This window comes from Streptomyces azureus, assembly GCF_001270025.1.
Classification (GTDB): Bacteria; Actinomycetota; Actinomycetes; order Streptomycetales; family Streptomycetaceae; genus Streptomyces; species Streptomyces azureus.
On record NZ_DF968268.1, the window covers coordinates 1 to 55440 of the forward strand.

The 55440-nt window shown below is 72.4% G+C and carries 54 protein-coding genes and 2 pseudogenes (1 of these 56 only partly in view); 25 read left to right on the top strand and 31 right to left on the bottom strand.

Translation table 11 applies throughout. The features are described from left to right. Nucleotides 1-69: 69 nt before the first annotated feature. From AOQ53_RS16570 to AOQ53_RS16580, 3 genes are all read right to left on the bottom strand, one after another. Complete coding sequence (locus AOQ53_RS16570; protein ID WP_078945343.1) at nucleotides 70-1359, bottom strand: ribonuclease D; 1290 nt, start codon at nucleotides 1357-1359, stop codon at nucleotides 70-72. Nucleotides 1360-1545: 186 nt separating this feature from the next. Beyond that, on the bottom strand, nucleotides 1546-2205 hold the full coding sequence (locus AOQ53_RS16575) for a helix-turn-helix transcriptional regulator (RefSeq protein ID WP_059418103.1): 660 nt from the start codon (nucleotides 2203-2205) through the stop codon (nucleotides 1546-1548). A 323-nt stretch (nucleotides 2206-2528) separates the two neighbouring features. Next, the gene (locus AOQ53_RS16580; RefSeq protein WP_078945344.1) at nucleotides 2529-3203 is read right to left on the bottom strand and encodes a DUF3000 domain-containing protein; all 675 of its coding nucleotides are present in this window, start codon (nucleotides 3201-3203) and stop codon (nucleotides 2529-2531) included. A 101-nt stretch (nucleotides 3204-3304) separates the two neighbouring features. Here AOQ53_RS16580 and hemE point away from each other — a divergent pair, with 101 nt between their 5' ends. Next, complete coding sequence (gene hemE, locus AOQ53_RS16585; RefSeq protein WP_059418105.1) at nucleotides 3305-4372, top strand: uroporphyrinogen decarboxylase; 1068 nt, start codon at nucleotides 3305-3307, stop codon at nucleotides 4370-4372. A 23-nt stretch (nucleotides 4373-4395) separates the two neighbouring features. Here hemE and AOQ53_RS16590 read toward each other — a convergent pair whose 3' ends face one another. Continuing rightward, complete coding sequence (locus AOQ53_RS16590; RefSeq protein ID WP_059418107.1) at nucleotides 4396-5214, bottom strand: rhomboid family intramembrane serine protease; 819 nt, start codon at nucleotides 5212-5214, stop codon at nucleotides 4396-4398. Between the two features lie 134 nt (nucleotides 5215-5348). Here AOQ53_RS16590 and AOQ53_RS16595 point away from each other — a divergent pair, with 134 nt between their 5' ends. Next, nucleotides 5349-5678, top strand: a complete 330-nt coding sequence (locus AOQ53_RS16595) for a hypothetical protein (RefSeq protein WP_078945345.1) — start codon at nucleotides 5349-5351, stop codon at nucleotides 5676-5678. A 117-nt stretch (nucleotides 5679-5795) separates the two neighbouring features. On the opposite strand, the gene AOQ53_RS16600 is transcribed toward AOQ53_RS16595, so the two are convergent. Next, the gene (locus AOQ53_RS16600) at nucleotides 5796-7187 is read right to left on the bottom strand and encodes an FAD-dependent oxidoreductase (RefSeq protein WP_059418109.1); all 1392 of its coding nucleotides are present in this window, start codon (nucleotides 7185-7187) and stop codon (nucleotides 5796-5798) included. Nucleotides 7188-7214: 27 nt separating this feature from the next. Continuing rightward, a complete protein-coding gene (locus AOQ53_RS16605; protein ID WP_059418113.1) occupies nucleotides 7215-8207 on the bottom strand; it encodes a DUF4349 domain-containing protein in 993 nt (330 codons plus the stop codon). 158 nt (nucleotides 8208-8365) lie between these two features. Between AOQ53_RS16605 and hemG the strand changes: the two genes are divergently transcribed. Together hemG and hemQ are read left to right on the top strand one after the other, a co-directional pair. Next, nucleotides 8366-9829: a protoporphyrinogen oxidase gene (gene hemG / locus AOQ53_RS16610; RefSeq protein WP_059418114.1), complete on the top strand. Its 1464-nt coding sequence runs from the start codon at nucleotides 8366-8368 to the stop codon at nucleotides 9827-9829. A 5-nt stretch (nucleotides 9830-9834) separates the two neighbouring features. Beyond that, a complete protein-coding gene (gene hemQ, locus AOQ53_RS16615; RefSeq protein WP_059418116.1) occupies nucleotides 9835-10578 on the top strand; it encodes a hydrogen peroxide-dependent heme synthase in 744 nt (247 codons plus the stop codon). Here the strand turns inward: hemQ and AOQ53_RS16620 are convergent, their stop codons facing one another. The 3 genes from AOQ53_RS16620 to AOQ53_RS16630 form a co-directional block, all read right to left on the bottom strand. Then, nucleotides 10579-12201: an alpha/beta hydrolase gene (locus tag AOQ53_RS16620; RefSeq protein WP_059418118.1), complete on the bottom strand. Its 1623-nt coding sequence runs from the start codon at nucleotides 12199-12201 to the stop codon at nucleotides 10579-10581. Nucleotides 12202-12391: 190 nt separating this feature from the next. Next, the gene (locus AOQ53_RS16625; RefSeq protein ID WP_059418120.1) at nucleotides 12392-13150 is read right to left on the bottom strand and encodes a TIGR04222 domain-containing membrane protein; all 759 of its coding nucleotides are present in this window, start codon (nucleotides 13148-13150) and stop codon (nucleotides 12392-12394) included. Between the two features lie 86 nt (nucleotides 13151-13236). Continuing rightward, nucleotides 13237-13989: a DUF4142 domain-containing protein gene (locus AOQ53_RS16630; RefSeq protein WP_059418121.1), complete on the bottom strand. Its 753-nt coding sequence runs from the start codon at nucleotides 13987-13989 to the stop codon at nucleotides 13237-13239. Between the two features lie 510 nt (nucleotides 13990-14499). Here AOQ53_RS16630 and AOQ53_RS46305 point away from each other — a divergent pair. Then, nucleotides 14500-14649 (top strand): hypothetical protein, encoded by a 150-nt coding sequence (locus AOQ53_RS46305; RefSeq protein ID WP_236711710.1) that lies wholly within the window; start codon nucleotides 14500-14502, stop codon nucleotides 14647-14649. A 9-nt stretch (nucleotides 14650-14658) separates the two neighbouring features. Here the strand turns inward: AOQ53_RS46305 and AOQ53_RS16635 are convergent, their stop codons facing one another. Further along, on the bottom strand, nucleotides 14659-16161 hold the full coding sequence (locus tag AOQ53_RS16635) for a DUF692 domain-containing protein (RefSeq protein WP_059418123.1): 1503 nt from the start codon (nucleotides 16159-16161) through the stop codon (nucleotides 14659-14661). Nucleotides 16162-16326: 165 nt separating this feature from the next. On the opposite strand from AOQ53_RS16635, the gene AOQ53_RS16640 reads away from it, so the two are divergent. Then, complete coding sequence (locus tag AOQ53_RS16640) at nucleotides 16327-16866, top strand: potassium channel family protein (protein WP_059418126.1); 540 nt, start codon at nucleotides 16327-16329, stop codon at nucleotides 16864-16866. 30 nt (nucleotides 16867-16896) lie between these two features. On the opposite strand, the gene AOQ53_RS16645 is transcribed toward AOQ53_RS16640, so the two are convergent. Next, nucleotides 16897-17349 carry a DUF7144 family membrane protein gene (locus AOQ53_RS16645; RefSeq protein WP_059418127.1) on the bottom strand — a complete coding sequence of 151 codons (453 nt, stop codon included), beginning with the start codon at nucleotides 17347-17349 and terminating at the stop codon, nucleotides 16897-16899. Nucleotides 17350-17418: 69 nt separating this feature from the next. Then, nucleotides 17419-18180, bottom strand: a complete 762-nt coding sequence (locus AOQ53_RS16650) for an aminoacyl-tRNA hydrolase (protein ID WP_059418130.1) — start codon at nucleotides 18178-18180, stop codon at nucleotides 17419-17421. Nucleotides 18181-18222: 42 nt separating this feature from the next. On the opposite strand from AOQ53_RS16650, the gene AOQ53_RS16655 reads away from it, so the two are divergent. Together AOQ53_RS16655 and AOQ53_RS16660 are read left to right on the top strand one after the other, a co-directional pair. Continuing rightward, nucleotides 18223-19089 carry an ABC transporter ATP-binding protein gene (locus tag AOQ53_RS16655; RefSeq protein ID WP_059418131.1) on the top strand — a complete coding sequence of 289 codons (867 nt, stop codon included), beginning with the start codon at nucleotides 18223-18225 and terminating at the stop codon, nucleotides 19087-19089. After that, nucleotides 19086-19757, top strand: coding sequence for a hypothetical protein (locus AOQ53_RS16660; RefSeq protein ID WP_059418132.1), 672 nt, complete (start codon nucleotides 19086-19088; stop codon nucleotides 19755-19757). The genes AOQ53_RS16655 and AOQ53_RS16660 overlap by 4 nt, the downstream gene beginning before the upstream one ends. Here the strand turns inward: AOQ53_RS16660 and AOQ53_RS41135 are convergent. The 3 genes and pseudogenes from AOQ53_RS41135 to AOQ53_RS16670 form a co-directional block, all read right to left on the bottom strand. Further along, a complete protein-coding gene (locus tag AOQ53_RS41135) occupies nucleotides 19749-20003 on the bottom strand; it encodes a hypothetical protein (RefSeq protein ID WP_078945346.1) in 255 nt (84 codons plus the stop codon). The two genes, AOQ53_RS16660 and AOQ53_RS41135, sit on opposite strands and share 9 nt — an antisense overlap. 18 nt (nucleotides 20004-20021) lie before the next feature. Beyond that, nucleotides 20022-20875, bottom strand: a pseudogene (locus AOQ53_RS16665) (polysaccharide deacetylase family protein). Between the two features lie 62 nt (nucleotides 20876-20937). Next, nucleotides 20938-22458 carry an FAD-dependent oxidoreductase gene (locus AOQ53_RS16670; RefSeq protein ID WP_059418133.1) on the bottom strand — a complete coding sequence of 507 codons (1521 nt, stop codon included), beginning with the start codon at nucleotides 22456-22458 and terminating at the stop codon, nucleotides 20938-20940. 86 nt (nucleotides 22459-22544) lie between these two features. Here AOQ53_RS16670 and AOQ53_RS16675 point away from each other — a divergent pair, with 86 nt between their 5' ends. Continuing rightward, nucleotides 22545-22943 (top strand): ArsR/SmtB family transcription factor, encoded by a 399-nt coding sequence (locus AOQ53_RS16675; RefSeq protein ID WP_059418135.1) that lies wholly within the window; start codon nucleotides 22545-22547, stop codon nucleotides 22941-22943. Then, nucleotides 22940-23425 carry an SRPBCC family protein gene (locus AOQ53_RS16680; protein ID WP_059418136.1) on the top strand — a complete coding sequence of 162 codons (486 nt, stop codon included), beginning with the start codon at nucleotides 22940-22942 and terminating at the stop codon, nucleotides 23423-23425. The genes AOQ53_RS16675 and AOQ53_RS16680 overlap by 4 nt, the downstream gene beginning before the upstream one ends. A 28-nt stretch (nucleotides 23426-23453) precedes the next feature. Here the strand turns inward: AOQ53_RS16680 and AOQ53_RS16685 are convergent, their stop codons facing one another. The 6 genes from AOQ53_RS16685 to zapE form a co-directional block, all read right to left on the bottom strand. Then, nucleotides 23454-24320, bottom strand: a complete 867-nt coding sequence (locus AOQ53_RS16685) for a PPK2 family polyphosphate kinase (RefSeq protein ID WP_059418196.1) — start codon at nucleotides 24318-24320, stop codon at nucleotides 23454-23456. A gap of 151 nt (nucleotides 24321-24471) precedes the next feature. Beyond that, nucleotides 24472-25854, bottom strand: a complete 1383-nt coding sequence (locus AOQ53_RS16690) for a PhoX family protein (RefSeq protein ID WP_059418138.1) — start codon at nucleotides 25852-25854, stop codon at nucleotides 24472-24474. 89 nt (nucleotides 25855-25943) lie between these two features. Further along, a complete protein-coding gene (locus tag AOQ53_RS16695) occupies nucleotides 25944-26795 on the bottom strand; it encodes a slipin family protein (RefSeq protein WP_059418139.1) in 852 nt (283 codons plus the stop codon). A gap of 166 nt (nucleotides 26796-26961) precedes the next feature. Beyond that, entirely contained in the window at nucleotides 26962-28452 is a 1491-nt protein-coding gene (locus AOQ53_RS16700; protein WP_059418140.1) for a SulP family inorganic anion transporter, read from the bottom strand. Between the two features lie 8 nt (nucleotides 28453-28460). Next, nucleotides 28461-29042 (bottom strand): carbonic anhydrase, encoded by a 582-nt coding sequence (locus AOQ53_RS16705; protein ID WP_059418141.1) that lies wholly within the window; start codon nucleotides 29040-29042, stop codon nucleotides 28461-28463. Between the two features lie 707 nt (nucleotides 29043-29749). After that, complete coding sequence (gene zapE, locus AOQ53_RS16710) at nucleotides 29750-30853, bottom strand: cell division protein ZapE (RefSeq protein WP_059418143.1); 1104 nt, start codon at nucleotides 30851-30853, stop codon at nucleotides 29750-29752. 37 nt (nucleotides 30854-30890) lie between these two features. Between zapE and AOQ53_RS16715 the strand changes: the two genes are divergently transcribed. The 5 genes and pseudogenes from AOQ53_RS16715 to AOQ53_RS46315 all read left to right on the top strand — a co-directional run. After that, a complete protein-coding gene (locus AOQ53_RS16715) occupies nucleotides 30891-31706 on the top strand; it encodes a pyrimidine reductase family protein (RefSeq protein WP_059418145.1) in 816 nt (271 codons plus the stop codon). A gap of 252 nt (nucleotides 31707-31958) precedes the next feature. Beyond that, nucleotides 31959-32432 carry an indole-3-glycerol phosphate synthase gene (locus AOQ53_RS16720; RefSeq protein ID WP_174523302.1) on the top strand — a complete coding sequence of 158 codons (474 nt, stop codon included), beginning with the start codon at nucleotides 31959-31961 and terminating at the stop codon, nucleotides 32430-32432. A gap of 81 nt (nucleotides 32433-32513) precedes the next feature. After that, complete coding sequence (gene murC / locus AOQ53_RS16725; protein ID WP_059418147.1) at nucleotides 32514-33905, top strand: UDP-N-acetylmuramate--L-alanine ligase; 1392 nt, start codon at nucleotides 32514-32516, stop codon at nucleotides 33903-33905. A gap of 14 nt (nucleotides 33906-33919) precedes the next feature. Further along, nucleotides 33920-34327: a peptide-methionine (R)-S-oxide reductase MsrB gene (gene msrB / locus AOQ53_RS16730; RefSeq protein ID WP_059418148.1), complete on the top strand. Its 408-nt coding sequence runs from the start codon at nucleotides 33920-33922 to the stop codon at nucleotides 34325-34327. 13 nt (nucleotides 34328-34340) lie between these two features. Beyond that, nucleotides 34341-34516, top strand: a pseudogene (locus tag AOQ53_RS46315) (SIS domain-containing protein); the annotation flags it as partial. Between the two features lie 154 nt (nucleotides 34517-34670). On the opposite strand, the gene AOQ53_RS16735 reads toward AOQ53_RS46315, so the two are convergent. The 4 genes from AOQ53_RS16735 to AOQ53_RS16750 all read right to left on the bottom strand — a co-directional run bounded on the left by AOQ53_RS16735 (nucleotide 34671) and on the right by AOQ53_RS16750 (nucleotide 38348). Then, a complete protein-coding gene (locus AOQ53_RS16735) occupies nucleotides 34671-35675 on the bottom strand; it encodes a lysylphosphatidylglycerol synthase transmembrane domain-containing protein (RefSeq protein WP_059418150.1) in 1005 nt (334 codons plus the stop codon). Nucleotides 35676-35838: 163 nt separating this feature from the next. Next, entirely contained in the window at nucleotides 35839-36573 is a 735-nt protein-coding gene (locus AOQ53_RS16740) for an FAD:protein FMN transferase (RefSeq protein WP_059418151.1), read from the bottom strand. 4 nt (nucleotides 36574-36577) lie between these two features. Beyond that, complete coding sequence (locus tag AOQ53_RS16745; RefSeq protein WP_059418153.1) at nucleotides 36578-36994, bottom strand: FMN-binding protein; 417 nt, start codon at nucleotides 36992-36994, stop codon at nucleotides 36578-36580. Nucleotides 36995-37007: 13 nt separating this feature from the next. Beyond that, on the bottom strand, nucleotides 37008-38348 hold the full coding sequence (locus AOQ53_RS16750; RefSeq protein WP_174523303.1) for a ferredoxin reductase family protein: 1341 nt from the start codon (nucleotides 38346-38348) through the stop codon (nucleotides 37008-37010). Between the two features lie 151 nt (nucleotides 38349-38499). Here AOQ53_RS16750 and AOQ53_RS16755 point away from each other — a divergent pair, with 151 nt between their 5' ends. The 7 genes from AOQ53_RS16755 to AOQ53_RS16785 all read left to right on the top strand — a co-directional run bounded on the left by AOQ53_RS16755 (nucleotide 38500) and on the right by AOQ53_RS16785 (nucleotide 45361). Beyond that, entirely contained in the window at nucleotides 38500-39198 is a 699-nt protein-coding gene (locus tag AOQ53_RS16755; RefSeq protein ID WP_059418198.1) for a response regulator transcription factor, read from the top strand. Continuing rightward, nucleotides 39195-40676, top strand: a complete 1482-nt coding sequence (locus AOQ53_RS16760) for a sensor histidine kinase (RefSeq protein WP_059418154.1) — start codon at nucleotides 39195-39197, stop codon at nucleotides 40674-40676. The genes AOQ53_RS16755 and AOQ53_RS16760 overlap by 4 nt, the downstream gene beginning before the upstream one ends. 65 nt (nucleotides 40677-40741) lie before the next feature. Continuing rightward, the gene (locus AOQ53_RS16765; protein ID WP_059418199.1) at nucleotides 40742-41863 is read left to right on the top strand and encodes an ABC transporter ATP-binding protein; all 1122 of its coding nucleotides are present in this window, start codon (nucleotides 40742-40744) and stop codon (nucleotides 41861-41863) included. Continuing rightward, entirely contained in the window at nucleotides 41860-42558 is a 699-nt protein-coding gene (locus AOQ53_RS16770; protein ID WP_059418155.1) for an ABC transporter permease, read from the top strand. Before AOQ53_RS16765 ends, AOQ53_RS16770 begins: the two co-directional genes overlap by 4 nt. Next, entirely contained in the window at nucleotides 42555-43220 is a 666-nt protein-coding gene (locus tag AOQ53_RS16775) for an ABC transporter permease (RefSeq protein ID WP_059418156.1), read from the top strand. Before AOQ53_RS16770 ends, AOQ53_RS16775 begins: the two co-directional genes overlap by 4 nt. A gap of 79 nt (nucleotides 43221-43299) precedes the next feature. Next, nucleotides 43300-44271, top strand: coding sequence for an ABC transporter substrate-binding protein (locus tag AOQ53_RS16780; RefSeq protein ID WP_408055169.1), 972 nt, complete (start codon nucleotides 43300-43302; stop codon nucleotides 44269-44271). 157 nt (nucleotides 44272-44428) lie between these two features. Continuing rightward, the gene (locus tag AOQ53_RS16785; RefSeq protein ID WP_099054616.1) at nucleotides 44429-45361 is read left to right on the top strand and encodes a hypothetical protein; all 933 of its coding nucleotides are present in this window, start codon (nucleotides 44429-44431) and stop codon (nucleotides 45359-45361) included. 32 nt (nucleotides 45362-45393) lie between these two features. On the opposite strand, the gene AOQ53_RS16790 is transcribed toward AOQ53_RS16785, so the two are convergent. From AOQ53_RS16790 to AOQ53_RS16810, 5 genes are all read right to left on the bottom strand, one after another. Then, nucleotides 45394-45978 (bottom strand): GTP-binding protein, encoded by a 585-nt coding sequence (locus tag AOQ53_RS16790; RefSeq protein ID WP_059418157.1) that lies wholly within the window; start codon nucleotides 45976-45978, stop codon nucleotides 45394-45396. Next, nucleotides 45965-46324: a DUF742 domain-containing protein gene (locus tag AOQ53_RS16795; protein WP_059418159.1), complete on the bottom strand. Its 360-nt coding sequence runs from the start codon at nucleotides 46322-46324 to the stop codon at nucleotides 45965-45967. Before AOQ53_RS16795 ends, AOQ53_RS16790 begins: the two co-directional genes overlap by 14 nt. Nucleotide 46325: 1 nt before the next feature. After that, on the bottom strand, nucleotides 46326-46757 hold the full coding sequence (locus tag AOQ53_RS16800; RefSeq protein WP_020271575.1) for a roadblock/LC7 domain-containing protein: 432 nt from the start codon (nucleotides 46755-46757) through the stop codon (nucleotides 46326-46328). 14 nt (nucleotides 46758-46771) lie between these two features. Next, nucleotides 46772-49294 carry a sensor histidine kinase gene (locus AOQ53_RS16805; protein ID WP_059418161.1) on the bottom strand — a complete coding sequence of 841 codons (2523 nt, stop codon included), beginning with the start codon at nucleotides 49292-49294 and terminating at the stop codon, nucleotides 46772-46774. A gap of 194 nt (nucleotides 49295-49488) precedes the next feature. Continuing rightward, nucleotides 49489-50499: a substrate-binding domain-containing protein gene (locus tag AOQ53_RS16810; protein WP_059418162.1), complete on the bottom strand. Its 1011-nt coding sequence runs from the start codon at nucleotides 50497-50499 to the stop codon at nucleotides 49489-49491. A 336-nt stretch (nucleotides 50500-50835) separates the two neighbouring features. Here AOQ53_RS16810 and AOQ53_RS16815 point away from each other — a divergent pair, with 336 nt between their 5' ends. Beyond that, complete coding sequence (locus tag AOQ53_RS16815) at nucleotides 50836-51183, top strand: ArsR/SmtB family transcription factor (protein ID WP_059418163.1); 348 nt, start codon at nucleotides 50836-50838, stop codon at nucleotides 51181-51183. Beyond that, entirely contained in the window at nucleotides 51173-53683 is a 2511-nt protein-coding gene (mgtA, locus tag AOQ53_RS16820; RefSeq protein ID WP_059418164.1) for a magnesium-translocating P-type ATPase, read from the top strand. The genes AOQ53_RS16815 and mgtA overlap by 11 nt, the downstream gene beginning before the upstream one ends. Here the strand turns inward: mgtA and AOQ53_RS16825 are convergent. Beyond that, complete coding sequence (locus tag AOQ53_RS16825; RefSeq protein WP_059418166.1) at nucleotides 53674-55212, bottom strand: LCP family protein; 1539 nt, start codon at nucleotides 55210-55212, stop codon at nucleotides 53674-53676. The genes mgtA and AOQ53_RS16825 overlap by 10 nt on opposite strands. A 77-nt stretch (nucleotides 55213-55289) precedes the next feature. Here AOQ53_RS16825 and tatA point away from each other — a divergent pair, with 77 nt between their 5' ends. Then, on the top strand, nucleotides 55290-55440 hold the 5' portion of the coding sequence (gene tatA / locus AOQ53_RS16830; RefSeq protein WP_059418167.1) for a Sec-independent protein translocase subunit TatA. The gene runs 98 nt beyond the window's last position; only the first 151 of its 249 coding nucleotides appear in the window; the start codon lies at nucleotides 55290-55292; the stop codon falls past the right edge of the window.

Consider the following 55440-nt stretch of genomic DNA (forward strand, 5'->3'; position numbering starts at 1 on the left):
ATCAGCATCGCCATGCTCACGAGCGGCCCTTGACACCCCCAGCCCCGCCCTAACTGAACGGCGTTGCGGCTAGACCTCCTTGACGGACAGAGCCTCCACCAAGACGGACGTCACCAGCTCCACCTGCCACGGCCGCGCACCGTACCCGGCAAGCGCAGCCCCCACAGACTCGGCATCGACAACCGCCGGCGGCTCCCAGCAAACCCGCCGAACCGTATCCGGCGTGATCAGGTTCTCCTGCGGCATGTTGAGCTGCTCGGCCAGCGCCGAGATCCCCGCCCGGGCCGCGGACAACCGAGCCGCGGCAACAGGGTCCTTGTCGGCCCAGGCCCGCGGCGGCGGCGGCCCGGTCACCGGCTGCCCCGGCTGCGGCAACTGCGCCTCGCTCAACGCCTTGGCCCGGTCAACGGCCGCCTGCCACTGCTCCAGCTGCCGCTTGCTCATCCGGTGTCCGAAACCGTTCAGCGCGGCCAGCGCGTGCACGTTGGCCGGAATCGCCAGCGCGGCCTCCACGATCGCCGCGTCCCCGAGCACCTTGCCGGGCGAGACGTCCCGCCGCTGCGCGATCCGGTCCCGGGTCTGCCACAGCTCCCGTACGACGGCCAGCTGCCGCCGCCGGCGCACCTTGTGCATGCCGGATGTACGCCGCCAGGGATCCTTGCGCGGCTCCGGCGGCGGGGCCGAGGCGATCGCGTCGAACTCCTGGCGGGCCCACTCCAGCTTGCCCTGCCGGTCCAGCTCCTTCTCCAGCGCGTCGCGCAGGTCGACGAGCAGCTCGACGTCCAGGGCCGCGTACCGCAGCCAGGGCTCCGGCAGCGGCCGGGTCGACCAGTCGACGGCGGAGTGCCCCTTCTCCAGGACGAAACCGAGGACGCCCTCGACCATCGCGCCGAGGCCGACCCGGGGGAACCCGGCGAGCCGCCCGGCCAGCTCCGTGTCGAACAGCCGCGTCGGCACCATGCCTATCTCGCGCAGGCAGGGCAGATCCTGGGTGGCGGCGTGCAGCACCCACTCGACGCCGGACAGGGCCTCACCGAGGGCGGACAGGTCGGGGCAGGCGACGGGGTCGATCAGAGCCGTCCCGGCGCCCTGGCGGCGCAGCTGCACCAGGTAGGCGCGCTGGCCGTAGCGGTAGCCGGACGCCCGCTCGGCGTCGACGGCGACCGGGCCGGAGCCCGCCTCGAAGGCGGCGATCATCCGGGCCAGGGCAGCCTCGTCCGCGATCACGGGCGGAATGCCCTCACGTGGTTCCAGCAAAGGGATCGGCGCCTCCGTAGCAGAAGATCCGTCGTCGTCCGGAGGAGCGCCTCCGGTGGTTCGCAGTGAGCTGTCTGCTGCGGTCTCGTGGGCGTCGGTCACCTGTCAAGGGTATCCATGTATGGACAGCGCCCGCCGACGGAACGTTCCGTCGGCGGGCGCCCGGGGGTCGCAAACCAGTCAGGTCGGGGAAGTGGCGGGTTCACGAACCGTGAGTGACATGTACGGGATCCGCGGTCGGGCCCGTACACGTGAGTGAATGATCACAAAGGGTCACCATGGAGCGGCTCAGTGGATGATTCCGGTCCGCAGCGCCACCGCGACCATCCCGGCGCGGTCACCCGTGCCGAGCTTGCGGGCGATGCGGGCGAGGTGGCTTTTCACGGTCAGTGCGGACAGGCCCATCGAGACGCCGATCGCCTTGTTCGACTGGCCCTCGGCGACCAGCCGCAGTACCTCGACTTCGCGGCCGGAGAGTTCGCGGTAGCCGCCCGGGTGGCTCGGGGCACCCGGGGGGCGGCGGTGCAGGCGTGCGGCGGCGCCGATGGGGGCGGCGCCCGGACGGGTGGGGAGCCCGACATTGGTGCGGGTGCCGGTGACGACGTAGCCCTTCACACCGCCGGCGAGCGCGTTGCGCACGGCGCCGATGTCGTCGGCGGCGGAGAGGGCGAGCCCGTTGGGCCAGCCCGCGGCGCGGGTCTCCGACAGCAGGGTGAGGCCGGAGCCGTCCGGCAGGTGGACTTCGGCGACGCAGATGTCGCGGGGGTTGCCGATGCGGGGACGAGCCTCCGCGATGGACGAGGCCTCGATGACATCGCGCACACCGAGCGCCCACAGGTGGCGGGTGACGGTGGAGCGGACGCGCGGGTCGGCCACGACCACCATGGCGGTCGGCTTGTTCGGGCGGTAGGCGACCAGGCTTGCGGGCTGCTCGAGGAGAACGGACACCAGGCCTCCTGGGGTGCGGGACGGGGCCGGCTCGTGGGGGTGAAGCCGGTACGAACCGTGCTTTCAAGGTCACAGTCGTCTTCGGCACCCAACCCGTCCGCCTTTAGAGAATGATCACGAATCGGTGATAACAATCCGTGCAATTCGGACATGCGGTCGATCATTCGAAGGTCGAACGGTTTCGGTCTGCGTCGGTACGCGGTCGAAAGTGGCCGTATCGACAAAGTGATTCGGCCAAGAGGGGGACGCAGGTGTGATCGTCGACAGGGCAGCGTTGACCGCCCCGTACAGGTTCGATCAGTACGGGGTCGGAACAGGTTCGATCAGCGGGACTGCGGGCCCCGCCGCTGGGGCAGCGTCACGACCGACGCGTCCCCCGGCGCGGCCGGCGGCAGCCCCGCGACCTGGGCGAGCAGATCGCACCAGGACGCCAGGTGCGCGGCCGTGTCCGGGACCCCGCCCAGGCCCTCGCGCGGCGTCCACGAGGCGCGGATCTCGATCTGCGAGGCGGCCGGGCGCGCGGACAGACCACCGAAGTAGTGCGAGCTCGCCCGCGTGACGGTGCCGCTCGGCTCCCCGTACGTCAGCCCGCGCGTCTGGAGCGCACCGGTCAGCCAGGACCAGCACACCTCCGGCAGCAGCGGGTCCGCGGCCATCTCCGGCTCCAGCTCCGCGCGCACCAGCGTCACCAGCCGGAACGTGCCCTGCCAGGCCTCGTGTCCCGCCGGGTCGTGCAGCAGCACCAGCCGGCCGTCGGCCAGGTCCTCGTCGCCGTCGACGACCGCGGCCTCCAGCGCGTAGGCGTAGGGAGCGAGCCGCCGGGGCGGGCGGGTCGGCTCGACCTCGATCTGGGGCCGCAGCCGCGCCGCCGTGAGCGCGTCGACGGCGGACCGGAAGGGGAGCGGGGCGGTTTCCGCCTCCCGCCGGTCTTTCTCGGTGTCCTTCGCTTCGTCCATTCCGCCAGCGCCGTCCGACAGTCGTCCCTGAGCCGCAGCCATGCCGGAAGATTACGGGGACCGGAGCCCGGGCGCCGGGCTAGACACCCCGCGCCCGTCCAGGGGCTGAATCACGCCCATCGGGGGCGTGCGAAACTTGGCCCGTGAGTGCCAACGACGCCCCCCGGGCCCAGCAGCCGTCCGCCTCGTACGACTCAGCCTTCCTCAAGGCCTGCCGGCGCGAGCCCGTGCCGCACACGCCGGTGTGGTTCATGCGGCAGGCCGGGCGCTCACTGCCGGAGTACCGCAAGGTGCGCGAGGGCATCGGGATGCTCGAGTCCTGCATGCGGCCCGAGCTGGTCACCGAGATCACCCTCCAGCCGGTGCGCCGGCACGGCGTCGACGCGGCGATCTACTTCAGCGACATCGTCGTCCCGCTCAAGGCCATCGGCGTCGACCTCGACATCAAGCCCGGCGTCGGCCCGGTCGTCGAGCGCCCGATCCGCACCCGCGCGGACCTCGCCCAGCTGCGCGACCTGACCCCCGAGGACGTCTCGTACGTCACCGAGGCCATCGGCCTGCTCACCCGCGAGCTCGGCGCCACGCCTCTGATCGGCTTCGCCGGCGCCCCCTTCACCCTCGCCAGCTACCTCGTCGAGGGCGGCCCGTCCCGCACGTACGAGAACGCCAAGGCGATGATGTACGGCGACCCCGAGCTGTGGGCCGACCTCCTCGACCGCCTCGCCGACATCACGGCCGCCTTCCTGAAGGTGCAGATCGAGGCCGGCGCCTCGGCGGTCCAGCTGTTCGACTCCTGGGCCGGTGCCCTCGCCCCCAGCGACTACCGGCGCTCGGTGCTGCCGGCGTCGGCGAAGGTCTTCGAGGCCGTGGCCGGTTACGGCGTCCCGCGCATCCACTTCGGCGTCGGCACCGGCGAGCTGCTGCCGCTCATGGGGGAGGCCGGCGCGGACGTCGTCGGCGTCGACTGGCGCGTCCCGCTGGACGAGGCCGCCCGCCGCGTCGGCCCCGGCAAGGCACTCCAGGGTAACCTCGACCCGACGGTGCTGTTCGCCACGACGGAGGCCGTCGAAGCGAAGACCCGCGAGGTCCTGGACTCGGCGAGGGGTCTGGAGGGGCACGTCTTCAACCTCGGCCACGGCGTCATGCCGTCGACGGACCCGGACGCACTGACGCGGCTGGTGGAGTACGTGCACACGCGGACCGCCCGCTGACGACAGACGGCGCCCGGCCGGTCCTACCAGCCGGGCCGCGCCCGCCTGCCGAAGAGGATGCCGCGCGGCTCCGGCGGCGGCGGTGTGCCGGGGCGCAGCGGCCAGGCGATCAGCAGGCCGGCGAGGAAGCCGACGACGTGCGCCGCGTACGCCACCGTGCCGGCGTCGGAGATGCCGCCGCCGGAGGAGTACACCGCCTGGAGCACGAACCACAGGCCCAGCACGGCCCAGGCGGGCAGCCGCAGCGGCAGGAAGATCAGGAACGGGACGAGGACCCAGACCCTGGCCCTCGGATAGAGCACCAGATAGGCACCCAGCACCCCGGCGATCGCTCCGGACGCGCCGATCAGCGGATCGGCCGACGCGTTGTTCAGGACCGCGAAGCCGTACGACGCCGCGTAGCCGCAGACGACGTAGAAGAGCAGGAAGCGCAGGTGCCCCATCCGGTCCTCGATGTTGTTGCCGAAGATCCACAGGAACAGCATGTTGCCCAGCAGGTGCAGCCAGCTGCCGTGCAGGAACATCGCGGTCAGGACGCTCAGTTCCGGCGACTTGTCGTAGGGCGGCGGGCCGACCACGCAGCCGGCTCCCTGCCGGCCCACGCCGACCTCACCCGTGGGCACCAGCCGGGGCATCTGGTGATGGATCAGCTCCCGTGGCACCGCCGCGTACTGGTCCAGGAACGCCTGGAGGTGGCACAGCTGGGCCAGGCTGCCCTCGCCCACCACGGAACCGGCCATGCCGGGAGTGAGCAGGAACACGGCGATGTTGGCGGCGAGCAGCGCGTACGTCACCCAGGCGGTGCGCCGCGCGGGGTTCACGTCATGAACGGGGATGACCACGCCACACGTGTGCCCGGGGCGCCGCCGGTGAATCGGTCCTGCCGGTGAACGCAGCCGTCCGGGCGTGCGTATGTGTCGGCAACCGCCCGCGGCGCGGGGAAGGCGGGTCGCGGGGCCGACGTGAGGAACAGGCGATGAACGACCGAGTTACTCCTGCGATGCACGCCCTGCCCGACGGCGAGGCGGAGCTGACGCTGGTGGTCCGGCTGCCGTGGGAGGACGTGGCCCGCCTCGGCCAGGAGGCCGGGCGGCTGGCGGCCCAGATGCGGCGGCCCGTGACGCTGGAGGAGGCGGTGAGTCACCGGTTGCGGTCGTCCAGGATCGCCGCGCATGCGAAGCCGGCGGGGGAGCAGCCGCCGGCGGTTTCGGCCTCGGCGTCGGTGTCGTCGCTGCCGTCTCGGCCGCCGGCGGAGCAGGCTCGGCAGGCGATTGACCGGATCAACGGTACGGCTGGGACTGCGTAGGGCTTCGCCGTAGGGGTGCGGGTTCGTTGCCGGGTGCGGGGCCGTTGTGGGCGTTCGCGCCCACGCGGCGGAGCCGCAGATTGACACAGCCCCGCGCCCCTGACCCCCAACCGTCCCTTACAAGGAACTGCGCACCTTTGCCGCCGCCTTGCGGGCCGCTACCAGCACCGGGTCCCAGACAGGGGAGAACGGTGGGGCATAGCCCAGGTCCAAAGTGGTCATCTGTTCCGCCGTCATGCCCGCCGTGAGGGCGACCGCCGCGATGTCGACTCGTTTGCCCGCGCCCTCCCGGCCGACGATCTGGACGCCGAGGAGGCGGCCCGTGCGGTGTTCGGCGAGCATCTTGACCGTCATGGGGGAGGCGTCCGGGTAGTAGCCCGCGCGGCTGGTCGACTCGATGGTGACCGCCTCGAAGCGCAGGCCCACGCGGTGGGCGTCCTTCTCGCGCAGTCCCGTGCGCGCGATCTCCAGGTCGCAGACCTTGCTGACCGCCGTGCCGACCACGCCCGGGAAGGTGGCGTAGCCGCCGCCGGCGTTGGTGCCGATCACCTGGCCGTGCTTGTTGGCGTGGGTGCCGAGCGCGATGTGCCGTTCCTGGCCGGAGACCAGGTCGAGGACCTCGACACAGTCGCCGCCCGCCCAGATGTTCTCGTGCCCGCGCACCCGCATCGAGCGGTCCGTGAGGAGGCCGCCGTGGGTACCGAGGGGGAGGCCGGCCTCCTTCGCGAGCGTCGTCTCGGGGCGGACGCCGATGCCGAGCACCACGACGTCCGCCGGGAAGTCGCGGTCCTGTGTGGCCACCGCCCGTACCCGCCCGTCGTCGCCCGTGAGGATCTTGGTGACCTCGGCGTCGTTCACCATCGTGATGCCCAGGCCCTCCATGGCCTCGTGCACCAGGCGACCCATGTCGGGGTCAAGGGTCGACATGGGCTCGCTGCCGCGGTTGACGACCGTCACCTCGTAACCGCGGTTGATGAGCGCCTCGGCCATCTCCACGCCGATGTAGCCGGCCCCGACGACCACCGCCCGGCGGCCACGCGTGCGTGCCAGCGTGTCGAGGAGCGCCTGGCCGTCGTCCAGCGTCTGCACGCCGTGCACCCCGGGAACGTCCATGCCGGGAATGTCCGGCCGGATCGGCCGGGCACCGGTCGCGATCACGAGCTTGTCGTACGGCGTCCAGGACTCGGCGCCGGATTCGAGGTCACGCGCGCGTACCCGCTGCCGGTCGGGGTCGAGCTCTGTGACCTCGGTGCGCAGCCGCAGGTCGATGTCCCGCGCGCGGTGCTCCTCGGGTGTGCGGGCGATGAGCCGGTCCCGGTCCGGGACGTCGCCGCCCACCCAGTACGGGATGCCGCACGCCGAGTACGACGTGAAGTGGCCGCGTTCGAACGCCACGATCTCCAGCTCGTCGGGGCCCTTCAGACGGCGCGCCTGCGATGCCGCGGACATCCCCGCGGCGTCGCCGCCGATCACGACCAGTCGCTCCCTGCGCGTACGGCTCATGTTCATGCGAACACGCTACGGGAGCACGGCATTTCAGTCCTGCTCGTCAGGAGTCCGCGCGGGCGGGGACTGCGGGGCCGGACGGGCCGTCGGCAGCGGGCCCAGGGCGCTCGTGGCGGGTGCGGGGCGCGGGCGGCGCGGGAGGCGGGGGCGTACGACGCGCAGCCACAGCAGCGCGAGCAGGGCGGCCACCGCCGCGAACGGCAGGACCGCGCCGAGGGCCACCGCGAGCCAGCGCAGCATCGTCACGAACGCGTTCCAGCCGCCCGCGAGCGCGTCCACGAACCCCGGGTCGTCGTCCTTCGCCTCCTTCTTCACCGGAGTCTCGGACAGCGACAGGGTGATGGTGGCCAGGCTCGTGCGGTCCTTCAGGGACGCCTGGCGCGCGAGGAGAGCCTCCAGGTCGGCCTGGCGGGTGCTCAGCTCGCCCTCCAGGGTCACCACGTCGCTGAGCTTGGTGGCCTGGTCCATCAGCTCGCGGATCCGGGCCACACTCGCGCGCTGCGACTTGATCCGGCTCTCCACGTCCACGACCTGGTCGGTGACGTCCTCCGCCTTCGCGCTGCGGTCGAGGAGCTTGCCCGCCCCCTCCAGCCCGGTGAGGACCTGGTCGTACTTCTCGACGGGCACGCGCAGCACGACGCGGGTGCGCTCGTGGCCCTCCTCGTCCCGGGTCGTGGTCTCGTTGCCGACGTAGCCGCCCGCGTTCTCGGTGCCGGCGCGGGCCTCCTCCAGGGCCTTCGGGACGTCCTTGACCTGCACGGTCAGTGAGGCCGTGCGGATGATGTGGGCCGTGGGGAGTTTCGCCGGCGCGGTCGCCCTGGCTCCGCTTCCGGCACCGCCGGGGGCGGCCTCGTCCCCGACGGCCTTGTCGTTCGCGTGCGGGGCGGCGACTCCCCGGTCGGCGGCGGAGCTGCCGGCGGAGTCCTCGCCCGCGCCGCTGCATCCGGTGAGCGCGAGGGCCGCGGCCAGCAGGAGCGTGGCGAGGGCCGGGACGGGGCGGCGTGCGGGTCGTCGTGTGCGCATGTGGGCTTCCCCCGGGGATCGGTTCGGCTGACGCTTCTTCGACGCCCGGGCGGGGCCGAACGTTTGGTCCGGGACGGTTCCGATGCGGTCACGGTCGGGACTCGTGAAGGACACCGGGGCACGGCGGCGCTGTCAGTGGGGTCTGAGAGGCTGGGGGCATGCGCGAAGTTCAAGCCCGTACGGGCACGGGGCAGGTCGTCGTCATCGGGGCGGGCATCGCGGGACTGGCCGCCGCGCACCGGCTGCTGGAGCGCGGGGCGCGGGTGACCGTGCTGGAGGCTTCCGACCGGGTCGGCGGCAAGTTGCTGCCCGGGGAGATCGCGGGCGCGCGCGTGGACCTCGGCGCCGAGTCGATGCTGGCCCGCCGCCCCGAGGCGGTGGCGCTCGCCCGGGAGGTGGGCCTCGCCGACCGGCTCCAGCCGCCGGCCACCGCGACGGCCTCGATCTGGACCCGGGGCGCGCTGCGCCCGATGCCCAAGGGACACGTGATGGGCGTGCCCGGCACCGCCGCGGCCCTGTCCGGCGTGCTGTCCGACGAGGGACTCGCCCGCATCGACCGCGACGCCGAACTGCCCCGCACGGAGATCGGCGACGACGTGGCCGTCGGGGAGTACGTGGCGGCGCGCCTCGGCCGCGAGGTCGTCGACCGCCTGGTGGAACCCCTGCTGGGCGGCGTCTACGCGGGCGACGCGTACCGCATATCGATGCGCTCGGCCGTCCCGCAGCTCTTCCAGGCCGCCCGGAGCCACACCTCCCTGACGGCAGGGGTCCGCGAGATCCAGGCGAAGGCGGCCGCCGCCCAGCAGACCGGCCCCGTGTTCATGGGCATCCAGGGCGGCGTCGGCACGCTGCCCCGCGCGGTGGCGGAGTCGGTGCGGGAACGCGGGGGCGAGATCCTGACGGGGGCGCCAGTGACGGAGCTGAGCCACAGCGCCGACGGCGGCGGATGGCGCGTGGTCACGGGTGAGCGGGTGCTGCACGCGGACGCGGTGGTGGTCGCCGTCCCCGCGCCCGCCGCCGCCCGGCTCCTGGGCACCGAGTCCCCGGAAGCCGCCGCCGAGCTCGGCGGCGTCGAGTACGCCTCCATGGCCCTGGTCACCCTCGCCTACCGCCGCGCCGAGACGGCCCTCCCCGAGGGCAGCGGCTTCCTCGTGCCGCCGGTCGACGGGCGCACCATCAAGGCGTCCACTTTCGCCTCGCAGAAGTGGGGCTGGATCGCCGACGAGAACCCGGACCTGGTCGTCCTGCGCACCTCCGTCGGACGGTACGGCGAGACGGAGGTCCTCCAGCGCGACGACACCGAGCTCGTGGCCGTCTCCCGGCACGACCTGAAGGCGGCCACCGGTCTGGACGCCACACCCGTCGCCACCCGGGTCACCCGCTGGGACGACGGCCTGCCCCAGTACCCCGTCGGCCACCACGCGCGCGTGGCCCGCATCCGCGAGCACGTGGCGAAGCTCCCGGGGCTCGCCGTGTGCGGCGCGGCGTACGACGGCGTCGGCATCCCGGCGTGCATCGCGAGCGCGTACGCGGCCGCCGACCAGATCCACGGTGACCTGCGGGGTGTGCAGGAGCTCACCGCCCACCCGGTGCAGAGCCTGCACGGCGGAGCGGGAGAATGAGGAGCATGAGTGACGACGCCTCCACCACGGCCTCCAGCGCCCAGCCCGACCGCATCCCGAACAAGGGCAAGCTGGCCAAGGACCTCAACGAGGTCATCCGCTACACGCTCTGGTCCGTCTTCAAGCTGAAGGACGTCCTCCCCGAGGACCGCGCCGGGTACGCCGACGAGGTCCAGGAGCTGTTCGACCAGCTCGCCGCCAAGGACGTGACCATCCGCGGCACGTACGACGTCTCGGGCCTGCGCGCCGACGCCGACCTCATGATCTGGTGGCACGCGGAGACCAGCGACGCGTTGCAGGAGGCGTACAACCTCTTCCGCCGCACGAAGCTGGGCCGGGCTCTCACGCCGGTGTGGTCGAACATGGCGCTGCACCGCCCCGCCGAGTTCAACCGCTCGCACATCCCGGCGTTCCTCGCCGACGAGACGCCACGCAACTACGTGAGCGTCTACCCCTTCGTGCGCTCCTACGACTGGTACCTGCTGCCCGACGAGGACCGCCGCCGCATGCTCGCCGACCACGGCAAGATGGCCCGCGGCTTCCCGGACGTGCGCGCCAACACGGTCGCCTCGTTCTCCCTCGGCGACTACGAGTGGCTCCTCGCCTTCGAGGCCGACGAGCTGTACCGCATCGTCGACCTCATGCGCCACCTGCGTGCCTCGGAGGCCCGCCGGCACGTCCGCGAGGAGGTCCCGTTCTTCACGGGCCGCCGCAAGGACATCGCGGAGCTGGTCGCGGGTCTGGCCTGATCAGCGGAGCGGTCGTTCGGCCCCGGGCTGCTCCGGGGCCGCCGAGCGCGGCTGCGGCTGCGGCTTGGGTTCCGGACGCGCGGCGCAGTCCGCACCCCGTCCCGGCAGTCGGCCCTCCAGCAGATACGCCTCCATGTGGCCGTTGACGCAGGCGTTCGGGCCGCCCGCCAGGCCGTGCGCGCCCGCGTCCCGCTCCGTCACCAGGACGGAGCCCGCGAGGCGGCGGTGGAGTTCGCGGGCGCCGTCGTACGGCGTGGCGGCGTCCCGCTCGGCGGCCAGGATCAGCGTCGGCGGCAGTTCGCCCGGCCCGGTGCCGACGTCGAGCGGGCGCTGCCGCGGCCCCTCCCAGTAGGCGCACGGCAGGTTCGTCCACACGTTGTCCCAGGTCTCGAAGGGCGCCACCCGCGCGAGCCGGGTGTTGTCCCGGTCCCACACCTCCCAGTCCGTCGGCCAGGGGGCGTCGTTGCACTCGACGGCCACATAGACCGCGCGTGAGTTCTCCGCCTCGACGGCGGCCTCCGGGTGCTGTTCCGCCTGCTCGACCAGCGGTCCGGGATCGCCCCTGAGGTAAGCCGACAGCGCGTGTGCCCGGTGCGGCCACTGGTCGTCGTAGTACCCGGCCTGGAGGAACGCCCCCTGCAACTGCCCCGGCCCGACCTTCCCACCGGCCGGTTCGACGGCCAGCCGGGCCCTCGCGCGCTCGTAGCTGCGCCGCACCTCCCGCGCGGTCCTGCCCAGCCCGTACACCTCGTGGTGCCGGGCCATCCACTTCCGGAAGTCCCTCCAGCGGTCCTCGAACGCCGCCGACTGGTCGAGGTTGTTGCGGTACCAGATCTGCGCCGGGTCGGGGTCGACCGCCGAGTCGAACACCATCCGCCGTACGTGGGCGGGGAACAGCGTCGCGTACAGGGCCCCGAAGTACGTGCCGTACGACGAGCCCATGAAGGTCAGCCGTTCCTCGCCGAGCGCGGCGCGCAGCACGTCGAGGTCGCGGGCGTTGTTCAGCGAGTGGTAGTGCCGCAGCGCGCCGCCGGCCCGCTCGGCGCAGCCGCGCGCGTACGCCTTGGCCTGCGCGATGCGTTCCTTCTTGTACGACTCCGAGGGGTGCGTCGGCGACTGGGTGGGTCCCTTGAAGAACTGCTTGGGGTCCTTGCAGGACAGTGGCGCGGAACGGCCGACCCCGCGCGGGGCGTAGCCGACGAGGTCGTACGCGGCCGCGATCCGCTTCCACTCGGGCAGCAGGCCGACGAGGGGGAAGTACAGGCCGGAAGCGCCCGGGCCGCCCGGGTTGTAGACCAGGGCGCCCTGCCGGCGGACCTTGCGCTTGCTGTTGTGCGGGTCCTTGTGCGTGGCACGGGCGCGGCCGACGGCGAGCTCGATCTGCCTGCCGTCGGGCTGTGCGTAGTCCAGCGGGACGGTGACCGTGCCGCACCGCATGCTGCCGGGGAGGTCCTGCGCGTCTGGGCACGGGCCGAAGTCGATGCCGGCCGCCTTCGCCCGCGCGGCGGCCACCGCGGTGCCGCGCAGCTCGGCCGCCGCCTTTGAGCCGTCGGAGTCCGGGGCGGCGGTGAGGGCGCTCAGCAGCAAGGACCCTGCTGCCGAGTAGAGGAGGGCGGCTCTCATCGCGAATCCCTTCGGTGCACGGTGGCGACCAAAGGGATGTTTCGCGGGGCGGTTGAGGAAGGCAAGCACCGTCCGCCGGTGTCGGAGCCAATGCCCCTGTGCGCCCCCGGTCTGTCAGTCGTGTGCCTAGCGGGTGTCCGCGAAGTCCAGCCTGTCCTGCGGGCGGACAACGGGACTTCGCGGACGCCCCCTAGCGGTGCGTGAAGGCGGCACGAAGGTCCGGCTCGCCGATCGCGCGGACGCCGCGTACGGCCACGGAGGTGAGGTACGTACGGTCGTCGGCGGTACCGTCCGCGTTCCGGGTCAGCGCGCCGAGCAGCCGCTGACCGGCCGGGGAGGCCCAGCGCGAGTACGGGTGGACCTCGATGCGGGCGACGGCGAGGCAGCTCAGGGTCAGGGCGAGCGGCAGCGCGAACCACAGGGCAACCAGATGGCGCGGCATGTCCGGCGGAGCGGGCGTCAGCAGCGCGGCCGCGCCGAGACCGAGTACGGCGACGGCCGCCGAGCGCACCTGCCGGACGGCCGCCGCGACCGTCGTGCGGGCGCTGTCGGGCACGGCGAGTCCCGCGCGCTCCAGCCGCTCGGCGATACCGCGCACCGCGTCCGCCGTGGCGGCGTTGGCCCGCACCGGCGCTATCCGGGACTGCCCTTCGGGACCGATGGCCCCGATGACCGACCGCTCCATCTCGTCCCGCCCGCGCGGATCGACGACCGTCGCCCAGCCGGTGTGGGCCAGGAGCAGCCGGCGCTGGCGCGCCATGGCGACGAGGGTCACGTCGGCGACCCGGCGTGGTCCGCCGGAGAGGAACGCGGCCTCGTAGAGCGTGAGTTCATGGATACGGCCGGTGTTCGCGTCAGCGGCCGCAGCGCGTACGGCGGCCAGGCACAGGCGGGTGCACGCCGTGCCGGCCACGACCCAGGCCGCCAGCAGGAAAAGAACCCAGAACATATGTTGTTTGTATGTGCCACGGTCTCGGAAGCACCATGCCTTGTTCACGATCCGGACGGAGTGTTGTCGGTGTGTGACGTTCCGTTTCACTGCTCCGGCGGCGGACGGAAGGCGGGCGGCGGAAGAGTGAAGGCCGGGTCCGGCGCCGGGACGGGAGCCGTGGGTGAGGCCGGGGCCGGGACCGCCGTCGGGGGAGTGCTCCCGGCGGCCAGGTCGCGGGCCACGGCGTCGAAGTCGACGTAGCCCGTGGCCTCGAGGACCTTGATGTGGTCGAGGACGGTCGTGTTGGCGTCGTCGGCGAGGTCGCGCACCAGCGAGTTGCGGGTGCTCGCACGGACCTGGGCGACGACCGAGAAGACCCTGCCGTGCGCCAGCCGCAGGATGTTGGCGAACTGGCGGTCGTACTCGGCACCCTGTGCCTCGTCCAGGGTTTCCAGCCACTGCTTCTGCTGGTCGCTGGGCTCGTCCGGCAGGGCGAGGTCCAGCCGTGAGGCGACACCGCGGACCCGTTCGTCGAGGAACCCGTGTCCCTCGACGAGATGCCGACCCGCCGTCCGGACGGCCGGCGTGGTCCCTTTGGTCCGCGCCTGCTGCCCGGCGGGCAGCTCCCACAGTCCGGCCAGCCGGACCTTGACGAGGAAGTCCTGGTCGAGCGCGGACAACGGGCCGTAGCTCGTGCGCAGGGTCTGGGCGCTCAGCACGTCCGGTCCCGTCCCCGGCCGGTCGGTGTGCGACCAGAGGGAGAAGACCAGCGCGGCGAACGTCGCCGCCAGGCACGTGACGATGAGTCCCGTGCCGCTGACGATGCCTCGGCCCTTGACGGGGGGTCGCGGTCGCATGGTGGTGCCTCCTGGTACGGCACCGCACGCTAGTGCGCTTCGGGTGCGGAGTTGACATGTTACTGGGGGGTCCACGTCAACTTCCGTACAAGGGCGAATGGTTGCAACGGGGCCGAACGGGACGACCAGGAGAGGCGTGACAAGGGGCTCACTTAGGCAAAGAGGCTCAAAACTCGCCGGGCACCGGCCTGTTGCGGTGATTCGCCCACGCCCGCGCGGTGCCCGGCTACGCGCTGTTCGTGTCCGCGGCGGTGCCGCTGCTCATCGCCTTCGGGCTCACTGTTCTCCGAGGACGCCCTCACCAACATCGTCTCGTTGGCGATCCCTCGGCATCTACGGCTCGTTCCAGATGGTCGTGCCGGCCGCGCTGCGCGCCCGGCTCAAGGGATGGCGTCCGGCGGGAGAGTTCACACTGGGCCGCTGGGGCCTTCCCGTGAACATCGGGGCGCTGGCCTACGGCATCTTCGCCATCGTCAACATCTGCTGGGCCCGCAGCCCGGAGAAGCCGTGGTGCGAGAACTGGATCGTCCTGCGGTGCGGTGCGGTGCGGTGGTGGTGGGTACCGGCGTGCTGTACATGTTCACCACCCACCACTACGGCCGCGACGACGCGCCCGCCGGTGGCGCGGTGCCGAAGGACGAGGCCGTACCGAAGAACTGACGTCTCCGGTCAGCGCCGGAGCAGCGCCTTCCGGGTGGCGCGGGCCAGCCGGTGGACCGGGCGTCGGGATCGGGGCGCCGGTCCCGACCGCTCCAGCCACCACTCCCGGAGCTCCCGCCGCGTCGCCGCGTCCCCGGGCCGTCCGGCGGACAGCAGGTGCTCTGCGAAGGTGAGCGCGTCGCGCCGGTAGCCGCCGGTCATCGGCTGGGTCTGGGCGTACGCGAGGAAGGCCGTACGGTACTCCGCCCCGAGGATCTCCGGCAGCTCGGGCGCGACCTTCGCCACGACATCCGCCCGCTTGGCGGCCAGGGCCCGCGCCTGTACACCGACCCGCACCCGGTCGAACCCCTCGGGCACGGGCGTCCCCGCGACCAGCGCCGACAGCAGCGCGGCCTGCGCGAGCCCGAGCCGCTGCCGGGCTCCGTCCCCACCAGGGTGGGGCAGGCCGAAGGCGCCCCGTGCCGCCCCGGCCGCCCCGTCTTCATCGCCCCGCCGGGCCCCGCCGGCCAACTGGTCCGCCAGGAACCGGGCTTCATCGCCGGGCTGTGAACGGGCCTCTTCGTGCCGCCGAACCGTGGTCTTCTCCCCGAGTGCGTCGCCGATCAAGGGCACGACAGTCCCGGTTTCCGCGCGTCGTACGGCGAGTGCGGCGCCGGCCGAGCGGACCTCCGTTTTCACGCGCTCCACGGCGCCCGCCTCCAGCGCCCTCCGGATCGATCCCAGCTCGGTCTCCAGCTCCGCCGGTTCCGGGAAGTTCTCGTCGCGTTCCAGGAGGACTCCCGGAGGGGACACGCGGGATGCGAGGTCGGTCAGGATGTCCAGGACCGGGCGGGGGACGGGGTGGGCGTGGCTGTCGTGCCAGACGCCGTCGCGTTCGAAGCCGCCGGCGACATGGACGTAGGCGATGGCCTCCAGGGGTAGCTCGGCGAGGGCCTTGGCCGGGTCCTCGGCGCGGTTGACATGGTTGGTGTGCAGGTTGGCCACGTCGATGAGGAGCCGGACGCCCGTGCGGTCGGCCAGCTCGTACAGGAACTGGCCCTCCGTCATCTCCTCGCAGGGCCAGGAGATCAGCGCGGCGATGTTCTCCACGGCCAGCGGCACCGGCAGCGCCTCCTGCGCGATGCGCACGTTCTCGCACAGCACGTCGAGCGCGTCCCGGGTCCGGGGGACGGGCAGCAGATGGCCCGCCTCCAGATGCGGGGTCGCCGTCAGGGCACCGCCGGCCCGTACGAACGCGATGTGCTCGGTGACCAGCGGCGAGCCGAGTGCCTCAGCCCGTTCGGCCAGCGCGGTCAGACGGCCTTCGTCGGGGCGGTCCGCACCTCCGAGACCGAGCGAGACGCCGTGCGGCACCACGGTGACCCCGCGCTCGCGCAGCCGCCGCAGCGAGTCGGGCAGATGCCCGGGGCAGACGTTCTCGGCCACGGCCTCGACCCAGTCGATGCCCGGCATGCGCTCCACGGCGTCCGCGATCTCCGGCCGCCACCCGATGCCCGTCCCCAGTCGCTCCATCGTCCCCTCCTCCGCACGGCCGGTTCCCCGAACGTGAGGGGGGTATGGCCCAGCCGCCCGTCCCCGAACCCCGCCACGGGCACCTTCAGAGGAACATTTGAGGTTCGGCCCACCGACGGAGGCACCGGGGTCGCGCCACCGCCCGAAGCGTCGTAGACCGGACGTATGCGCGATGGCAGCGAGCAGGAGGCCCCGGCCTCGACCCGGCGGGTGTGGGCCGGAGCCGGGGGACTGGTGGTCGCCGTCGGCACGGCTTATTTCCTGCTCCCGCTGGAGGGGCTCGGCGACGACCGCCCCTGGCTGGGCTGGCCCCTGTTCGCCCTGTGCCTGGGGCTGCTGGCCGCGCTGCTGCTGCGCCAGGTGCGCGACGTCGTGCTGGAGAAGCCGCACACCCGGCCGGGCGTCATGATCCCGCTGCTGATGTGCCTGGCCGTGCTGGTCTTCTCGTCGGGGTACTACGCCCTCGCCCAGCAGCCGGGCCAGTTCACCGGCCTGAGCACTCGCGTCGACGCGCTGTACTTCACCGTCGTCACGCTCGCGACCGTCGGCTACGGGGACATCACCCCGAGCGGGCAGGAGGCCCGCCTGGTGGCTGTCGCTCAGATCCTGTACACGTTCGTGTTCCTCACGGCGGCGGCCACCGCGCTGTCGCGCCGGCTGCACGCGGTGGTCGCCGCGCGCGACCGGCGCCCGCCGCCTTCCTGACCCGGGGCGGCCCGGGATGGGGGACGGCGCCTACGCCGAGCGGGTGGAGCGGTAGTTGAACACCGACCACAGCACGAACAGGCCGGTCACGATCATGATGATCGACCAGAACGGCTGGTACGGCAGCCACATGAAGTTCGCGATCAGCGCCAGTCCGACCACGACCGCGCCCACGACCCGGGCCCAGGCGGCCCCGGTGAACAGGCCGAGCCCGGCCGCCACCACGAGCACACCGACGATCAGGTGGATCCAGCCCCACGCGGTCAGGTCGAACTCGAAGACGTACTCGCCGAAGCTGGTGTACACCTCGTCGTCGGCGATCGCCGTGATGCCCTGGAGCACCGCGAACAGGCCGTAGACGACCATCAGGGTGCCGCCGAGAGCGAGGCCCCCGGCCGCCAAGGGGTCGCCGGTGCCGCCGGGCCCGCCGGGCGTCCGGTCGGGGGCGGGCGGAGCGGGGGGAGGGGGCGCGGCGCTGGTCATGGCTGCCTCCTGGTCGGGGTTGTCTGGTAACCCCACTGGAGCACCTGCCCGCGACCGGCGCTTCTGCGGCTACTCCGAACGGGTGGCCGCCGGGCCGCCGCTCCCGTACGGCTCCCGGCGCAGCGCCGGGTGGTCCGCGACCACCGTGCACGAGCCGGGCGCGATCTCCGTGAAGCCCGCGTCGCGGACCAACGGCAGGCCGCTGCCCGTCAGTTCGGGCCAGCGGGCCGGGTCGGCCGTCCGTACGGAGAGTGGGAAGCCCGCGTCGTGCCAGGCGGCCCGCTCCTCGTCGGGCAGCTCCCACCAGGCCAGTTGTGCGGCGTGTCCGGCCTGGGCCATCGCCTTGCCGGCCGACATGCCGAGGTCGGGGTTCAGCCACAGCACGGGGGCGGCCGGGTCCGCGTCCACCGGCGGTTCCGGGTCGTCCAGGTCGGTGCCGGAGACCTGGAGCCGGGCCAGGTCCTTGGGCCAGCCGTCCAGCGGGACCGGCGGGAAGACCCGCACCTGGGCCGACTTGCCGGTGACCGTGATGCCGGGCAGCGCCTCCGCCCGACGCCACTCGGCGCCGCGCGCCCGCCGAACCACCTTGCGGATCCGCGCGTCCTGCCAGTCCCGCACCGCCTGCGCCCACGGCCCGTCGCCGGCCGACCGCTCGTCGCCGAGGATCGTCAGCACGGCCCGCGCGGCCGTCTCCAGCGCGTCCGTACGCGCCGGCGGGTCCGCCCGCTCGATCCGCACGACCAGCGGCAGCACGAACTGCGGTGCCGTGTCGCGGTCCGAGGGCTCGGAACGGAAGGGGCTGTCACTCACGGGCGTCGGGTCTTCGCTCACGAATCCCAGTGTGCCAGCCGGAAGATCGTGGAGGATGGGCCCATGCGACCCGACCTGTGCCTGGAGAACGCGGGCCGCCGCTACGGCCTGCGCGGCCCCTGGGTGCTGCGCGGCGTCGACCTGACGGTGGCCCCGGGCCGGCTCGTCCGCGTCGAGGGCGCCAACGGCACCGGCAAGTCCACTCTCCTGCGGCTGCTCGCCGGCATCGACGCCCCCAGCGAGGGCCGGATCACCGGCCGCCCGCGCACCGCGTACGTCCCCGAGCGGTTCCCGCCGGCCCTGCCGTTCACCGCCGTCGGCTACCTCACCCACCTCGGCACCGTGCACGGCCTGCCCCGCGCGGCGGCCGCCCGCGTAGCCGCCGAGTGGCTGGAGCGCCTCGGCGCCGCCGCCTACGCCGGCACGTCCATGGCGCGGCTGTCGAAGGGCAGCAGTCAGAAGGTCGCGGTCGCCCAGGCCCTGCTCGCGGAGCCGGAGCTGCTGGTGCTGGACGAGGCGTGGACCGGCCTGGACAGCGACGCCCGCGCCGAGTTGGAGCGGGCGGTCGCCGAGCGCACGGCGGCCGGCGGATCCGTGGTGTTCGTCGACCACGACCCGCTCCGCCTCGCGGGACTGCCCGACGCGACGTACACCGTGCGCGACGGGAGCCTCGTCGAGCGCGCCGTGCCGGGTCCGCCGCCGTCCGGACCGCAGGTCACCGTCGAGGTCCAGGGACCGCCGGACGGACGGCTTCCCGACGACGTGCGGCGGACCGTCACCTCCGCCGAGGAGACCGCGCCGGGCAGCCACCGCCTCACCGTCCCCGCCCCGCACTCCGACGTCCTGCTCCGCGCCCTGCTCACGGCCCGCCCGCCCTGGCACGTGGTGAGCGTGGCACGGCAGGCGGACGCCCCCGGGAGCCGCCGATGACCGCCCTCCTGCGCTACCACGCCGCCCTGCTGCTGCGCTCCCAGCGCTGGCTGCCGCCGTTCCTGTTGTACGCCGCCGTCCTCGCGATCAGCGTCCAGGCCGGTCAGCCGGTGCTCGACTCGCTCGGCTACTCCGCCGCCGCGCTGCTGCCCGTCGCCGCCTGGCTGGCGCGGATCTGTGTCACGGCCGAGCCGCAGGCCGCGCGCGGCTGTGTGGCGGCGGCCGTCGGGCCCGCGCACGCCCATGTGGCCTGCCTGCTGGTGGCGTTGTCCGGCGCGGCGGTGCTCGGCACGGCCGCGACCCTCGGCGTGACGCTGCTGAGCGCTCCGGTCGCCTCGGACCACCGCACCCCGGTGCCGCTCGCCCCCGCCTGCGGGGCCGGGCTGCTCGCCGCCCTGGCCTGCGCCCTGCTCGGCACGGCCGTCGGCGCGCTCACCAGCCGGCCGCTGCTGCGGTCGCGGGGTCGTGCCGTCCTGGCCCTGCTGCTCGCGGCGCTGCTGTCCCTCGTGGCCACCGGCTCCCCGGCGCAGGCGGCGGTGCAGGGCCTGGTGACCGGCTCACGGTCAGGCACCGTCGCGCTGCCGCTGCTGCCCCTGGCCGCGGCAGCCCTGGTCACGGCCGCCGCGCTGGCCCTGGCCGGTGCGCTCGCCGCCCGCAGATCACCCTGAGCAGGCGGTGCGCTGCGCCTCCTGCCTCCCCCAAGTTCTCGACTTCGCTCGAACAGGGGGGACCCCCATGCAGACCGGGCAGAGGGTGATGCCCTTGTACGACTCCGGGTACTCCGTCGCCTCCCGGCACAGCACGCTCCCCCACTCTCGGCTGCGCTCGAGCGGGGGGACCCCCATCGCGTACGGCGGCCCGTCCGCCCGGGGCGGCCTGGTCGCGTCGATCAGGCAGTAGTCGTTCTCGCTCATACGTCCAGCGTAGGCCGGTCAGCGGGCCTCAGGGCGGGGTCGCGCACCGCTGTCCGCCGCCCCGATCAGCTCGGACACCTTCACGAACCTGAAGCCCTCGCGGCGCAGCTCGGGCACGATCGTGCGCACCGCCCGTTCGGTCGCCGGTGCGGCGCTGCGCGTGCAGTGCAGCACGACCACCGACCCCGGCCGCACCCCGTCCAGCACCTGCCGTGCGACCACGTCCGGGTCCGTCTCGAACGCGTCGCCGCCGACCACGTCCCACTGCACGGCGGTCACGCCGGCCGGTGTCAGCGCCTTCAGCGCCCGCCGGTCGTAACAGCCGCCCGGGAAGCGGAAGTACGGCATCGGATCCGCCACGCCGGCCTTCCGGAGGGCTGCGTACGCCCGCTCCACATCCGACCGCATCCGCCCCTCGGGCACGGCCGGCAGGCCGTAGCAGTCCCGCGTGTAGGCGTAGTGGCTGTAGGAGTGGTTGGCGACCTCGAAGAGCGGGTCCCGGCCGATGGAACGGGCCTGGTCCGGGTACTGCTCGGCCCACCGCCCGGTCATGAACACGGTGGCGGGCACCTTCAGCGCCCGCAGTGTCGAGATCAGCCGCGGATGGTCGAACCGCTCACCCGCCGCCGCCCGTGCCCCCTGCCCGGCGGTCATGTCGCGTCGAAGGTGAGCGCGACGGTCCTGCCGCGGGTACGGGGACCGTGCTCGAAGACCGGGGTCAGGCCGGCGGGGCCGGGCGCGAGGGTCGGAGGGCGCGAGGGCGGTGCGGCCACCGGCGGCGGGGCCGCCCGCGGGGGCCGGTCGGTCCCGCAGGCGGCGAGGACCGCGCTCAGGGCGCACACGGCGGTGACACGGCGGAGGAGGATGATCACCGTATGAAGATGTGAATGGAATCGCCCTCTTATGCGCGTCGACTACGGGCGTCACCCGGCCGTCAGATGTCCCGCTGCTCCAGCGGCTTGGTCGCCGGGCCCTGGATCACCTTGCCGTCCGTGTCGAAGCGGGAGCCGTGGCAGGGGCATTCCCACGCGCGTTCGGCGGAGTTGAAGGCGACCAGGCAGCCCAGGTGGGTGCAGCGGGCGGAGACGGCGTGCAGAGTGCCGTCGTCGTCCCGGAAGACCGCGAGGCGGTGGTGCCCGTCGGCGCGGACGACAGCCCCCTCGCCGGGCGGCAGGGACTCCACCGGCGGCGAGGGCCGCAGCCGGTCCCCGACGAAGTGGCCGGCGACCTTGGCCTGGGTCTTGAGGAACGACGGCGCCTCCCGCACGGCGGGCTTCAGCCGGCGCGGGTCGTACAGCCCGCTCCACTCGCGCTCCTCGCCGGTGATCTGCGCGGCGAGGAGGCTGCCCGCCATGATGCCGCCGGTCATGCCCCAGCCGCCGAAGCCGGTGGCCACATAGGCGTGCCGGGCGCCCGGGTGCAGGAGGCCGACCATCGGCACGGTGTCGGTGGGGCTGTTGTCCTGCGTGGCCCACCGGTGGGTGACGTCCAGGTCCGGGAAGTGCTCGGTGGCCCAGGCGGTGAGGCGTTCGACACCGGCCCGCGGGTCGCCCGTGCCCGGCGTGAAGTGCTCACCGGTGACGATGAGCAGACGCCGGTCCCCTTCGTACGGTGCCGTGCGCACCGAGCGGGTGTTCTCGTCGGGCGTGATGAACATTCCGTCCGGGTCCTGATCCGCGGGGATCGTCCCGGCCACGACCAGTTCGCGCTTCGGCGTCAGCCGGGTGAACAGCAGGGCCCGGTCGAAGATCGGGTAGTGCGTCGCGACGACGACGTCCCGGGCCCGCACCGTCGCCCCGGTCGTGGTCGACAGGCGGCACGGCTCGCCCTCGTCCATGCCGAGGACCGTGGTGTCCTCGAAGATCCTCCCACCGTGTTCGACGAGGTCGGCGGCGAGGGCCAGCAGGTACTTGCGGGGGTGGAACTGGGCCTGGCCGGTGGCCCGGACCGCGCCTGCCACCGGGAAGGGCAGCCCGGTCTCCTCCACGAACGTGGCGGGCAGCCCGGCCTCGGCTGCCGCCCGTGCCTCGGCCCGCAGCTCGTCGACCCGGCCCGGGTCGCACGCGTACGTGTAGGCGCTCCTGGCCTCCCAGTCGCAGTCGATGCCCAGTTCCCCGGCGATCCCGGCCGCGCGCTCGATCGCCTCGGACTGGGAGCGGGCGTACAGCCGCGCGCCCTCGGGACCGCGGGTGCGGCGCAGCTTGTCGTAGACGAGTGTGTGCAGGGCGGTGACCTTGGCGGTGGTGTGCCCGGTGACGCTGGCAGCGACCCGCCCGGCCTCCAGCACCGCCACGCTCCGCCCGGCCCGCGTCAGTTCCCACGCCGTGCTCAGCCCGGCGATCCCGGCGCCGATCACCGCCACGTCGACGTCCAGGTCCTCCGTCAGGGCCGGATGACGGCCGTCCGGTGCGGTCTCCATCCAGTAGGAGCTGCTGACCTGCTGCTTCTCGCTCATGAGCCACCGAGTACCCCCGACTGCCCGGCTTCAGTATCCGGTGTGCCGCTTTACAGAAGGGGCCGGCAGAGGTAACGTACAACCAAATGGTTGTAGATGAGTGGAACGACGAGACGGTGGACCGGCTGTTCCACGCCCTGGCCGACACCACGCGCCGGGACATACTGCGCCGTTGCGTGCGCGGGAAGCTGTCGGTCTCGCGGCTGGCCGAGGCCTATCCGATGAGCTTCGCGGCGGTGCAGAAGCACGTCGCGGTGCTGGAACGGGCCGGCCTCGTCAGCAAACAGCGCAGCGGACGGGAGCAGCTCGTGCGCACCGACCCCGACGCGGTGGGCCGCGCCCGCCAGGCCCTCGACGAGCTCGAGTCGGCATGGCGCGGACGCGTGGACCGGATGGTCCGGCTGCTCGCGGAGGACCCCGGCACCGAAGAGCCGGAAGAACCCGGTACCGAAGAGAACAACGCCCCGGAAGGACCTCAGAGATGAGCGTCACCAGTGTCGACAAGGACCTCGACAACCTCACCCTCACCCTGATCGCCGACTTCGCCGCCCCGGTGGAGCGGGTGTGGCGGCTGTGGGCCGACCCCCGGCAGCTGGAGCGCTGGTGGGGTCCGCCGGCCTACCCGGCGACCGTGGAGGAGCACGACCTGACCCCCGGCGGAGAGGTCACGTACTTCATGACCGGCCCGGAGGGCGACCGGCACCGCGGCTGGTGGCGGATCACCTCGGTCACCGAGCCGACCGCCCTGGAGTTCACCGACGGCTTCGCCGACGACGACGGAAAGCCCAAGGACGACATGCCGACCATGTCCGTGACGGTGCGGCTCAGCGAACACGGCGGCGGCACCCGGATGGAGATGCGTTCCCTGTTCGACTCCCGTGAGCAGATGGAGCAGCTGATCACCATGGGCATGGAGGAGGGCCTGAAGGAGGCCGTCGGCCAGATCGACGCCCTGCTGGCCGCCTGACCACCCGGATCAGGACCGGCCGCCCCGATCAGGACTCCCGCAGCAGCCGCTTCCTGCACTCCGCCACGTCGAAGTCCGCCTCCGGATACCGCGGATCCAGCTCCCGCAGATGCTCCAGGAGCAGCGTGCTGACTGCCCAGTTGCGGTACCACTTGTGGTCGGCCGGGACGAGGTACCAGGGCGCATACGAGGTGCCGCAGTGCTCCAGGGCCACCCCGTAGGCCTCCTGGTACGCGGGCCACAGGGCGCGGTCGTCGATGTCGGACGGGGCGAACTTCCAGCGCTTCTCCGGCCTGTCGAGGCGTCTGAGCAGGCGGCGGCGCTGCTCGTCGTAGGAGATGTGCAGGAAGCACTTGATCAGGGTCACGCCGTCGTCGGCGAGGGACCGCTCGAAACCGTTGATCCGCTCGTAGCGGCTGTCGATCACGGCGCGTGGCGCGAGGTCCCGGACGCGGGCGGCCAGGACGTCCTCGTAGTGCGAGCGGTCGAAGATGCCCAGTTCACCGGGGAGCGGGAGCGCCTTCTCCACGCGCCACAGGAAGGGGTGTGCGCGCTCCTCGGCGGTCGGTGCCTTGAACGCCGTGATCCGGCAGCCGGCCGGGTTCAGCTGGCCGATGACGTGCTTGACCGTGCCGCCCTTGCCGCTGGTGTCCATGCCCTGGAGGACCAGCAGGACGCGGCGCCGGTCGCCCGCGGTGCTCGCCGCCCACAGCCGTTCCTGAAGGCCGGCGAGCTGCTCGCCGATCCGGGCCGTGGCGGCCTTGCCCGCCGCCTTGCCGTCCGGGCCGCCGGGAGTGGCGGCGGCGTCGTGACAGGACAGGTCGACCGGCTCACCGACGGGGACGCGCAGCCGCTCCCGCGGCGAGGTCCCGCGCTCGGCCTTCTTGTCCTGCACCGCCGTGTCCCTCGCCGCCGTGTCCCTCGCCGCAGTGTCCTTCTCCGGTTCGTGCTTCTCCGCCACCGGGCTCCTTCCGTTCCCCGAGCCTCGATCGTCCGACGGGGCGCCGGGTTCCGCACCCGGCGCCCCGTCGGGAACAGAGCCCCGCTTACCGGCGCCAGAGGCCCGTCACCGCGAACGTGGTACCGGGCCGGTAGCAGTTGACGTACATCGTGTCGCCGTCGGGCGAGAAGGCCACCCCGGCCAACTCACCCCACTCGGGCTCCTCCGGGGTGCCGATGTTCTGCCGATTGCGGGCCATCACGTACACCTGGCCGCGCCGGGTCACGCCGTAGACGTGCTGGGCGCCGTCGCCGTCCTCGCAGACCATCAGACCACCGCTGGGCGCCAGGCAGATGTTGTCCGGCGACTCTCCCGGCTTCTGAACGTCGGTGCCCGGACCGAAGACGATCACCAGGGTCAGCCGTCGCCGGTCCGGGTCGTAGCGCCAGACCTGGCCGAAGTGGTCGGCCGCCGACCCCTCCGCGCTGCGGGCGAACGACGACACGAAGTACACCGACCGGCCGCCCCAGTAGCAGCCCTCCAGCTTCTGCGCGTGCGTGATGCCCTTGCGGCCGAAGTCCTGGAGCCGGATCGGCGTCTGCGCGGCCTGCGGGTCCGGTACGTCCACCCACTCGACGCGGTCGAACTCGGCGCCGATGTCCTGGATCGAGGACAGGTCCGGCACACCGGGCACACGCATGGCCTGGAGCCGGCCGCCCGCGCGCAGCGAACCCCGCCCACCCAGCGGCCGGTTTGGCAGGAAGCGGTAGAAGAGGCCGAAGGGCCTCTTGAAGGCGTCCTCGGTCTCGTACACCACGCCCCGTCGGGGGTCGACGGCGATCGCCTCGTGCTGGAAGCGGCCCATCGCGGTCAGCGGTACGGCTCCCGTGCGGTGCGGGTCGGCCGGGTCGACCTCGAAGATGAAGCCGTGGTCCTTGGCGTAGCCGGCCGTGCCCGCCTTGTCCTCCGTCTCCTCGCAGGTCAGCCAGGTGCCCCACGGGGTGGGGCCGCCCGCGCAGTTCACGGCCGTGCCGGCGATCGCGACGCGTTCCGACAGGACGTTGTTGCGGGAGTCCAGGGTGAGGGCCGTGCAGCCGCCCTTGGCGGCCGGGTCGTAGGTGAGGCCCTCGACCGTCGGGACCGGGACCTTGCCGTCGGCGCGGTTCTCGTGGTTGCGGACCAGATGGACCCGGCCGCCTCTGCCCTCGAAGGCCGACATGCCGTCGTGGTTGGAGGGGACCTCGCCCTCGCCGGAGCGCAGCGGATCTCCCTCACGGGAGAGGACCCGGTAGCGGAAACCTTCCGGCAGGTCGAGCAGGTCCTTCGGGTCGGAAACGAGCGGGCCGTAACCGTCGTGGCCGAGGGTCTGGGCGGCGGCGGTGCCGGCGAAGAGTTCGGACAGGGCGCCGGAGAACGCGATCCCGACGCCCAGGGCGCCCGTCCCTGCGAGCATCTGACGGCGTGTGGCGAATCGACCGGTTTCGGTCATGGGGAAACCTTCCTGCTGGCGGACAGGAACTTGATCCCGCTGTGTCTATCACCTGGTGCGGGTCGCAGGAACCACGCGCGTAGCGCGGGTCACTGCTCGACCGCGTGCCGCAGCTCGTCGATGGCCTGTTCTGTCGTGTCGACGGAGCGTTCCGTCGGCGCCGGAGCCTGCTGACCTCCCTCCTGGTGGCCTCTTTCCAGGAACCGCAGGAGCTCCACCGGGATGGGCAGCACCAGCGTGGAGTTCTTCTCCGCCGCCACGGCCATGACCGTCTGGAGCAGGCGGAGCTGGAGAGCCGAGGGAGTGTCGGCCATCTGCTGGGCGGCCTGGGACAGCTTCTTGGAGGCCTGGTACTCCGCGTCGGCGTTGATCAGCCGGGCCCGCCGCTCGCGGTCGGCCTCGGCCTGGCGGGCCATGGAGCGCTTCATCGTGTCGGGCAGGGACACGTCCTTGATCTCCACGCGGTCGATGGTCACGCCCCACTCGACGGCCGGGCTGTCGATCATCAGTTCCAGGCCCTGGTTGAGCTTCTCCCGGTTGGACAGGAGGTCGTCCAGTTCGCTCTTGCCGATGATCGAGCGCAGGGAGGTCTGTGCCATCTGCGAAACGGCGAAGCGGTAGTCCTCGACGTTGACGACCGCGGCCGCCGGATCCACGACCTTGAAGTACACGACCGCGTCGACCCGCACGGTCACGTTGTCGCGGGTGATGCCCTCCTGGGCGGGCACCGGCATGGTCACGATCTGCATGTTGACCTTACGCATCCGGTCCACCGCGGGGACGATGAGGTTGAACCCGGGCCGCCGCACCTCCCCGTGCAGCCGTCCGAGCCGGAACACGACCCCGCGCTCGTACTGCTTGACGACCCGCGCCGCCGAGGCCAGATAGACCAGCCCTCCGGCTCCGGCCGCCGCCACCGCCCCGATCAGATCTTCGACCATGCCGACCTCCCCGTCCAGAGGTCCCGTTTCGTCTGTTCCTGCAACGATATGCCCGGACTCGGGGTCGCGGCCATGCCTCGGGGGCCGGGGCCGTACACGCGAAGGTCCGGGGCGCGCTTCTCGGGCGCGCCCCGGACCAGGGGTTGTCGGCGTTCGGGCTACGTCGCTACGCGGCCGTGACCTTCTCGGCCTCCGGTGACAGCTCCGGCTCCGTGACCTTCACCGGCTCCGTGCCCGTCGCGCTGTGGCGCTCGGCCCAGCTCTCCAGGGCCGTGCGGCAGGCGTGGTCGAGGTGGTGCAGACCTGAGAGGTCCAGCTCGACCGGGCGGTCCTGGGGCAGGCTCTCCAGGCTGTCGAGGATCTTCGGCAGCCGAAGGAACGTCGCGTTGCCCGACAGGTACGCCTGGATCGGACCGGCGCCCTTGTCTATGACCTCGAGCTTCACGTGCGAGGCCTCCCAGGCGGTCTTGACGACCGACAGGGCCAGACCGATCAGGACGCCCTCGAACATGTTCACCGCGACGATCGACACGGCCGTGACCACGAGGATCAGCGCCTCGCCCTTGTGGCTGCGCCACAGCGCCACGACCTGGCGGAACGGGATCAGCTTCCAGCCCGCGTGCACCAGGATGCCGGCGAGGGCGGGCAGCGGGATCAGGGCCAGGGCCCACGGCATCGCGGCGGCGAACAGAAGCAGCCACACGCCGTGCAGCACACGCGACGCCTTGGTCTTCGCACCCGCGTTGACGTTGGCCGAGCTGCGGACGATCACCGCGGTCATGGGCAGCGCGCCGAGCAGACCGCACACGGTGTTGCCCGCGCCCTGGGCGATCATCTCCTTGTTGTACTGGGTGCGCGGACCGTCGTGCAGCCGGTCCACGGCCGCCGCGCTGAACAGGCTCTCCGCGGAGGCGATCAGCGCGAACGCGATGATCGTGCCCCAGATGGCCGGTCCGGCCAGCTCGCCGAGGGCGTCGGTCCCGGGCGGCTGGATGACGCCGAGCAGGCCCTCCACCTCGACCGTGGCGACCGGCAGGCTGAGGGCGAGCGTGGCGACCGTGGCCAGGACCACCGCCGCGAGGGCGCCCGGCACGGACTGCACGGCCTTCGGCAGCTTCTTCCACAGCACGATGACGGCGATGGTGCCCGCGCCGATCGCGAGCGAGATCAGCGCCTCGGTGCTGCCCAGGGCGTCGGCGAACGCCCCCGGCAGCCCCACGATCTTGCCGATGCCGGTCTCCGGGGCCTTCAGGCCCGCCGCCGCGTAGATCTGCCCGGCGATGATCACCAGACCGATGCCGCAGAGCATGCCCTCGACGACGGAGACGGAAATCGCCCGGAACCAGCGGCCGATGCCGAGGAAGCCCATGGCGAGCTGGAGCAGACCGGCCATCAGCACGATGACGCCGAGCGCGGCCACCCCGAACTCGCTGACGGCCTCGAAGACCAGCACGGTCATGCCGGCGGCGGGACCGGACACCTGGAGGCTGCTGCCGGGCATCAAACCGGTGACGAGGCCGCCCACGATGCCAGTGATCAGGCCGAGTTCGGCCGGGACGCCGGAGGCGACGGCCACGCCGACGCAGAGCGGCACCGCGACCAGGAAGACGACGATGGAGGCGAGGAAGTCCTGCCTCAAGTAAGGGAACTTGGTCATGGCGTCCCTCACAGGGTCTCGAAGGTGTCGGTCTCCGCGCGGTGTTGCCGCACGGTTCCGGTGTGCACTTCGTAGAACCAGGCGTGCAGGCCGAGTCGGCCCTCCGCCAGCCGGCGCTCGATGCACGGGTACGACCGCAGTCGCAGCACCTGGGCGAGGACGTGGTTCTGCACGGCTTCGGCGACCGTCGGGTCGGCCGGGTCGTCGCACTTGGGCTGGTCGGCGGCGTGCGCGAGCCAGTCGCGCACCGCCGGTACGGCGGCGAGGTCGTCGCCCCGTACCACCGCGCCCACGGCACCGCAGTGCGAGTGGCCGCAGACCACGATGTCCTTGACGCCGAGGACTTCCACGGCGTACTCGATGGTGGCCGCCTCGGAGGTGGGGTGCTCCAAGGCGTGCGGGGGGACGATGTTGCCGGCGGTGCGCAGCTCGAAGAGCTCGCCGGGCCGGGCGCCCGTGATCAGGGCCGGTACGACCCTGGAGTCGGAGCAGGTGATGAACAGGACGTCGGGGGACTGGCCCTCGGCGAGGCGAGCGAACTCCTCAGGGCGCTGTCCGAACATGCGGGCGTTGTCGATGAGGGGCTGCATGAGTGTGGTGACTCCTCCTGGCGCGCAGTGGGGGCGCGTCGGACGGGCATGACAGAGGGGGGATGGAACTGCTCTGTTCTTCAGCAGCGGAAGACTTGAAGCGCTGCCGGAGTGTGCGACGTCGAGGATCTCGACGTGCGTTCGTGCGCCACGCCGGGCGGGACCCGTTCCGGTGCTGTCGGCGGGATGTGCCTCAGCAGCGGCCGGTCGGGTGCCGATGGCGCCGAGTCGGCGCTGTGGAACCGGTCGCGGGTCCGCAAGGGGCCGGTCGGGCCCTGAGGGTGTCCGGCGCGGCAGTTCGCGATCTCGTCGCGCAGAGCCTTCCCTGAGAGCTTGGTTCCGGGGCGCGTGGACGCACCGGATGGTTCAGTTCCGGGCTGGGCTTTGGCCTCGACTTCACGGGGCGTATGCGCGGACGCGAAGGATGCCGTCGGTGCGAAGACCTGGAGGGCGAGCAGGACGGCGGCGAGGATCGAAACCATGGTCCGTACCGTCGTACCTCGGTACATGCGCCCCCCTTCAGGTGATTCGCACATCTAGCGCTGACCAACACTTAGTCAATGACTGGTCAAGAAACACGTTAACCCTGCAAAGTCGTTTGCAGGGTTAACTTAACGTTTCAAGCTGAAGAGAGCCTGAAAATCGTAGGTGGGTTGGCTGGAACCAACCCTTGCCCTACGGCAGTTGGTGCGATATTGGGGTTGTGGTTACCGGGGGTCCGTCAACTTGGCCGCGTCGCGGGCCAGGGCGGTGAGCCGGGAGATGGCCCGGAAGTACTTCTTGCGGTAGCCGCCGTTCAGCATCTCGTCGTTGAAGAGCTGGTCGAAGGGCAGGCCGGAGGCCAGCACGGGCACTTCACGGTCGTAGAGCCGGTCCGCGAGGACGACGAGCCGAAGTGCCGTCGACTGGTCGGGAACCGGCCGCACACCGGTGAGGCAGACGGCCTTGATTCCGTCGGTCAGGGCGCCGTACCGGCTGGGGTGGACGCGGGCCAGATGTTCCAGGAGGGGCGAGAACGCGTCGAGGGAGGCGCCCTCGGTGGCCTGCGCCGCCTTGGTCACCTGTTCGTCGGAGTACGGCGGCGGCGCCTCGGGCAGGCCGCGGTGGCGGTAGTCCTCGCCGTCGATGCGCAGGGCGCGGAAGTGGGCCGACAGGCCCTGGATCTCGCGCATGAAATCAGCCGCGGCGAACCGGCCCTCACCGAGCTTGCCGGGCAGCGTGTTGGAGGTGGCGGCGAGCGCGACGCCCGCGTCGACGAGCTTGCCGAGCAGGGTGGAGACCAGGACGGTGTCGCCGGGGTCGTCGAGCTCGAACTCGTCGATGCACAGCAGGCGGTGGCCGGACAGGGTCTGGACGGTCTGCTGGAACCCGAGGGCGCCGACCAGGTTGGTCAGCTCCACGAAGGTGCCGAACGCCTTGCGGGCGGGCTCGGCCGGGGTGGCGTGCCACAGGGACGCCAGCAGGTGGGTCTTGCCGACGCCGTAACCGCCGTCGAGGTAGACGCCGCGCGGGCCGGCCGGGGCCGCTTTCCTGGGCGCCCTGCCGAATCCGAACAGCCGCCGCTTGCCGGAACCGCCCGCTTCTTGGCCGAGACCCGCCGCGAAGCCCTCCAGGACCCGGACGGCCTCGGTCTGGCTGGGCTGGTTCGGGTCCGGGATGTACGTGCTGAAGCGGACCGAGTCGAACCGCGGCGGCGGCACCATCTCGGCGACCAGCCGGTCCGCGGGAACGCGCGGCTCACGGGCGCACAGGGAGAGCGGGGCGGAGTCGGTTATGGGACCGGATCCGGAGGGGGCAGGGGAGGAGGACACGGTTCACCATGCTACGGGGCGTGGAAGACTGCACGGCATGCGACGTCTGTTCCCTGTGACCGATGAATCAGCAGCTCCGGACTCGGGCGGGGTGCCCGGGGAGGGTGCTCCTGACGGGGCCGGACGGGAGTGGAGTCTGGCCGAGCTGGCCGCCGCGTACGCCTATCCCGAGGCGGGGCCCGGCGGGCCGCTTCCGTGGCTGCGCGCCAACATGGTGTCCACGCTGGACGGGGCCGCCCAGCACGACGGCCGTTCGCAGCCCATCTCCAGCGCGACCGACATGCGCATCTTCGGCACCCTGCGGGCGCTGGCGGACGTCGTGGTCGTCGGCGCGCAGACGGTCCGCCAGGAGGGGTACCGTCCGGCACGCGCGCGTGCCGAGTTCGCCGAGGTGAGGGAGGCGGCCGGGCAGGGCCCCGCACCCGCGATCGCGGTGGTCTCCGCAAGCCTGGACCTGGACTTCTCGCTGCCGCTGTTCACCTCGCCCCTGGTGCCCACCCTGATCCTCACCGGAGCCTCGGCCGCCCCGGACCGCGTCGCCGCCGCCGAGAAGGCGGGCGCCCGGGTGGTCACCGCGGGCGACGGCATCGGCGTGGACCCGGCCCGTGCCGTCCAGACCCTCGCCGGCCTCGGCCACACCCGGCTGCTGACCGAGGGCGGCCCGCGGCTGCTCGGGCAGCTGGTGGCGGCCGGCGTGCTCGACGAGCTGTGCCTGACCGTCTCCCCGATGCTGACCGCGGGTGACGCGCAGCGCATCGCCGGGGGGCCCGCCGTCACGGTGCCACAGCGCTTCAGGCTGGTGTCGATGCTGGAGGAGGACGGCTTCCTGTTCACGCGGTACGGGCGGTCCTGACGTACTGAACCGCGCGCCACGGGGTAAAGGTGTCGGCGGCCGGGATGCGGAACCGGTCGGTAGGTACGGACTCGGTACGGTGATCGCCGTCAGTCCGGTAATCGGCGGAATGTGCCGTTCCGTTTGCTTTCCGGAGGGCACACTGGATCCGGCAGTACCCGTGCGAACACGGGGCAGGATGGTTTCCGCAGGGCCCGGCGCGGCCCACGGAGGAGTGGGGCCGCAGGCCCCCGTGAGCAGAAGGGGCGCCTGGTGTTCACAAGCGTATTGATGATCGAGAAAGCCCTGACATCCGCCGACGTGGAGTTCGTCACGACCTTGCACGGGGAGGAGCCGGTCTCCTTCCAGGTGCTGCTCCAGCCGCGCGGCGAGCAGGCGGACCGGCTGTTGCGGGCCATCGACGACGTCGCGCTCGGCGAACTCGACGAGGCCGTACGCGAGGGAGAGACGCCGGAGGGCGAGGAGGCGCTGAGCGTCGGGCAGCGGGCTCTGGAGGTCTCGCTCGCGGCGTTGCGGGCGTCCGGGAGCGAGGCCGAAGGACGGTTGATCGAGGATCATCCGCTGGACGCGCTGAAGTCTCTGGTGGAGGAGGTCGGGGCGGATGAGGTCATCGTGCTGACCGACCCCCATTACGTGGAGGAGTTCTTCCACCGGGACTGGGCGTCGCGGGCTCGGCACAAGGTCGGTGTACCGGTGCTGAAGCTGTTCTCGCACAGCAAGGCGTAGCCGCCGGCGGTGGCGGCATCGGTGAACGCTTCGGCATAGGCTGTGCCGCTGAACGTTCCGCACACGCACAGGGAGACACGCATGGCACCCGGCCTTCCCACCGCCATGGACCGACCGCACTTCATCGGCATCGGCGGGGCCGGGATGTCGGGGATCGCGAAGATCCTCGCGCAGCGCGGGGCCGTCGTGGCCGGCAGTGACGCCAAGGAGTCGGCGACGGCCGAGGCGCTGCGGGCGCTGGGCGTGACGGTGCACATCGGGCACGCGGCGGAGCACCTGGCCGACGACGCTAGCTGTGTGGTCGTGTCCTCGGCGATCCGGCAGGACAACCCCGAGCTGGCCCGCGCGGCCGAGCTCGGCATTCCCGTCGTGCACCGCTCCGACGCGCTCGCCGCCCTGATGGAGGGCCTGCGCCCGATCGCCGTCGCCGGTACGCACGGCAAGACGACCACGACCTCCATGCTGGCCGTGTCCCTCAGCGAGCTGGGCCTGAAGCCGTCGTACGCGATCGGCGGGGACCTGGACGCACCCGGCTCCAACGCGCTGCACGGCGAGGGCGAGATCTTCGTCGCCGAGGCGGACGAGTCGGACCGCAGCTTCCACAAGTACGCGCCCGAGGTCGCGATCGTCCTCAACGTCGAGCTCGACCACCACGCCAACTACGCGTCGATGGACGAGATCTACGAGTCGTTCGAGACGTTCGTGGACCGCGTCACCGAGGGCGGCACGCTGGTGATCGCGGCCGACCACGAGGGTGCCCGGGAGCTGACGCGCCGGGTAGCCGGGCGCGGCGTGCGGGTGGTGACGTACGGCGAGTCCGAGGACGCCGGCGTGCGCATCCTGTCGGTCGTGCCGCAGGGGCTGAAGAGCGAGGTCACGGTGGTGCTGGAAGGCAAGGAGCTGACCTTCACGGTCTCCGTGCCCGGCCGGCACTACGCGCACAACGCGGTGGCCGCGCTCGCCGCGGGCGTGGCGCTCGGCGTCCCCGCCGAGGAGCTGGCCGCGGCGCTGGCGGCGTACACGGGCGTGAAGCGGCGGCTCCAGCTGAAGGGCGAGGCCGCGGGCGTGCAGGTCATCGACTCCTACGCGCACCACCCCACCGAGATGACCGCCGACCTGGAGGCCATGCGCGCGGCGGCGGGCGACGCCCGGATCCTGGTCGTCTTCCAGCCGCACCTGTTCTCGCGGACGCAGGAGCTGGGCAAGGAGATGGGCCAGTCCCTGGCTCTCGCGGACGCCTCGGTGGTGCTGGACATCTACCCGGCCCGGGAGGACCCGATCCCCGGCGTGACCAGCGAGCTGATCATCGAGGCGGCCCGGGCGGCGGGCGCCGACGTGACGCCGGTGCACGACAAGGCGGACGTCCCCTCCGTGGTCGCGGGAATGGCGAAGCCGGGGGATCTCGTTCTCACCATGGGAGCGGGCGACGTCACCGACCTCGGCCCGCGCATCCTGGACCGTCTGTCGAACTGAGGGGCTGGAGGCTCATGCCGTACGACGTCGAGAAGCCGGACGAGCAGTGGCGCGCGGAGCTGACCCCGGGCGAGTACGCGGTCCTGCGCCAGGCGGCCACGGAGCCCGCCTTCACCGGTGAGTACACCGACACCAAGACGCGGGGCGTCTACTCCTGCCGCGCCTGCGGAGCGGAGCTGTTCACCTCGGACACGAAGTTCGAGTCCCACTGCGGCTGGCCGTCCTTCTTCGATCCCAAGGACACCGACGCGGTGGAACTGATCGAGGACCGTTCCCACGGCATGGTCCGCACGGAGGTGCGCTGCGCCCGTTGCGGCTCCCACCTCGGGCACGTGTTCGAGGGGGAGGGGTATCCGACCCCGACCGACCAGCGGTACTGCATCAACAGCATCGCGCTGCGGCTGACGCCCGCGGAGGGATGAGCCGCTCGGGGGCGGTGTCGTCCAGGCCTTCGGCACGGGCCATTCGCAGGCCCTCGTTCTCGAACTCGCCGCCGAGCGGGCGGATTCGTCCCCACGAACCGGCTGAGCATCGCCGACCTCGTCCCCCACGGCGGTGAGGACCCGGCCGTCCTCGACGACCCGCTCCTCGAGCGCCCGCCCGGGGTGGCCGCCGCGTGCGAGACCGTGTACGGCGACGCGGTGCGGCTCGGGCCCTGGGACGTGAAGGTGCTGCTGGAGAGGCCGGTCCAGGCCCTGTCGGGCCCGCGACCGTCGCTTCCGGCAGGCCCCGGGACGGCGCCTCAGCCGACCGCCCGGCGTGCCGTCAGAGCACCTTGCGGTGGACAAGCGCCGACAGGACGAGGGCGCCCGGCAGGAGAGGGAGCCACACCGTCAGGACGCGGTAGCCGATGACGGTGGCCGTGGCGGTGGCCACCGGGGCGCCGAACGCGGCCATGGTGAAGACGAGCGCGGCGTCCACGGGGCCGATGCCGCCCGGCGCCGGCACCGCCCCGACCGCGGTGCCGGCCACCAGCAGCGCGAGGACCACCTGCGCCCAGGACAGCGGCAGCCCGAGCGAGAAACCGACCGTGGCGATCACACTGCCCTGGAGCAGCGGGGTGGCGGCCGCCCCGCCCCACAGGGCGAGCACACGGCCGGGCCGGGTGTGCAGCTCGCGGGCGTCGGTCAGCGCGGTGCGCAGGAAGCGGAGGACGGGGCGGCGCAGCGCCCGTACGGTCACGAGCGTCACGGCGGTCGCGGCCAGCACGAGCAGCGCGCCGCCCGCCGCGAGGAGCAGCGTGCGGTCGTCCGGGACGAGTGCGCCGAGCCGCAGTACGTCCGGGAACGCCACCAGGAACGCGAGCAGCACCACCGTCTTGGCGACCGGCTTGACCAGGGAGTACAGGGCGAGTGAGGCGGTGGCCCGGGGGAGCGGGATGCCACGGCGCTGGAGGAAGCGCAGGGTGACGGCGTGCGCGCCGATGCCCGCCGGCAGCACCTGGTTCGCGGCACCGGCGGCGAACTGCGAGGCCACCAGCAGCCCGGTCGGCAGCCGCTCCGGCAGGGCGCCTTGCCGGACACAGGCAGCGGCCACCCACGTCAGACACGTGCACGCGCACGCGACGAGCAGCCACCAGGGGTCGGCCGAGGCCAGCCGCGCGACCCCCTCGTACGCCGCACGCCGGTCGACCAGAGCCCACGTCCCGACCAGCACCAGCGGAAGCAGGGCCAGGGCCGGCCGGACGAGCCGTGCGGTGGTGGAGGAGCGGCGGGGTGCGGTGGGGAGCGGGGCAGGGGCGGGGAGGGTTTCGAGCCGGAGCTGGGACACGGCGTACGTCGTCCTTCCGCGTCGCGCCCGGGGACGGGGCGGACGATGCAGGGCGAGTCAGGGGGACCCCGGAAACGTGCCCGGCCGGGGTGACGCCCCGGTGTCCGGCGGCGAAAGCGAGAGGGGCGGGAGAAGACACGGCCGGTTCCGGGAGGCGGTGGGTCTACGCCGCGGCGGCCCCCGCCCCCGCCACCGGAAATCCCGGACTCCGCAGCACGCGCCTGTCCGCGTCCACCGCGAACACCTCGCAGTTCTGGCGGGCCGCCGCCCACTCGACGCCCTGGGCGCCCAGGGCGAAGGCCGCCGTTGCGACCGTGTCCGCCTCGGTCAGGGTCGGGGCCACGACGGTCATGCTGAGGAGGCCCGTCGCCGGGCGGCCCGTGCGGGCGTCGAGGATGTGCTCGCCGCGTTCGTAACGGGCGGAGGTCGCGACGGCCCGGTCCGTGAGGTCCAGGACCGTGCAGAGCCGGTCGGCGTGGTCGGGGTGGCGTACGCCGACGCGCCAGGGGCCGCCGGAGGCGATCACGTCGCCGCCCGCGTTGAGGCAGAAGCGCCGCGCGCCGGCCGCCGACAGGAGCTCCGCTCCCTTCTGCACCGACCAGCCCTTCACCACGGCGCAGGGGTCGAGGCCGCGGCCGGGCAGCCGGACGTCGAAGGCGCCGCCGGTCGCGATCCGGTACTCCTCGCACAGGTCCAGGACCTCCCGGAGCGCCGGGCTGGGGTCGTACACCTCCCCCCGGTCCAGCCGCGACACCTCGCTGTCCGGCCGGAACGGGCTGAACCGCGCGTCGGCCTCGCGCAGCCAGGCGAAGAGGCCGTCCACCGGTGCCTCGGGGAAGCCCTCGTCGTCGATCCGTACCGACACCGGGAACCCCATGACGTGCTCGACGCGCCGCATGCCGTCAGCCCCTCGCGTCGATGGCGGCCTGGAGCGACTCCTTGTAGCCGTCGCTGGTGATCGTGGCACCGGACACCGTGTCGATGTCGGCGCTCTGCGCCTGGAGCGTCTCCTCGATCAGCTTGGGCACGGCGGCCGTGGTCTGCGGATGGTTCGGCTGCTGGAGCATCCGCACCGAGGCGATCTTGTCGCCGTCGAACGTGACCTCGACCTGCACCGGCCCCTTCTCGGTGTCGAGGGTCGAGCCGGACACGACCGTGGTCGCGGTGCCGCCCGAAGAGGAGGCCGAGGGCGTCGACGCGGGCGCGGCGGCCTCGGTGGCGGACGACGACGTCGACCCGGAGTCGTGCGACGGCGTGTACCGCCAGAGCGGGATCAGGCCCGCGACGCTCAGGACGAGAACGGGTATGGCTCGCTTCACGAATCTCTCCTCGTCATCCGGCCAGGCTGAAGCGCTCGAAGTGGGTCTGCGTCCTGGGGACTCCCAGCTCGCGCAGGCTGCCGAGCACCGCGTTCATCATCGGCGGCGGGCCGCACAGGTACACGTCCCGGCCGGTGATGTCCGGGACCAGACGCGCCAGCTCCTGCGGCGCCAGCCGGTCGGGCACGGCCGGCCCGGTGACCAGGTGCAGCTCGGCGCCCTTGGCGAGGGCGAGTTCGCGCAGCTCGTCGTGGAGGACGGCGTCCTGGTCGGTGGCCACCCGGTAGATCACGACCGCGTGGCCGTGCAGTTCCTCCAGCAGGGCCCGGATCGGGGTGACACCGACGCCGCCGGCGATGAGCAGGGCGTCCGGGCGGGTGCGGTGCAGGGTGGTGAAGGCACCGTAGGGGCCCTCGGCGAAGACCCGCGTGCCGACCTTCAGGTGCCGCAGGGCCGCGCTGCCGTCGCCCGCCCGCTTGGCGGTCAGGCGCAGGGTACGGCCGTCCGGTGCGGCGGACAGCGAGAACGGGTTGGCCTGCCACCAGCGGTCCTTCGTCAGGAACCGCCACAGGAAGAACTGTCCGGCCCGGGCGGGCAGCCGGTCCAGATCGCGGCCCGTGATGTAGACCGAGACCACGTCGTCGTTCTCCGGGACCACGGCCGTCACACGCAGCTGGTGGCGGAGGTTGCGCCACAGCGGCAGGACCAGGCGGCCGAGGAACACCGAGGCGAGGGCCAGGCCCCACACGGCGTACCAGTACGTCTGCGCGACGGACGACGAGGTGAACGTCGTCCCGGCCGCGACCTGGTGCGTGAACGCCAGCACCACCGCGACGTAGGTGTACAGGTGGATGAAGTGCCAGGTCTCGTACGCCAGCCGGCGCCGGGCGTAGCGGGCCGAGACCGCGCCGACCACGATGATGATCGCCAGGGCGGTGATCGCGCGCAGCACGCCCTCGACGGTCTCCGCGAGGTCCACCAGCTGGTTCACCGGGTCCAGGGACGAGGACTGGGCGTAGCCGAAGACGATGAACACGGCGTGCGCCAGCAGCAGCCACAGCACCGAGAAGCCCGTCCAGCGGTGCCAGGACGTCAGCCGGTCCATGCCGATCCGCCGGTCGAACCACGGCAGCCGCGCCACCAGCAGCAGCTGGAACGCCATGAGCAGCGCCCCGTACAGCCCAGCCAACCGCCCCAGCACGATCAACGTGTTCGAGGCGAAACCGGCCTGGACGAAGAAGACGGTCACCACGACCGCGTTGGCGAGCAGCAGCGCGTACAGGCCGGTGCGGCCCACCACTCTGGGGCGCAGGCCCGCGCGGGTCGCCGCGGGGGGTTCTTGGAGGGTCGTCACGATCGGCAGCTCCTTGATCGGATCCTGGGATACGAGCTTGTCGCGGGGGAGCTGTCGGAATACTGTCGCCCGACTTTCAAGTGGTTATCGATCCGGCGGCGAAGCCCCGGGCGGCTATGGCGGCACGGGAGGCGTGAAGCACTATGAGCGGGTGGAAAAAGTACGACTCCTCGTCGTCGACGACGACCCGCCCATCGCCGACCTCGTCGCGACCGTCGCCCGCTACGAGGGCTGGGAGGCGGTCACGGCGTACTCCGGCGAGGACGCGCTCAAGCGGGCCGCCGAGTTCCACCCGGACATCGTGGTGCTCGACCTGATGCTGCCCGGCGTCGACGGCTTCGGCGTCCTGGACCGGCTGCGCGCCTCCGGCACGATGGTGCCGGTGGTGTTCCTCACCGCCCGCGACGGCGTCGCCGACCGGGTCGCGGGCCTGACCCGGGGCGGCGACGACTACCTGGTCAAGCCGTTCGCCGTGGAGGAGCTGATGGCCCGGCTGCGCACCGTGCTGCGGCGCAGCGCGGGCCCCGCCTTCCAGCGGTCCGTGCTCCAGGTCGGCGACCTGACCATGGACGAGGACACCCGCGAGGTGCGGCGCGGCGACAGGCTGCTGTCCCTCACCCCGACCGAGTACGAGGTGCTGCGCTACCTGATGCGCAAGTCGCCCACCGTGCTCACCAAGGCGCAGATCCTCGACCACGTGTGGGAGTACGGCTTCGGCGGCCGCTCCAACGTCGTCGAGCTGGTCATCAGCCGGCTGCGCCGCAAGCTCGACGAGACGGACGACGGCGGCACGCCACTGATCCACACCGTGCGCGGATTCGGATACGTACTGCGACAGGCCTCCGAGTGATCGCCCGGCTGCGGCGGGCCTACCGCGGGATGCGCCTGGGCACCCGGTTGGCCCTGGGCCTCGGCGCCCTGTCGCTGGTCGTGTTCGCCGTCGTCGGCACGGCCCTCACCACGTACATGCGCGACTACCTGTCGGCCCAGCTCGACACCCAGCTGGCACAGGCCCAGATCGCCCAGTCCAAGAGCATCGCCGACTACGGCACGCTCTCGGGCAAGAAGTACTACAGCTGGTTCTACGCCGTGTACGACGTCTCGGACGGCAGGCCCGAGCTGCGCAGGTCCGAGGACCCCGCCGACCTGCCCGAGGACGTCGACGACTTCACCGCGCTCGCCTCGGCGCAGAGCGCCGCGCACACGGAGCTGCTGCGCACCGAGCACCTCAGCGGCGCGGGCACCTACCGGCTGCGCGCCTGCCAGGTCGAGCCCGGGGTGATCCTGGTGAGCGCCGCGCCCATGGAGGACATCGAGGACACGGTCGGGCAGCTGATCACCATCCAGGTCGTCACCTTCGCTCTCGCGCTGCTCGCGCTGGTGGTCTTCGGCCGCCGCATGCTGCGCCGCGGGCTGAAGCCGCTCAGCGACATGGCGTCCACCGCGCACGGCATCGCCTCGCACGACCTGACCGAGTCGGCGGCCCGGCTGTCGCTGCGCGCCGACGGCCGGGACGGCGGCCCGGAGGTGGACGAGTTGCGGACCGCCTTCAACACGATGCTGGAGCACATCGACGACTCCCTGGCCGTGCGCGCTCAGGCCGAGCAGCGGCTGCGCCGGTTCGTCGCGGACGCCTCGCACGAGCTGCGCACCCCGCTGATGTCGGTACGCGGCTACGCCGACCTCTTCCAGTACGCCGCCGCCAACGCCCCCGAGGAACGCGACCGGCACCTGGCCCGGCTGCGTGCCGAGGCCGCCCGGATGGGCATCCTCCTGGACGACCTGCTGCTGCTCGCCCGGCTGGACGCGGCGGAGGTGGAGGCGCCGCTGCGGCTGGAGGACGCCGACCTGGTGGAGCTGGTCCAGCACGCCGCCGACGCCTTCCGGGCCAGCCGGCCGGACCACCCGCTGACGGTGACCACCGGCACGGAGGCGGTCAAGGTGCGACTGGACCCGCAGCGCGTCCGGCAGGTCCTGGACAACCTCCTCGCCAACGCCGCCGTGCACACCCCGCCCGGAACCCCGGTGTCCGTGGAGGTCGTTGTCGCCTCCGGCGCCGCTCTGGTCCGGATCACCGACGCGGGTCCCGGCATCCCGCCCGAGGACCAGGAGCGCGTCTTCGACCGCTTCTACCGCGTCGACGAGGGCCGCAGCCGCGACCGCGGCGGCAGCGGCCTCGGCCTCGCGGTGGCCCAGTCCCTGGTCCGGGCCCACGGCGGCCGCATCGAGCTCAACAGCGAACCGGGGGCGACGGTGTTCACCGTGCGCCTGCCGCTGGACGAGGCGGGGCTCCCGGGCGTCCCGGGGCCGGAAAGGACCGCCGTCTAGACTCGACCGGCGACAGCCGTACGACCATGCCCATACGCTCCGCCAACCCGAAGGGCCCCGGCGTCTTGATACGGATCGATTCAGTCACCAAGCGGTACCCGGACGGCACGGTGGCGGTCGACCGGCTCTCACTGGAGATACCCGACCGCTCGATCACCGTCCTCGTCGGACCGTCGGGCTGCGGCAAGACGACCACCCTCCGGATGATCAACAGAATGGTCGAACCGAGCGAGGGGACGATCCTCCTCGACGGCGAGGACATCCAGCGACAGCCCGTCACCACCCTGCGCCGGTCCATGGGTTACGTCATCCAGAACGCCGGCCTCTTCCAGCACCGCACCATCGTCGACAACATCGCGACCGTGCCCCGCATGCTCGGCTGGGGCAAGCAGAAGGCCCGGGCGCGGGCCGCGGAGCTGATGGAGCGGGTGGGGCTCGACGCCGCGCTCGCCAAGCGGTACCCGTACCAGCTGTCCGGCGGCCAGCAGCAGCGCGTCGGCGTGGCCCGGGCCCTCGCCGCCGACCCGCCGGTGCTGCTCATGGACGAGCCGTTCTCGGCGGTCGACCCGGTGGTGCGCAAAGGACTTCAGGACGAACTGCTGCGCATCCAGGACGAGTTGGGCAAGACCATCGTCTTCGTCACCCACGACATCGACGAGGCGATCAAGCTCGGCACGATGGTCGCCGTGATGCGCACCGGCGGCCACCTCGCCCAGTACGCGCCCCCGGCCGAGCTGCTGTCCAGCCCCGCCGACGCCTTCGTCGAGGACTTCCTCGGCGGCGACCGCGGCATCCGGCGCCTGTCGTTCTTCCCGTCCGCCGGGCTGGAGTTGACGAGCGAGCCGGTGATCCCGCTCGACGCCACCGTCGAGCAGATCGCCGCTCCCGACGCCCCCTACCTCCTGGTGACCGACGCGGACGGCCGGCCGCTCGGCTGGAGCGAGCCGCGCGACCTGGTCGCGGGCGACATCCGGCCGGACCGGTTGCTGTCCCACGGGCGGTCGTTCGTGCCCGGCGCCGACTCGCTGCGGGCCGCCCTCGACTGCGCGGTGCTGTCGCCGACCGGCTGGGCCGTCGCCGTGGACAGCGGCGGGCGGGTGACCGGCGTCGTCTCGCAGCAAACCATCGGCGAGGCGATCCGCAGCGCCCACGCGGCAGGGCGCGACGACGAGAAGGTCGCCGGATGAGCGACTTCCTCCACGACTTCTTCGACATCCCGAGCGACCTCCAGCACAGCTGGATCGGACTGGTCGGACTGCACCTGAGGGAGGCCCTGCTGCCGGTCGCGGCCGGACTGCTCCTCGCACTGCCGATCGCCCAGCTCTGCGTCCGCTTCCGCTGGCTCTACCCGCCCGTCCTCGGCGTCACGACCGTGCTGTACGCCATCCCGTCGCTGGCGTTCTTCGTCGTCCTCATCGACTACACCGGGCAGACCGAGCTCACCGTGATGATCCCGCTGGCCGTGTACAGCCTGGTGGTGCTCGTCCCGGCGATCGTCGACGGGGTGCGCTCGGTGCCCCCGGAGACCCTGTCCGCGGCCACCGCCATGGGATTTGGGCCCGTACGGCGGTACTTCCAGGTGCAGTTGCCGATCGCGGTCCCGGCGATCATCGCCGGCCTGCGGGTGGCGACCGTGTCGAGCATCTCCCTCGTCAGCGTCGGCATGCTGATCGGCAACCAGGGCGCGCTCGGCAACCTGCTCCACGACGCGCAGATCTACAACCGGCCCGAACTGACCTGGAACTCCGTGATCACCACGGCCCTCCTGGCGATCCTCGTCGACGCCCTGCTCGTCCTCGTGCGCGTGCTGCTGACGCCCTGGATGCCCAGCGGCACGGCCGGCCGCAAGCAGGCGCCCGCCCTCAAGGACGCAGCCCGGTGAACGTACTGAACTTCGTCAACGCCTTCTTCAGCGACAGCGCCCACTGGCACGGCTACGACGGCATCCCGGCGCGCGTCGGGGAACACGTCCAGTACACCCTGGAGGCGCTCGCCCTCGCCGCCGCGATCGGACTGCCGATCGGCCTGGTCACCGGTCACTACGGGCGCGGCGGGAACGCCCTGTCCCTGGTCGCCACCGCCGGGCGGGCCCTGCCCAGTTTCGGCCTGCTGGTGCTGATGACGACCCTGCTGGGGTTCGGGATGCTGCCCGTGATGATCCCGCTGGTCGTCCTCGCCGTCCCGCCGATCCTCGTCACCACCTACGAGGCGATGCGGTCGGTCGACCCGTCGCCGGTGGACGCCGCCCGCGGCATGGGCATGCACGAGTCCCGGATCCTCTTCCAAGTGGAACTGCCGGTCGCCCTGCCGCTGATCCTGAGCGGCCTGCGCTCGGCGGCCATCCAGATCGTGTCGACGGCGACCATCGCCGCGTACGTCAGCCTGGGCGGCCTCGGCCGGTACATCGTCGACGGCCTATACCAGCACAACTACGAGAAGGTGGTGGGCGGCGCGACGCTGGTCGCCGTCCTGGCGCTGGTCACGCTCGCGCTGTTCTGGGCGGTCGCGCGGGTCGCGGTGTCGCCCGGGGTGCGCAGAAGATGAGAGGCAGAGCGCCTCAATCCGCCGTGGATCGACGCCGATTGTGACCAGGCTGCTCTTGACTGACCGAAGAGCGGCTGGCTTGGATCAATGGGTGATTATTACGGCGAAGAGCAGCACCCGGTCCATCACGAGGCACCCCGGCGCGGCCGCAGTCGCGCTCGCCGCGGCAGTGGCGCTCCTCGCGGGCTGTTCCTCCGGCGGCACCTCCGACGACCCGCTCAAGGGCGGCGGAGCGGAGAGCGGCACCGTCGTGGTCGGCTCCAACAACTTCGCCGAGAGCACCCTGCTCGCCGACATCTACGGCGAGGCCCTCAAGGCCAAGGGCATCAAGGTCACCTACAAGCCCAACATCGGCAGCCGTGAGACCACGTACGACCTGATGAAGAACGGCGCCATCACCCTGCTGCCGGAGTACAACGGCTCCCTGCTGGCGTACCTCGACGCCAAGGCCAAGCCGAAGACGGTCGAGGAGACCACGACCGCGATCAACGGCAAACTCGACTCCAAGCTGGAACTGCTGAAGCCGTCGGCCGCGCAGAACAAGGACTCCGTGACCCTCAACGCGGAGACCGCGAAGAAGTACGAGCTCACCTCGGACTCCTCCATCGGCGACCTCAAGGGCATCGCCAAGGACCTGGTGTTCGGCGGCTCGCCGGAGTTCCAGACCCGGCACCAGGGGCTGGTGGGCCTGAAGTCGGTCTACGGGCTGGAGTTCAAGTCCTTCAAGTCCCTCGACGCGGGCGGGCCGCTGACCCAGACGGCGCTGAAGAAGAACACCGTGCAGGCCGCGGACCTCTTCACCACCGACCCGACCATCGCCCGGGAGAAGTTCGTCGTCCTGAAGGACCCGGAGAACCTCTTCGGCTTCCAGAACGTGCAGCCGCTGGTCCGCAAGGGCGAGCTGTCCAAGGAGGGTGTCGAGGCGCTCGACGCGGTCTCCGCCAAGCTCGACACGAAGACCCTGCTCGACCTGGACGCACAGGTGCAGCTCCAGAAGAAGGACCCGCTGGACGTGGCCAAGGCGTGGCTGAAGTCGGCGGGTCTGGACTGACCCGCCCCGGCTGCCTGTCAGAGCTGCCTGTCATGAGGCTGCCTGTCACGATGCGATAACAGGCTCGACCGGACCGGAAATTGATCGAACGCGGGCCGGGGGCGGGGCGTCACAGGAGCGAAACCATCACCGGTCACCGTGATCCCCTGGGAGAGCCATGCGTTCCGACTTCAAGCGCACCGCCCGGATCCTCACCGTTCTCGCCCTGTGCGCCGTCGGAGCCGGCGCCGCGGCGGGGTGCGGCAGCGCGGAGGCGGGCAGCGACAGCGGCAAGACCCGTGGCACCGAGTCGGCCCCGCGGTCGGAGGCCCGCGACCGCCGGGTCGCCGACGCCTGGGACGGCTCCGAGGCGGCCCGGCAGTGGCACGAGGGCTACCACCCCATGGGAGCGGTCGTCCAGCTGCCCGGGACCGGCCTCCTCCGCGACGCCGCCGACCGGCGCGCCTACGAGATCGGCAACTTCGAGCTGCGGGGGAAGCTGCCCTCCCCGCAGGGCGGGAGCGGACGGGTGACCTGGCCGAGCGGGGACTCGCTCACGACACCGCTCATGGACGCCGAGAAGGCCTACAAGACGCTGGACAGTGCCGACAGCCCCGGGCCGCGCCTGACCGTCACCGGGGCGAGGCTGGGCGAGATGACGGTGGTCACCAGCCGTGGCCCGGCGACCGTCCCCGCCTGGCTGTTCACCCTGGAGGGCTACGACAGTCCCCTCAAGCGTGCCGCGGTGAGCCCTTCCCCGCTCCCCAGGCCGCCGATCCGGCCGCTCGGGCAGGACGTCCCCGCTGACGTGCTGGCGCCGCTCGGCGGCCTCACGGAGGTCGCGGGGAACGGCCGGTCCGTCACCGTGGTGGCCCAACACGGAGCCTGCGACGACGGCCCCGCCGTGGAGGCGCTGGAGACGAGCGGCAGCGTGGTGCTGTCCGCCGCCGTGACGGGCGTCAAGGACGGTCCCTGCACGGGCGAACTGCGCGGTGAGAGGGTGACGGTGAAGCTGGACCGGCCGGTCGGCGACCGCATCGTCCTGGACGCGTTCACGGGCCGTCCGGTGCCGTACACCGAGTGGCCCGGGAATACACACGGCCGAGGCTGAGACACCCCTGGTGCAGGCTTGCGCCGCCTGGTTCAGGCCTGCACCGCCGTAGCGATCAGCTGGTCGATCAGGGCGATCAGCACGTCCCGGCTCGACTCCCTCTCCCGCGCGTCGCACAGCAGCACCTGCACGTGCTCCGGTACCGCGAGTGCGTCCCTGATGTCCTCGGGCGGATACGGGTGTTCGCCGTGGAAGCCGTTGACCCCGACGACGAAGGGGATGCCCCGGCGTTCGAAGAAGTCGATCGCGGCGAAGCTGGACTCGGGTCTGCGGACGTCGACCAGGACCACGGCACCGAGCGCGCCGAGGGCCAGGTCGTTCCACATGAACCAGAACCGCTGCTGCCCCGGCGTACCGAACAGGTACAGCACCAGGTCCCGGCTGATGGTGATCCGGCCGAAGTCCAGGGCCACGGTGGTGGCCCGCTTCTCCTCGATACCGTCCAGGTCGTCGATGCCCAGACCGGCCATGGTCAGGGGTTCCTCGGTGCGCAGGGGGACGATCTCGCTGACCGACCCGACCATGGTGGTCTTGCCCACGCCGAAGCCCCCGGCGATGAGGATCTTGACCGTGTCGGGTGCCGAGGACGCGTCGGTGGCGACGTCAGAGCCGGCCAAGGCCGTCCCTCACTTTCTTCAGCAGGTCCAGGTCCGGAGTGGTACGGGAAACGAGGCGCGGCGGACGGACGGTGATCCGGCCCGCCTCCAGCAGGTCGCAGAGCAGGATGGCGACCACGCTCACCGGCAGGTCGAGCCGGGCGGCCAGCTCCGCCACGGCCACCGGCTCGGCGCACAACCGGAGGATCCGGGTGTGCTCGGGCTGGCACCGGGCCGCCGCGGCGGGCTGCGGATCGACCGCGGTCACCGTCGCGATGAGCGTGAAGTCGGCGCGGCTGGGCCGGGTCCGGCCACCGGTCAGCGCGAACGGCCGTACGAGCCGCCCCGCCGAGTCGCCTCCGCCCACCTCACACGCCGGGGTCGACGACGGGCCCGGCCATGCCCCGCGGTGCCGCGCTGAGGTGCTCGCCGATCTTCTTCACCAGCATGTTCATCTGGTACGCCACCACACCGACGTCAGCGCCCGGCCCGGTGAGCACGACCAGGTGGGCGCCGGGACCGGCGGAGGTGAGGATCAGGTAGCTGTTGGCCATCTCGATGAGCGCCTGGCGCACCGGACCGCCCCGGAAGTCCATGCTGACGCCCTTGCTGAGGCTCATCAGCCCGGACGCGGTCGCCGCGAGCCGCTCGGCGTCGTCGCGCAGGAATCCGGTGGACTTGCTGACCACCAGGCCGTCCTCGGACAGCACCACGGCCTGGTTCACATCGGCGACCCGCTCCACGAGTCCGGTCAGCAGCTGGTCGAGCTGGGTGTGCGTGGCGGGGATGGGGCGTGTCATTGCGGTGTCCTTCGTCAGCGGTCGGCGGGCGGAGTCGAGGGGGCAGGGGCGGCGGTCCGCCGGGGTGGTGCGGCCGCCTCCTCGTCGTACGGCGGTTCGGCGTCGTCGTCACGGGCCCGGAGCGTGCCGCGCTGGAAGCCGGCCAGGGAGGAGGCGGCCGCTTCCGCGGTGAAGTCGTCGGGGGAGCCCTCGCCGCCGACGGGCGCGGGCTCCTCGCGCAGTTCCTCCACCAGGCTGGTCTGCGGCACCCGGCGGGGGAGCGGGGCGAGACCGTCCCGGCGGGGGGCGACCGCGCGGGCGGCCGGGGCGGCCCCGGCCGACGCGAGGGGCCGCGGCTCGCGCGCGGACCCGGCGGTGGCCGCGGCGCCCTCCGGCTCCTCGGCGTCCGTGGGCTCGTCGGCGTTCTCGGCGTCCACCGGGCTGCGCCCGTCGACCGAACCGGGTACGTCCACAGCACTCCGCCCGTCGTCCACCGGGCTCTGCCCGTTCTTCGCACCGCCACCGGTATGCGGGGCGCCGCCCGCCCCTTTCGGGCCGACGGGGGCGGCGAGGCCGTTCACGCCGGCCATGTCCTTGGCGTCCCGCGCGCCCGGCGCACCGGCCTCCGGGATCTCCCGCACCACGATGTCGTGCGGTATCAGCACGATCGCCGTGGTCCCGCCGTACGGCGACGAGCGCAGGGTGACGGCGATGCCGTGCCGGTGGGCCAGCTGGGCGATCACGAACATGCCGAGCCGCAGGTCGTCGGCGAGCGCCACCACGTCGAACTGCGGGGGCACCGCCAGCTGTTCGTTGAAGGAAGCGTAGTCCTCCTCCGACATGCCGAGGCCGCGGTCCTCGACCTCGACGGCCAGACCCTTGGCGACCATCCCGGCCCGCACCGTGACGGCGCTCGGGGCGGGGGAGTACGCGGTCGCGTTGTCGATGAGCTCGGCCAGCAGATGGATGACGTCGGCCACCGCGGGCGGCGCGAGGTACACCTCCTCCTCGGTGTGCACCTCCACCCGCTGGTACTCCGCGACCTCGCCGACCGCACTGCGCAGGATGTCGATCAGCGCGACCGGCTCGCTCCAGCTGCGGCCGGGCCGTTCGCCGCTGACGATGACGAGGTTCTCCTCGTAACGGCGCAACTGGCTGGCCGTGGAGTCCAGTTCGTACAGGCTCTTGAGGATGTCCGGGTCGGAGTGCTCGCGTTCCAGCGTGTCGAGCCTGCTGAGCTGGAGGTTGACCAGGTTCTGGCTCTGCCGGGCGATGCCCAGGATGATCTTCTGGAAGCCGCGCCGGGTGTCGGCGAGTTCGACCGCGGTGTGCACGGCCGTGCGCTGGGCGGTGTTGAACGCCTGGGCCACCTGGCCGAGTTCGTCGTGTCCGTAGTCCAGCGGTGTCGTCGCCGACTCCGGGTCGACCGTCTCGCCCCGCTCCAGACGCGCCACCACGTCGGGCAGCCGCTCCTGCGCGAGGCTGACGGCGGCCCGGCGCAGGCCGCGCAGCCGCCGGGACAGCGAGCGGGTGATCCGCCAGGACATGCCGACGCACACCAGCAGCGCGAGCAGTCCGCCGGCGCTCAGGATCCCCGCCTTGAGCAGCAGTCCGTCCGCCTTGTCGGCGCTGCGTTCGAGCAGCCCCGTCGTCTGCCGCTGGATCAGGCTCGCGTACTGCTCGGACAGCTTGTCCATGGCGGCGTTCCACCGCTTCTGGGCGTCCGGCAGGGCGATCCGGTCCGCGGTGGCGCCGGCGTTCCGGGCCGCCAGCACCTGGTCCTCGACGGCCTGGAGCGTCTGCCACTCCGGGCTCGCCAGGATCCGCTCGGTCTGTGCCTTGGCGCCGCCGGTCAGCTGGGGCACGACCTGGTCCTGGACCAGCCAGCGCCGGGTGTTCACCAACTCCGCGAACTGCACCCAGGCCTTGTCGTCGAGGTGCCCGGACGGCCAGGCCAGGGTCAGCTGCGCGTCCTCGCGGGAGACCAGCTCCGCGGCGTGCTCCAGCCCGACCAGTGGACCGGCCTGCGAGGTGAGGTCGCCGTCGTCGACCTGGGAGAGCTCCTGGAAGGCGTGGATCTGGTCGTCGATGATCGAGGAGTACTGGTCCAGCGCCTGCTGCGCGGTGATGTCGGTCGGGTTGTCCACCTGGTCCCGGTAGTACTCCAGGCTGCCCACCGAGCCCAGCACCGAGTACAGCCGGTCCGAGACGCGGGAGGGCGCCTTCTCGATCGCGTCCGCCTGCCCGACCAGCTTCGCGACCGCCGCGTCGGTCTCCTCGCGCTGCGCGTCGAGGGCGGCCCGGGAGCCGTGCGGCGAGGCAAGCCAGGCCGCCGACAGGCTGCGTTCCCGCTGGAGGGCGAGCGTCGTGTCGGTGCCCATGGCGCCCGTCGACCGGCTCAGCTCCGTCTGGTCACGCAGCCGCAGCCCCTCCGAGAACATCTGGATGGTCGTCACGCCCCACATGGCGGCGAGGGTGACGCTGGGCACCAGGGCCAGAAGCACCAGGGAGAGGCGTATGGATCCGAGACGGCGCCGGGCACCTGTCCGTCGAGACATCGTCTTCCTAGGGCGATCAGCGGGGAGCGAGGAACGGGTAGGCGGATCGGTCGGGGCGGGGGGTGGAGGACGGGCGCGGGGGTGTGTGGGTGCCGGTTACGGCACATGGGATGCGCAGGATGTTATCCGTACAAGTGACCGCACGGGCCGGGCCTGACCGAATCTTTGGCGACACCGTCACAGGAAGTGCCCGGTCATCGGGTCCCGGCGGCGGCGAACCGTGCCACCGCGGACACGTTGGACCTGGTCACGAACGCGGGACCGGTGAGCACCGGAGCCGTCCCGCCGCCGCTGACGTTGCCGTTGGTCCGGTACAGCCACAGGGCGTCCACCGCGAGGTAGCCCTGGAGGTAGGGCTGTTGGTCCACGGCGAACTGCACGTCGCCGCCCTGGACCGCCTGGACCAGGTCCTTGTCGAGGTCGAACGTGGCGACCTTGGCCCTGCTGCCGGCCTGCTCGACGGCCTTGACCGCGCTGAGCCCGTACTGGGCGCCCAGGGTGACGACCTCGTCGATGCTGGAGTCCTGCCGCAGCCGGGACGCGATCGTGGCGGTCACCGCGTTCATGTCGCTGCCGTCCACGTACAGGTTGTCGGTGTCGCCGTCGAACGTCTTCCGCACGCCGGCGCAGCGGGCCTCCAGCGCGACGTTGCCCCGCTCGTGCACGACGCACAGGGCGTGCTTGGCCCTGAACTCGTCCAGCTTGTCGCCGACGGCCTGGCCGGCGACGGACTCGTTCTGGCCGAAGTACTCCAGGAGGCCCGCCGGGCGCCAGGCGTCGATACCGGAGTTGAGCCCGACGACGGGTATGCCGGCCGCCTTGGCCCGGGCGATCGGGCCCCGCATCGCCGCCGGCTTGGCCAGCGTCACGGCGATGCCGTCGACCTTGTCGCGGACCGCGTCCCGCACCAGCGCGGCCTGCGCGGCCGCGTCGGAGTCGCTGGCGTACGTCAGGTCGATACCGTCCTTGACGGCCGCCGCCTCGGCGCCTCTGCGCACCAGGTCCCAGAAGGCGTCGCCCTTGCCGCCGTGCGTGACGAGGGCGACCTTCATCCCGCCGCCCGGCCCGCCCACCGGGTCCGCGTCCGACCCGTCGTCACTCGCGCCGAGGACGGAGCAGCCGGCCACCAGCAGACACACGGCGGACACCAGGGCCGCGACACGGGTGAGTCTCGCGGAGGCGTGCGGCGGGGGAGGAGCGTTCATGAGGGGCGGACCTCGCTGTGCGGCCGAGCAAGAGCAGGGGGAGAGCACAGACGGACCGCAGCTGATCACGGACCGGATGACTCTCGCTGGCCCGGAGCCAACCGTGTGTGAGCACCGGCCGTCAAGTGAGCGGCAACGTCCCGTGAGTTGATGCTGCCGCATCGTGATGATCTGTCCGACGGGCCGAACGTCCGAGGTCATCCCTGGTTTCCGTACCGTCCGTGCGGTTCGGACGCCCCCGGTCCTGCGCGCAAAGGCCTTCCGAGGTGGCTGCCGGGCCCCGCCTAGACTGGTGCGGCTCGCAGGACGACGGAGGCGACGGAAGGGACGGCGACGGTGGCGGCAGCCGGCAGTGGCTTCGAGGACCCGCCCGCCGACGTGCTCGCCCAGGCGGCCGCTGCCTTCGGGCTGCTGGCCTCGCCCGCCCGGCTGCACATCGTGTGGGCGCTGGCCCAGGGCGAGAGCGACGTGACCGGCCTCGCCGAGCGGGTCGGCGGCGCGCTGCCCGCGGTCAGCCAGCACCTCACCAAGCTGAAGCTGGCCGGACTGGTCCGCTCCCGCCGTGAGGGCCGCCGTCAGGTGTACTACGTCGACGACCCCGATATCGTCGACGTCGTACGGCTCATGGTGGGCCGGCTCACCGACCGCGCCGCGCCGCCGCGCCGCCGCCTCCATGGCCTCTGAGACCGCCGGGGGCACCACCCTGGAGGTGCTGCGGCGGCTGGAGTCGGGGCCCCGGGGACTGACCGAGAACGAGGCCGCGGCCAGGCTGGTCACCCGTGGCGAGAACACCCTGCCGCAGCGGCGTACGCCGTCCTGGCCCCGCCGGTGCGGGCACGCCCTGCGCGACCCCTTCACCGCCGTCCTGCTCTGCCTCGGCCTGGTCTCCGCCGCCGTCGCCTCCTGGGGCACCGCCGTGGTGATCCTCGCCCTGGTCGCGGTCAGCTGCGTGCTGCGCGTGAGCGGGGAGCGCCGGGCCGACCGCTCCATGGCCGCCCTGCGCGAACTGGTCGCCGGCACGGCCACGGTGCTGCGGCGCGACACCGCCGAGGAGTTGCCGCGTCCCCGCGAGGTGCCCGTCACCGACCTGGTCCCCGGCGACGTCCTCCGCCTCGGCCCCGGGGACCTCGTCCCGGCAGACGTACGACTGCTGCGCGCACGCGGGCTCACGGTGCACCAGGCGGCCCTCACCGGGGAGTCGGCGCCGGTGGAAAAGAGGGCGGTGGAGGGGCCGGCCGGATCCGGTGAACCCGGCGACTCCCCGCTGTGTTTCCAGGGCAGTACCGTCGCCACGGGCACCGCCACCGCCGTCGTGATCGCGACCGGGGACGGCACCCGGTTCGCCGCCGCTCACCGGCAGCCGCCCGCACGCCGGGAGGGCGGGGCCTTCGACCGGTCCGTGCACGGCATCTCCCGGGTGCTGATCCGGTTCATGCTGCTGACGCCGCCGCTCGTGTTGATGGCGAACGCCGCGCTGCGCGGACGCGGTCCGCAGACGCTGCCCTTCGCCGTCGCGGTCGCCGTCGGTCTGACGCCCGAGATGCTGCCGGTGATCGTCACCACCTGCCTGGCCCGGGGCGCCGCCCTGCTCGCCCGTACCCACGGCGTGATCGTCAAGCGGCTGCCCGCGCTGCACGACCTGGGCGCGGTCGACGTGCTGTGCGTCGACAAGACCGGCACCCTCACCCAGGACCGGCCGGTCGTCGAACGGGCCCTCGATCCTGACGGCCGGGACGACCCGGAGGTGCTGCGCTGGGCCGCCGTCGGCGCCTGGTGGACCCTCCAGCTCGCCGAACCGCCCACGCCCGACGCCCTGGACGAGGCCCTGCTCGAGGCGGCCGGGCCGGTGGGCGAGGAGTACGACGGGGTGGACGCCGTGCCGTTCGACCCGGTAGGGCGTTTCTCGGTGGCGGTGGTACGCGGCTCCCTCGGGCGCCACACCGTCGTCGTCACCGGCGCCGCCGAGGCCGTGGTGGAGCGCTGTAGGACGGAGCCCGGCGAACGCGACCGGCTGCTGGCGCTCGCAGCCCGGGAGGCGGACGCCGGGCTGCGGGTCCTCGCCGTCGCGACGGCGGACCGCCAGGCCGGTGCGCGCGGCCCCGACCCACGGGGCCTGACCTTCCGGGGCCTGGTGACCTTCCGGGACGCCCTCGCCCCGACCGCCGCCGAGGCCCTGCGCGGGCTGGCCGACCGGGGTGTCATCGTGAAGGTCCTCACCGGCGACCATCCGGCCACCGCGGCCCGGGCCTGCCGGGAACTCGGCCTGGATCCGGGGGAGGTACGGACCGCCGCGCAAACGGTAGACACCGAGGCAGTCGGCACGGCGACCGTCGTCGCCCGCTGCACCCCAAAGGACAAGGCCCGTGTCGTCGCCGCCCTGCGCGCCGCCGGGCACACCGTCGGGTTCCTCGGCGACGGGGTGAACGACGTGGCCGCGCTGCGTGCCGCCGACGTCGGCCTCGCGCCCCGCTCCGCCGTCGGCGTGGCACGGGAGAGCGCCGACGTCGTCCTCGCCGAGAAGGACCTCACGGCGATCGGCCACGCGATCACCGCCGGCCGGCACGCGAGCGGCAACATCGCCTCGTACCTGCGCGTCACGCTCTCCTCCAACCTGGGCAACGTCGTCGCGATGCTCACCGCGGGCCTCCTCCTGCCCTTCCTGCCGATGCTCCCCGCCCAGGTGCTCGCCCAGAACCTGTGCTTCGACGCGGCCCAGCTCGCCTTCGCCCACGACCGTCCCGGCGCGGCGGCGCTGCGGGGTCCGGCCGTGCTGCGGCCTCGCTCCTTCCTCCGGTTCGTCACCGGCTTCGGTCTGCTCAACGCGGTCGCCGACCTCGCCACTTTCGCCGTGCTCGCCTTCGCGCTCGACGGCCCCGACGCCGTCGACGACGAAGCCGTGTTCCACTCCGCCTGGTTCACCGAGAACCTGCTCACCCAGGCCTTGGTGATGCTGCTCCTGCGCACCGGCCGGCGCGTCGAGGGCAGCCGTAAGCCCGGCCCGGTCACTCTCGCGGCGGCCGGCCTCGCCGCCGTCGGCCTGCTGCTGCCGCCGAGCCCCCTCGGTACGGCCCTCGGCATGACGGCCCTGCCCGCCGCGTACTACCTGCTGCCGGCGCTCGTCCTCGGCCTGTACGCCCTGGCCCTGACGGCGGCCCGGGCCCGGCACGTGCGGCGTCAGCCGTAGGTGAGGTCCGAGCAGGGGTTCTCGTCGGCGGACCGGGCCCCGTCGGCCACCTCGGACGGTACGGCGGCCGGAGTCGGGGACGCGGAGGCGGAGGCGGCCGCCGCCGGGCTGTCCGCGTACGACTGTCCCAGCACGACACTGATCCCGCCGCGGGTCACGGGCTGGAGCCCGGCTCCGGTGAAGGCGGCCGCGACGGTCCGGGCCCGGTCCTGAAGGCCGGGGCCGTACTCGACCAGTGTCGTGGTGTGGTCCTGGGCGGACGCTGTCGCCGTGCCCGTGACGGTGAAGCCGTCCGCGGTGAGAGCGGCGGCTGCGCGGGCGGCCAGGCCGGGGACGGAGGTGCCGTTGTAGACGGCGACGTCGATGCCCTCACCGGAGACCGGCGTGGGGGAGACGGGAGCCTCAGAACCCGACGCCCCGGATTTCTTCCCGCCGGCGTCCTTGCCGTCGATCGTGCGGTCGGCCCTGAGCGCGGCCCACAGCGCGCCGGCGTCCGGCTGCACGATCGCGACCCGTGAACCCTCGTAGCGCCAGGGCAGGGTCACGAACTTCGTGTCGTGCAGGTCGATGTCCTTCAGGGATATCGCGAAGGAGATCAGCCTGTCGGCGGAGCCGAGCCCGGGGTCGACGGTCAGCGACTTCGTGGCGGCCTCGGCCAGCGGCAGCAGCCGCGTCGGGGTGAGGCCCTTGCTCTTCACCTCTTTCAGGAGGCTCGCCACGAACGCCTGCTGGCGCTTGATCCGGCCGATGTCGGAACCGTCGCCGATGCCGTGCCGGATGCGGACGTAGTCCAGGGCCTTCCGGCCCGAGACGGTCTGCTCGCCCTTGTGGAAGAGCAGCTTGCCCGGGGTGGTGAGGTGCGGGTTGAGGTCGTTCTCGTACACGTCCTGCGGCAGGCACACCCGCACCCCGCCCACCACGTCCGTCAGCCGCGCGAAGCCCTTGAAGTCGACGACGACGGTGTGGTCGACGCGCAGTCCGGTGAGCTGTTCGACGGTGTTCTGGGTGCAGGCGGGGTTGCCCTTGGCGGTCTGGCCGACCGAGTACGCCGCGTTGAACATCGTGTCCGGCTGGGCCTGCGTCCAACTGCCGTCGGGCAGCCTGCACGGCGGGATGGTGACCAGGGTGTCGCGGGGGATGGAGACGGCGATGGCGTGCCGGTGGTCGGCGTAGACGTGCAGCAGGAACGCCGTGTCGGAGCGGCCCACGTCGTCCTTGTCGCCGCCACCCAGGGCCTCGTTGCCGCCGGTGCGGGTGTCGGAGCCGATGACCAGGACGTTCTCGCCCTTCGACGAGCCGGCTCCGGGACGGTCGTCCGAGAGGCCGCCGGGGTCGAAGGTGCTGATGTCGCCGTCCAGCTTCAGGTACAGCCAGCCGGCGCCGGCCCCGGCGAGCACGAGCAGGGCCAGGCAGACGGCGAGACCGACCCGTATGCCCCGGCCACGCCGGCGACCCCGCCGCCGCCTGCGATCCCGCTGGGCGGCCCTGTGCCGCGGCGGCTCCGTCCTCCGGTTGCTGGTGACCGTCATCGGCGTCTGCTTGCCTCTCACCCGGGGGTTGTACAGTTGCGCAATGTAGCAACTGTCGAGGAGAGGGAGAGCATGACGTGCTGCGCAACGGACTGGAGCCCTGGCATCTGCTGATCGTGGCGATCGTCCTGATCGTCCTGTTCGGCTCGAAGAGACTGCCCGACACGGCGCGTTCGCTGGGCCGTTCCATGCGGATCCTCAAGAGCGAGGCGAGGGCGCTGAAGGAGG

What these genes read in the sequence shown, in the direction of transcription:
- AOQ53_RS16580 (WP_078945344.1), bottom strand. Translation starts at nt 3,203, where the DNA reads ATGGCTGCGGCTCAGGGACGACTGTCGGACGGCGCTGGCGGAATGGAC.
- AOQ53_RS16595 (WP_078945345.1), top strand. Translation starts at nt 5,349, where the DNA reads ATGAACGACCGAGTTACTCCTGCGATGCACGCCCTGCCCGACGGCGAG.
- AOQ53_RS16600 (WP_059418109.1), bottom strand. Translation starts at nt 7,187, where the DNA reads ATGAACATGAGCCGTACGCGCAGGGAGCGACTGGTCGTGATCGGCGGC.
- AOQ53_RS16605 (WP_059418113.1), bottom strand. Translation starts at nt 8,207, where the DNA reads ATGCGCACACGACGACCCGCACGCCGCCCCGTCCCGGCCCTCGCCACG.
- hemG (WP_059418114.1), top strand. Translation starts at nt 8,366, where the DNA reads ATGCGCGAAGTTCAAGCCCGTACGGGCACGGGGCAGGTCGTCGTCATC.
- hemQ (WP_059418116.1), top strand. Translation starts at nt 9,835, where the DNA reads ATGAGTGACGACGCCTCCACCACGGCCTCCAGCGCCCAGCCCGACCGC.
- AOQ53_RS16620 (WP_059418118.1), bottom strand. Translation starts at nt 12,201, where the DNA reads ATGAGAGCCGCCCTCCTCTACTCGGCAGCAGGGTCCTTGCTGCTGAGC.
- AOQ53_RS16625 (WP_059418120.1), bottom strand. Translation starts at nt 13,150, where the DNA reads ATGTTCTGGGTTCTTTTCCTGCTGGCGGCCTGGGTCGTGGCCGGCACG.
- AOQ53_RS16630 (WP_059418121.1), bottom strand. Translation starts at nt 13,989, where the DNA reads ATGCGACCGCGACCCCCCGTCAAGGGCCGAGGCATCGTCAGCGGCACG.
- AOQ53_RS16635 (WP_059418123.1), bottom strand. Translation starts at nt 16,161, where the DNA reads ATGGAGCGACTGGGGACGGGCATCGGGTGGCGGCCGGAGATCGCGGAC.
- AOQ53_RS16640 (WP_059418126.1), top strand. Translation starts at nt 16,327, where the DNA reads ATGCGCGATGGCAGCGAGCAGGAGGCCCCGGCCTCGACCCGGCGGGTG.
- AOQ53_RS16645 (WP_059418127.1), bottom strand. Translation starts at nt 17,349, where the DNA reads ATGACCAGCGCCGCGCCCCCTCCCCCCGCTCCGCCCGCCCCCGACCGG.
- AOQ53_RS16655 (WP_059418131.1), top strand. Translation starts at nt 18,223, where the DNA reads ATGCGACCCGACCTGTGCCTGGAGAACGCGGGCCGCCGCTACGGCCTG.
- AOQ53_RS16660 (WP_059418132.1), top strand. Translation starts at nt 19,086, where the DNA reads ATGACCGCCCTCCTGCGCTACCACGCCGCCCTGCTGCTGCGCTCCCAG.
- AOQ53_RS41135 (WP_078945346.1), bottom strand. Translation starts at nt 20,003, where the DNA reads ATGAGCGAGAACGACTACTGCCTGATCGACGCGACCAGGCCGCCCCGG.
- AOQ53_RS16670 (WP_059418133.1), bottom strand. Translation starts at nt 22,458, where the DNA reads ATGAGCGAGAAGCAGCAGGTCAGCAGCTCCTACTGGATGGAGACCGCA.
- AOQ53_RS16675 (WP_059418135.1), top strand. Translation starts at nt 22,545, where the DNA reads ATGGTTGTAGATGAGTGGAACGACGAGACGGTGGACCGGCTGTTCCAC.
- AOQ53_RS16680 (WP_059418136.1), top strand. Translation starts at nt 22,940, where the DNA reads ATGAGCGTCACCAGTGTCGACAAGGACCTCGACAACCTCACCCTCACC.
- AOQ53_RS16690 (WP_059418138.1), bottom strand. Translation starts at nt 25,854, where the DNA reads ATGACCGAAACCGGTCGATTCGCCACACGCCGTCAGATGCTCGCAGGG.
- AOQ53_RS16695 (WP_059418139.1), bottom strand. Translation starts at nt 26,795, where the DNA reads ATGGTCGAAGATCTGATCGGGGCGGTGGCGGCGGCCGGAGCCGGAGGG.
- AOQ53_RS16700 (WP_059418140.1), bottom strand. Translation starts at nt 28,452, where the DNA reads ATGACCAAGTTCCCTTACTTGAGGCAGGACTTCCTCGCCTCCATCGTC.
- AOQ53_RS16705 (WP_059418141.1), bottom strand. Translation starts at nt 29,042, where the DNA reads ATGCAGCCCCTCATCGACAACGCCCGCATGTTCGGACAGCGCCCTGAG.
- AOQ53_RS16715 (WP_059418145.1), top strand. Translation starts at nt 30,891, where the DNA reads ATGCGACGTCTGTTCCCTGTGACCGATGAATCAGCAGCTCCGGACTCG.
- murC (WP_059418147.1), top strand. Translation starts at nt 32,514, where the DNA reads ATGGCACCCGGCCTTCCCACCGCCATGGACCGACCGCACTTCATCGGC.
- msrB (WP_059418148.1), top strand. Translation starts at nt 33,920, where the DNA reads ATGCCGTACGACGTCGAGAAGCCGGACGAGCAGTGGCGCGCGGAGCTG.
- AOQ53_RS16740 (WP_059418151.1), bottom strand. Translation starts at nt 36,573, where the DNA reads ATGCGGCGCGTCGAGCACGTCATGGGGTTCCCGGTGTCGGTACGGATC.
- AOQ53_RS16770 (WP_059418155.1), top strand. Translation starts at nt 41,860, where the DNA reads ATGAGCGACTTCCTCCACGACTTCTTCGACATCCCGAGCGACCTCCAG.
- AOQ53_RS16785 (WP_099054616.1), top strand. Translation starts at nt 44,429, where the DNA reads ATGCGTTCCGACTTCAAGCGCACCGCCCGGATCCTCACCGTTCTCGCC.
- AOQ53_RS16800 (WP_020271575.1), bottom strand. Translation starts at nt 46,757, where the DNA reads ATGACACGCCCCATCCCCGCCACGCACACCCAGCTCGACCAGCTGCTG.
- AOQ53_RS16805 (WP_059418161.1), bottom strand. Translation starts at nt 49,294, where the DNA reads ATGTCTCGACGGACAGGTGCCCGGCGCCGTCTCGGATCCATACGCCTC.
- AOQ53_RS16810 (WP_059418162.1), bottom strand. Translation starts at nt 50,499, where the DNA reads ATGAACGCTCCTCCCCCGCCGCACGCCTCCGCGAGACTCACCCGTGTC.
- mgtA (WP_059418164.1), top strand. Translation starts at nt 51,173, where the DNA reads ATGGCCTCTGAGACCGCCGGGGGCACCACCCTGGAGGTGCTGCGGCGG.
- AOQ53_RS16825 (WP_059418166.1), bottom strand. Translation starts at nt 55,212, where the DNA reads ATGACGGTCACCAGCAACCGGAGGACGGAGCCGCCGCGGCACAGGGCC.